The organism is Celeribacter persicus, from assembly GCF_003050785.1.
In the GTDB taxonomy this organism is placed as follows: Bacteria; Pseudomonadota; Alphaproteobacteria; order Rhodobacterales; family Rhodobacteraceae; genus Celeribacter; species Celeribacter persicus.
The window spans coordinates 1-57,671 of the sequence record NZ_QAOH01000002.1; the positions used below are offsets into that span (position 1 = coordinate 1).

Annotated in this window: 47 protein-coding genes and 1 CRISPR repeat array (1 of these 48 running past the window's edge); of the genes, 23 read left to right on the plus strand and 24 right to left on the minus strand. The window is 60.0% G+C overall.

The annotated features are described in order from the left end of the window. The first annotated feature begins 99 nt into the window (after nt 1-99). A CRISPR array of direct repeats spans nt 100-1,388; the repeat unit is 36 nt; unit sequence GTTGCGGCTGGACCTCGAATTCTGAACTGCTAATCT. 73 nt (nt 1,389-1,461) lie between these two features. The 3 genes from cas2 to cas9 are packed head-to-tail and all read right to left on the minus strand — an operon-like array spanning nt 1,462 to nt 5,997. Continuing rightward, nucleotides 1,462-1,806, minus strand: coding sequence for a CRISPR-associated endonuclease Cas2 (cas2, locus tag C8N42_RS03040; RefSeq protein ID WP_107815078.1), 345 nt, complete (start codon nt 1,804-1,806; stop codon nt 1,462-1,464). After that, nucleotides 1,803-2,714 carry a type II CRISPR-associated endonuclease Cas1 gene (cas1, locus tag C8N42_RS03045; RefSeq protein ID WP_107815079.1) on the minus strand — a complete coding sequence of 304 codons (912 nt, stop codon included), beginning with the start codon at nt 2,712-2,714 and terminating at the stop codon, nt 1,803-1,805. The genes cas2 and cas1 overlap by 4 nt, the downstream gene beginning before the upstream one ends. A 58-nt stretch (nt 2,715-2,772) precedes the next feature. Then, the gene (gene cas9, locus C8N42_RS03050) at nt 2,773-5,997 is read right to left on the minus strand and encodes a type II CRISPR RNA-guided endonuclease Cas9 (RefSeq protein ID WP_107815080.1); all 3,225 of its coding nucleotides are present in this window, start codon (nt 5,995-5,997) and stop codon (nt 2,773-2,775) included. A gap of 993 nt (nt 5,998-6,990) precedes the next feature. Between cas9 and C8N42_RS21830 the strand changes: the two genes are divergently transcribed. Next, complete coding sequence (locus tag C8N42_RS21830; protein WP_107815081.1) at nt 6,991-10,314, plus strand: Hint domain-containing protein; 3,324 nt, start codon at nt 6,991-6,993, stop codon at nt 10,312-10,314. Between the two features lie 154 nt (nt 10,315-10,468). Here the strand turns inward: C8N42_RS21830 and C8N42_RS03060 are convergent, their stop codons facing one another. From C8N42_RS03060 to C8N42_RS03090, 7 genes are all read right to left on the minus strand, one after another. Continuing rightward, nucleotides 10,469-11,056 carry a nucleotidyltransferase family protein gene (locus tag C8N42_RS03060; RefSeq protein WP_170109178.1) on the minus strand — a complete coding sequence of 196 codons (588 nt, stop codon included), beginning with the start codon at nt 11,054-11,056 and terminating at the stop codon, nt 10,469-10,471. A gap of 195 nt (nt 11,057-11,251) precedes the next feature. Continuing rightward, nucleotides 11,252-12,580, minus strand: coding sequence for a branched-chain amino acid ABC transporter permease (locus tag C8N42_RS03065; RefSeq protein WP_107815083.1), 1,329 nt, complete (start codon nt 12,578-12,580; stop codon nt 11,252-11,254). Continuing rightward, the gene (locus C8N42_RS03070; RefSeq protein WP_107815084.1) at nt 12,577-13,587 is read right to left on the minus strand and encodes a branched-chain amino acid ABC transporter permease; all 1,011 of its coding nucleotides are present in this window, start codon (nt 13,585-13,587) and stop codon (nt 12,577-12,579) included. Before C8N42_RS03070 ends, C8N42_RS03065 begins: the two co-directional genes overlap by 4 nt. Further along, nucleotides 13,587-13,961, minus strand: coding sequence for a hypothetical protein (locus tag C8N42_RS03075; protein ID WP_107815085.1), 375 nt, complete (start codon nt 13,959-13,961; stop codon nt 13,587-13,589). Before C8N42_RS03075 ends, C8N42_RS03070 begins: the two co-directional genes overlap by 1 nt. A gap of 2 nt (nt 13,962-13,963) precedes the next feature. Continuing rightward, nucleotides 13,964-14,671, minus strand: a complete 708-nt coding sequence (locus tag C8N42_RS03080) for an ABC transporter ATP-binding protein (RefSeq protein ID WP_107815086.1) — start codon at nt 14,669-14,671, stop codon at nt 13,964-13,966. Then, nucleotides 14,668-15,459 carry an ABC transporter ATP-binding protein gene (locus C8N42_RS03085; protein WP_107815087.1) on the minus strand — a complete coding sequence of 264 codons (792 nt, stop codon included), beginning with the start codon at nt 15,457-15,459 and terminating at the stop codon, nt 14,668-14,670. Before C8N42_RS03085 ends, C8N42_RS03080 begins: the two co-directional genes overlap by 4 nt. Before the next feature lie 111 nt (nt 15,460-15,570). Then, on the minus strand, nt 15,571-16,746 hold the full coding sequence (locus C8N42_RS03090; protein WP_107815088.1) for an ABC transporter substrate-binding protein: 1,176 nt from the start codon (nt 16,744-16,746) through the stop codon (nt 15,571-15,573). Nucleotides 16,747-17,038: 292 nt separating this feature from the next. Between C8N42_RS03090 and C8N42_RS03095 the strand changes: the two genes are divergently transcribed. Together C8N42_RS03095 and C8N42_RS03100 are read left to right on the plus strand one after the other, a co-directional pair. After that, nucleotides 17,039-18,124, plus strand: coding sequence for a PQQ-dependent sugar dehydrogenase (locus C8N42_RS03095; RefSeq protein WP_107815089.1), 1,086 nt, complete (start codon nt 17,039-17,041; stop codon nt 18,122-18,124). A 178-nt stretch (nt 18,125-18,302) separates the two neighbouring features. Then, nucleotides 18,303-19,673, plus strand: a complete 1,371-nt coding sequence (locus tag C8N42_RS03100) for a class II 3-deoxy-7-phosphoheptulonate synthase (protein WP_107815090.1) — start codon at nt 18,303-18,305, stop codon at nt 19,671-19,673. Between the two features lie 51 nt (nt 19,674-19,724). Here the strand turns inward: C8N42_RS03100 and C8N42_RS03105 are convergent, their stop codons facing one another. Together C8N42_RS03105 and C8N42_RS03110 are read right to left on the minus strand one after the other, a co-directional pair. Next, entirely contained in the window at nt 19,725-20,129 is a 405-nt protein-coding gene (locus C8N42_RS03105) for a GNAT family N-acetyltransferase (RefSeq protein WP_107815091.1), read from the minus strand. Between the two features lie 61 nt (nt 20,130-20,190). Then, nucleotides 20,191-20,922 (minus strand): PAS domain-containing protein, encoded by a 732-nt coding sequence (locus C8N42_RS03110; RefSeq protein ID WP_107815092.1) that lies wholly within the window; start codon nt 20,920-20,922, stop codon nt 20,191-20,193. Nucleotides 20,923-21,549: 627 nt separating this feature from the next. Here C8N42_RS03110 and gmk point away from each other — a divergent pair. Continuing rightward, complete coding sequence (gmk, locus tag C8N42_RS03115; RefSeq protein WP_245889951.1) at nt 21,550-22,209, plus strand: guanylate kinase; 660 nt, start codon at nt 21,550-21,552, stop codon at nt 22,207-22,209. Beyond that, entirely contained in the window at nt 22,206-22,736 is a 531-nt protein-coding gene (locus C8N42_RS03120; RefSeq protein ID WP_107815093.1) for a gamma carbonic anhydrase family protein, read from the plus strand. Before gmk ends, C8N42_RS03120 begins: the two co-directional genes overlap by 4 nt. Before the next feature lie 55 nt (nt 22,737-22,791). Here C8N42_RS03120 and C8N42_RS03125 read toward each other — a convergent pair whose 3' ends face one another. Next, nucleotides 22,792-23,208, minus strand: a complete 417-nt coding sequence (locus C8N42_RS03125) for a hypothetical protein (RefSeq protein ID WP_146168235.1) — start codon at nt 23,206-23,208, stop codon at nt 22,792-22,794. A 218-nt stretch (nt 23,209-23,426) separates the two neighbouring features. On the opposite strand from C8N42_RS03125, the gene C8N42_RS03130 reads away from it, so the two are divergent. The 8 genes from C8N42_RS03130 (at nt 23,427) to C8N42_RS03165 (ending at nt 31,864) form a co-directional block, all read left to right on the plus strand. After that, a complete protein-coding gene (locus C8N42_RS03130; protein WP_107815095.1) occupies nt 23,427-24,494 on the plus strand; it encodes an ATP-binding protein in 1,068 nt (355 codons plus the stop codon). A 279-nt stretch (nt 24,495-24,773) separates the two neighbouring features. Beyond that, complete coding sequence (locus C8N42_RS03135; RefSeq protein ID WP_107815096.1) at nt 24,774-25,805, plus strand: substrate-binding domain-containing protein; 1,032 nt, start codon at nt 24,774-24,776, stop codon at nt 25,803-25,805. A gap of 155 nt (nt 25,806-25,960) precedes the next feature. After that, complete coding sequence (gene pstC / locus C8N42_RS03140) at nt 25,961-27,427, plus strand: phosphate ABC transporter permease subunit PstC (protein WP_107815097.1); 1,467 nt, start codon at nt 25,961-25,963, stop codon at nt 27,425-27,427. Further along, nucleotides 27,427-28,785: a phosphate ABC transporter permease PstA gene (gene pstA, locus C8N42_RS03145; protein WP_107815098.1), complete on the plus strand. Its 1,359-nt coding sequence runs from the start codon at nt 27,427-27,429 to the stop codon at nt 28,783-28,785. The genes pstC and pstA overlap by 1 nt, the downstream gene beginning before the upstream one ends. A gap of 21 nt (nt 28,786-28,806) precedes the next feature. Further along, nucleotides 28,807-29,604, plus strand: a complete 798-nt coding sequence (gene pstB, locus C8N42_RS03150) for a phosphate ABC transporter ATP-binding protein PstB (protein WP_107815099.1) — start codon at nt 28,807-28,809, stop codon at nt 29,602-29,604. Between the two features lie 14 nt (nt 29,605-29,618). Then, nucleotides 29,619-30,341: a phosphate signaling complex protein PhoU gene (phoU, locus tag C8N42_RS03155; RefSeq protein ID WP_107815100.1), complete on the plus strand. Its 723-nt coding sequence runs from the start codon at nt 29,619-29,621 to the stop codon at nt 30,339-30,341. Continuing rightward, nucleotides 30,341-31,030: a phosphate regulon transcriptional regulator PhoB gene (gene phoB, locus C8N42_RS03160; RefSeq protein WP_107815101.1), complete on the plus strand. Its 690-nt coding sequence runs from the start codon at nt 30,341-30,343 to the stop codon at nt 31,028-31,030. The genes phoU and phoB overlap by 1 nt, the downstream gene beginning before the upstream one ends. A gap of 168 nt (nt 31,031-31,198) precedes the next feature. Continuing rightward, nucleotides 31,199-31,864: a GntR family transcriptional regulator gene (locus tag C8N42_RS03165; protein WP_107815102.1), complete on the plus strand. Its 666-nt coding sequence runs from the start codon at nt 31,199-31,201 to the stop codon at nt 31,862-31,864. Between the two features lie 9 nt (nt 31,865-31,873). Here C8N42_RS03165 and C8N42_RS03170 read toward each other — a convergent pair whose 3' ends face one another. From C8N42_RS03170 to C8N42_RS03180, 3 genes are read right to left on the minus strand one after another with little or no spacing between them, the layout of a single operon-like run. Continuing rightward, on the minus strand, nt 31,874-33,313 hold the full coding sequence (locus C8N42_RS03170) for an aldehyde dehydrogenase family protein (RefSeq protein WP_107815103.1): 1,440 nt from the start codon (nt 33,311-33,313) through the stop codon (nt 31,874-31,876). A gap of 24 nt (nt 33,314-33,337) precedes the next feature. Then, nucleotides 33,338-34,639 (minus strand): NAD(P)/FAD-dependent oxidoreductase, encoded by a 1,302-nt coding sequence (locus C8N42_RS03175; RefSeq protein WP_107815104.1) that lies wholly within the window; start codon nt 34,637-34,639, stop codon nt 33,338-33,340. Nucleotides 34,640-34,646: 7 nt separating this feature from the next. Further along, nucleotides 34,647-36,032 (minus strand): aspartate aminotransferase family protein, encoded by a 1,386-nt coding sequence (locus C8N42_RS03180; RefSeq protein WP_107815105.1) that lies wholly within the window; start codon nt 36,030-36,032, stop codon nt 34,647-34,649. A 308-nt stretch (nt 36,033-36,340) separates the two neighbouring features. On the opposite strand from C8N42_RS03180, the gene C8N42_RS03185 reads away from it, so the two are divergent. Then, nucleotides 36,341-38,083 (plus strand): ABC transporter ATP-binding protein, encoded by a 1,743-nt coding sequence (locus tag C8N42_RS03185; protein WP_211309141.1) that lies wholly within the window; start codon nt 36,341-36,343, stop codon nt 38,081-38,083. Next, complete coding sequence (locus tag C8N42_RS03190; protein ID WP_107815107.1) at nt 38,080-39,900, plus strand: ABC transporter ATP-binding protein; 1,821 nt, start codon at nt 38,080-38,082, stop codon at nt 39,898-39,900. Before C8N42_RS03185 ends, C8N42_RS03190 begins: the two co-directional genes overlap by 4 nt. Before the next feature lie 61 nt (nt 39,901-39,961). On the opposite strand, the gene C8N42_RS03195 is transcribed toward C8N42_RS03190, so the two are convergent. Continuing rightward, complete coding sequence (locus C8N42_RS03195) at nt 39,962-41,401, minus strand: helix-turn-helix domain-containing protein (RefSeq protein WP_107815108.1); 1,440 nt, start codon at nt 41,399-41,401, stop codon at nt 39,962-39,964. Between the two features lie 191 nt (nt 41,402-41,592). On the opposite strand from C8N42_RS03195, the gene aceB reads away from it, so the two are divergent. Further along, the gene (aceB, locus tag C8N42_RS03200; RefSeq protein ID WP_107815109.1) at nt 41,593-43,209 is read left to right on the plus strand and encodes a malate synthase A; all 1,617 of its coding nucleotides are present in this window, start codon (nt 41,593-41,595) and stop codon (nt 43,207-43,209) included. A gap of 92 nt (nt 43,210-43,301) precedes the next feature. After that, nucleotides 43,302-44,912, plus strand: coding sequence for an isocitrate lyase (locus C8N42_RS03205; protein ID WP_107815110.1), 1,611 nt, complete (start codon nt 43,302-43,304; stop codon nt 44,910-44,912). 110 nt (nt 44,913-45,022) lie between these two features. Here C8N42_RS03205 and C8N42_RS03210 read toward each other — a convergent pair whose 3' ends face one another. The 4 genes from C8N42_RS03210 to C8N42_RS03225 form a co-directional block, all read right to left on the minus strand. Continuing rightward, nucleotides 45,023-45,856, minus strand: a complete 834-nt coding sequence (locus tag C8N42_RS03210; protein ID WP_107815111.1) for a metal ABC transporter permease — start codon at nt 45,854-45,856, stop codon at nt 45,023-45,025. Then, the gene (locus tag C8N42_RS03215) at nt 45,853-46,722 is read right to left on the minus strand and encodes a metal ABC transporter permease (RefSeq protein ID WP_107815112.1); all 870 of its coding nucleotides are present in this window, start codon (nt 46,720-46,722) and stop codon (nt 45,853-45,855) included. Before C8N42_RS03215 ends, C8N42_RS03210 begins: the two co-directional genes overlap by 4 nt. Further along, entirely contained in the window at nt 46,719-47,666 is a 948-nt protein-coding gene (locus C8N42_RS03220; protein WP_107815113.1) for a manganese/iron ABC transporter ATP-binding protein, read from the minus strand. Before C8N42_RS03220 ends, C8N42_RS03215 begins: the two co-directional genes overlap by 4 nt. A 124-nt stretch (nt 47,667-47,790) precedes the next feature. Then, nucleotides 47,791-48,696: a metal ABC transporter substrate-binding protein gene (locus C8N42_RS03225; RefSeq protein WP_107815114.1), complete on the minus strand. Its 906-nt coding sequence runs from the start codon at nt 48,694-48,696 to the stop codon at nt 47,791-47,793. Nucleotides 48,697-48,868: 172 nt separating this feature from the next. Between C8N42_RS03225 and C8N42_RS03230 the strand changes: the two genes are divergently transcribed. After that, nucleotides 48,869-49,285: a Fur family transcriptional regulator gene (locus tag C8N42_RS03230; protein ID WP_107815115.1), complete on the plus strand. Its 417-nt coding sequence runs from the start codon at nt 48,869-48,871 to the stop codon at nt 49,283-49,285. A gap of 213 nt (nt 49,286-49,498) precedes the next feature. Here C8N42_RS03230 and C8N42_RS03235 read toward each other — a convergent pair whose 3' ends face one another. Continuing rightward, the gene (locus C8N42_RS03235; RefSeq protein ID WP_107815116.1) at nt 49,499-50,068 is read right to left on the minus strand and encodes a cupin domain-containing protein; all 570 of its coding nucleotides are present in this window, start codon (nt 50,066-50,068) and stop codon (nt 49,499-49,501) included. Between the two features lie 144 nt (nt 50,069-50,212). Here C8N42_RS03235 and C8N42_RS03240 point away from each other — a divergent pair, with 144 nt between their 5' ends. From C8N42_RS03240 to C8N42_RS03250, 3 genes are all read left to right on the plus strand, one after another. Continuing rightward, nucleotides 50,213-51,499 carry a 4-aminobutyrate--2-oxoglutarate transaminase gene (locus C8N42_RS03240; protein WP_107815117.1) on the plus strand — a complete coding sequence of 429 codons (1,287 nt, stop codon included), beginning with the start codon at nt 50,213-50,215 and terminating at the stop codon, nt 51,497-51,499. Between the two features lies 1 nt (nt 51,500). Beyond that, nucleotides 51,501-52,955, plus strand: a complete 1,455-nt coding sequence (locus tag C8N42_RS03245) for an NAD-dependent succinate-semialdehyde dehydrogenase (protein ID WP_107815118.1) — start codon at nt 51,501-51,503, stop codon at nt 52,953-52,955. A gap of 78 nt (nt 52,956-53,033) precedes the next feature. Continuing rightward, the gene (locus C8N42_RS03250; RefSeq protein ID WP_107815371.1) at nt 53,034-54,443 is read left to right on the plus strand and encodes a Glu/Leu/Phe/Val family dehydrogenase; all 1,410 of its coding nucleotides are present in this window, start codon (nt 53,034-53,036) and stop codon (nt 54,441-54,443) included. A gap of 13 nt (nt 54,444-54,456) precedes the next feature. On the opposite strand, the gene C8N42_RS03255 is transcribed toward C8N42_RS03250, so the two are convergent. Beyond that, nucleotides 54,457-55,524, minus strand: a complete 1,068-nt coding sequence (locus C8N42_RS03255) for an ornithine cyclodeaminase (protein ID WP_107815119.1) — start codon at nt 55,522-55,524, stop codon at nt 54,457-54,459. Then, the gene (gene rocF, locus C8N42_RS03260) at nt 55,524-56,450 is read right to left on the minus strand and encodes an arginase (protein WP_170109207.1); all 927 of its coding nucleotides are present in this window, start codon (nt 56,448-56,450) and stop codon (nt 55,524-55,526) included. The genes C8N42_RS03255 and rocF overlap by 1 nt, the downstream gene beginning before the upstream one ends. A gap of 129 nt (nt 56,451-56,579) precedes the next feature. On the opposite strand from rocF, the gene C8N42_RS03265 reads away from it, so the two are divergent. Both C8N42_RS03265 and C8N42_RS03270 read left to right on the plus strand, forming a co-directional pair. Then, nucleotides 56,580-57,014 carry an Lrp/AsnC family transcriptional regulator gene (locus tag C8N42_RS03265; RefSeq protein ID WP_107815121.1) on the plus strand — a complete coding sequence of 145 codons (435 nt, stop codon included), beginning with the start codon at nt 56,580-56,582 and terminating at the stop codon, nt 57,012-57,014. Nucleotides 57,015-57,110: 96 nt separating this feature from the next. Continuing rightward, a protein-coding gene (locus C8N42_RS03270) for a helix-turn-helix transcriptional regulator (protein ID WP_107815122.1) crosses the window boundary here: on the plus strand, nt 57,111-57,671 show its 5' portion. 189 nt of this gene lie beyond the right edge of the window; the window shows 561 of its 750 coding nt (coding positions 1-561); it begins with the start codon at nt 57,111-57,113; the stop codon falls past the right edge of the window.

Genomic DNA, 57,671 nt, shown 5'->3' on the forward strand with positions numbered 1-57,671 from the left:
TATCATCGGCGCAATCTTTTGCCTGACCGGCATGGCGATCATCTTGGTCGCCCCTATGCTTCAGAAGTAACCTGCGGTCTCAATCGGGCGGTTACTCTTGTTGCGGCTGGACCTCGAATTCTGAACTGCTAATCTGCTCTTTCCGCCTTGTGTTGCTCCGCATAGTTGCGGCTGGACCTCGAATTCTGAACTGCTAATCTTCGCACACCGCTAAGCCGCCCAAAGGATTAGTTGCGGCTGGACCTCGAATTCTGAACTGCTAATCTATTTTTCGTCAGGTGTCGCGCACCCTCGGTGTTGCGGCTGGACCTCGAATTCTGAACTGCTAATCTGCGAATTATGAAAAGCTGTCGCCTGTCGTCGTTGCGGCTGGACCTCGAATTCTGAACTGCTAATCTATAACCGAGGTCGATCATCGCGCCATGCGCGTTGCGGCTGGACCTCGAATTCTGAACTGCTAATCTGTGAGGACACCGAAGTCGTTCCGACGTTCAGTTGCGGCTGGACCTCGAATTCTGAACTGCTAATCTTGTGACCTTCACCGAGGGTATGAGCGAGGAGTTGCGGCTGGACCTCGAATTCTGAACTGCTAATCTACTTTCAATACGGCTAAGTGCTTCTCCATAGTTGCGGCTGGACCTCGAATTCTGAACTGCTAATCTTGCGCTCAAGTGCCTCTGTATCATCTGACAGTTGCGGCTGGACCTCGAATTCTGAACTGCTAATCTAAAGTGGGAGATCATTCAGGCCGCAGAGGTGTTGCGGCTGGACCTCGAATTCTGAACTGCTAATCTGTTTGGCGGCCTTGATCGGCTTCGAGGACTGTTGCGGCTGGACCTCGAATTCTGAACTGCTAATCTTTACTACGGCAAAGAAGCGACGGATCATGAGTTGCGGCTGGACCTCGAATTCTGAACTGCTAATCTTCATGCCATAACAAGCGGCAATCACTTTCTGTTGCGGCTGGACCTCGAATTCTGAACTGCTAATCTACTGCCCATCACGGCCCGCTACGATCACGGGTTGCGGCTGGACCTCGAATTCTGAACTGCTAATCTTATCGCCAAAACCGTCCATCGTGACAGGGTGTTGCGGCTGGACCTCGAATTCTGAACTGCTAATCTCTCCAGTGGCCACTGAACGAAACTACGCTAGTTGCGGCTGGACCTCGAATTCTGAACTGCTAATCTGCCAAACGCGCGCGCATGTTCTGAACCCATGTTGCGGCTGGACCTCGAATTCTGAACTGCTAATCTGACGGTCACAATGATGATACCGCCGATGTTGTTGCGGCTGGACCTCGAATTCTGAACTGCTAATCTTCTCAAACCACTGTCGCAGCGCTTCCTCAGGTTGCGGCTGGACCTCGAATTCTGAACTGCTAATCTCGATCTCCGCTCAAGGCCTTGTAAATGCAAGGTTTTGAGTGGGGGCGAGACGCGCATTTCCAAGCATATTCCATCAAAACAGCACCAATTGTTCCGGGTTTTTTCTGGCAGCCCTGCGGCCCTGATCCGAGAAATGAACGATATCACGGTATTGGCGGTCGGTAAAATTCAGAATCTGGATGTCGCCTTTTTCGGGCAAATTGCGCTCGATTCGGTTGATCCGGGTCTGAAATGCGTCCTTGCCGTTGACGAAACGCGCGTACACGGAAAACTGACTGCGCTCGAATCCTTCATCGAGCAGAAAGTTGCGAAACTCCGTGGCGGCTTTGCGCTGAGGTTTGGTGTCAGTGGGCAGGTCGAACATTACGAGTATCCACATGATCCGGTATCCTGAAAGATGGGCAGGGCGATCCGTCATGATCCAAGCCCCGCGAGTGTGAGAGGATCGGGCGGCGTGGGCAGGGCGAGTGACAGTTTCCCGGTCTCGAAACTCTGACCCAGAGAGGTGGCGAGTTTGCCCAGCGCCACGGAAACCGGTGATTGCCCGTCCCCCAAAGGCAGATCGAGTGCGATCAGGCGGGCAAGAGCCTGTTTTGCCTCGCTGTTTACTTCCGTGCCGTTGCGCTCAGCGAGGCCACGCACGGCACAATCGACCAGAGGGCGAAAGGGCTCCATGAGATCGTCGGCGAGGGCGAAGGCATTGCCGCGATTGGAATGATGCAGACCGATTGTCGGATGAAGACCGGCGGCGACAATGGCACGGGCCGTCGCGGCGCGCAGGACGGTGTAGCCATAATTCAGAAGTGCATTTATATCCGGCGCGTCACGGTCCCGGCGGAAATCCTCTCCCAACATCCGGGGCCAGTAATAGCGGGCGGCCTGAGCTTCGAGATTGGTGCTGTCGCCGCTGGTGACCTGTCTGGCCATCATGTCGAGCGGGGCAGGCGCCGCCGCATGGGCGTCCAAGGCTGCGGCCTGCATCCTGATCTTGGCGACGATCACCTGTTTCCAGGCTTGTTTCATGAACGGCGCTTTCGCCTGCCATTGTGCCCGCAGGCGTGCGCCTTGGGCATGGTGCCCTTCGAGTGGCATGAGGACCGAACGCGGAGCGTGGTTGGGGCTGCAAAAGACCACGGGCGCGCCACGATCCGCCAGTTCCGCAAGGAGTGAGGCCGAACAGGTCGTGCCATGTGCATGGACAATGACCGCGGTGATTTCGTCAAGCGGGATACGACCGACTTCCGTCCCCTGTTCGGACACTTTCAGAAAGCCACGTTCCCGTGACAAATGCCGCCCGTCGCTGGAAATATCAATAATACGATCCAATACTCATACTCCACACCCTTGGAAGTATGTCATAAATTCGTGATTCGCGCGAGATCGCTTAAACTTTCGGTGGACCGGGGTCACGAACGCGGCCGATTTCATCAACGAGGATGCGGCGTAGATTGGCTTTGACCATTGGGCTGGCTCCAATTTGAATGAAGCGAAACTGATCATTCTTGTCTCGATTGCGCGCATCGGCGTTGGCTTCCTGATGAGGTGCAATATACAGACCGTTGCTCACATGCATGGATTGCACATAGCCAATGATTGTTTGCCCATCTCGCTCCAGCACCACCATATCCTTTTTAAAAATGCGCAGAAGCCGTTTGGCGGCAGGGTGAGGGCGTTTCTCGATCCCGGCATGGGCCTCAAAAGTTGTCACCACTTGAGGTTTGACCTTTCCATCAGGTAGCTTCCACAGCTCATAGCAATGATTGCTGTCGCCCTTATAGGCCTTGAGCGGTGTGCCTTTCTCCGTTTGTCCGACCTCCACCCGGGCCGAGCGTTGCAAGGTTTCGACAAGACGCACACGGCGGATGCCCTGATAGGGGCCTTCCTTGGCTGCGAATTGGCGCAAGGCCTCCTCGAACGCCTTTCCTTCCTTATCTTTGGTCGCGACGGAGAGAGCTTTTTGCAATTGCGGATCGCGGATGTTCTTTCCCTTGGTCGTGACTTCGATGTCGGAGGGTTTCAACGACATGAGAGGTGTGCGACTGACAACGGTCATATCGTCGACGATCCCGTAAGCGGTATCGTTGTGGAGCTGTCCCGCCGTGCTGTCACGCCCGGATTTTCGCCCTTCGATGTCGATCCGACCGTGGTCGGCGCGGTGGCTGACGACGATTTTCTCCAGTTGGATGGCAATGTCCGAGCGAAAATGCTCCCAGGGCTCGGGCGTGTCGCGCGCGATTAGTTCGGCGGATTGCGCGGCTTTCTCGCCAAGGCCTGCGGCTTTGCTGATCCGGTTGATCAGGCTGCGGTCGGTGGCGGCGACCACGGCGGCGTCAATCGCGTGGTGGCGATGGTCGGTGCGGTTCTTCGCCTTCACCGCGCCTCGGTCCTTGTCGCTCAGAAGTGAATTCAGCCCCCAGTGCCGCCGCAGCATTTCGGTCATGCGACCGGGCACGACCCAGACATGGCCGCCTTCGGTATAGAGCGTGTCGAGATAGGCGCGCGAAATGCGCGAGAGGTATTGCGTGTCGACCAGAGCGCGGTCGAGGAAATCACTCTCGCCCTCGAACCGTTCCATCGCATCGGGGCCGAAGCGCCATTTCTTATTGTCTGAGAGGTTCTTGAGGTTGGCCTCGATCTTTGCCCAACGTCCGGCGTTGTCGCCCCAGGCCTCGTAAGGCGTCTGGTCGCGTTTCTCGCGATTGGCTTCTTTCAGGCAGAGTGTGCGGTTAGCGAAACTGTCATCCAAAGTGCGCGAATAGGGCAGGATATGGTCGATGTCACACTCTCCGTTGAGCACCATCGTCGCCGTAATCACCTCGCCCGTATAGGGGCAACAGCGCGGACCTATCGCAGGACCGAGTTCTTCAAACAGGCGCAGCAGCATCCGGTTGTGGCCGGTGTCTTTCACGCCATGTTCGCGCAGGGTCTCACTCCGGCGGATCGCATCCGCCGTGGTGTTGCGGATGCGCGTCATCGCCTCGCGTTTCTGAGCATCCGATTGCTTCAATTCCCGCGCCAGTTCCACCACGATCTGATCGGGTTTGCCGTAGACCTCGATGATCTTGTTCACCAGCCGACGCAACTGGTTCAACCCGATATGCACGGTCGGATTGGTGATCCGGCCATAGCGGGTGATCTCGTCGTCCTTCTCGTCGTAAGTGCCGGGAATGACATGACGGTCGAGCACTTCGCCGTAATAGGGCAGGGTGTCGAGACATTCCCCCGTGCGCTGATCCGAATGGTGCCAGCCACAGGCCGCAACCGCCTCCGCATAGGTCACGACACCGGCTTTGAGCCGATCCAGAATGCGTTGCGTCGCGGTCAGCCCGAGGCGGCCATAGCCTTCCGGCAGGTGCGCGTTCGCGGTCTTTTGGGCGTGCTCCGCATCAAGACCATATCGCTCCATGAGCCAGCTCACGAGATCGGCAAACTCATCTTCGCTCTGCACCTTGCGAATGCGCGAAATCACCTCCCACTGCGCCTGCCAGTCGAGTTTCGACCAGTTGGGGCCAAAAGCCTCGGGATGGATCATCACGGAGCGCACGGGGTCGCAGGCGATGGCATCGCGCACACCGGTCTCAAGGGTAAACCGCTCCCCATCACGCAGCTTCAACACTTTGCCCAAGGCTGTGAGCGAGAGTTTCATGGAGCTCAGCGATTTGGCGGGTTTCTTGTTGTCGATCGCATGGATGATCCGATCGCGTTCTTCCAGCGTCAAAGGCCGCGTTTCCCGGCCGTCCGCTGTGACCCGCAATTGATTGACAGTTTCGTACAGCACACGACGCTGGGTGAGGGGATGGGCTTTCGGCAAACGCTCTTCGGCGGTGAAGAGGCACAGTCCCACTTTCGGCTCCTTCAAAGGCCGCTGGTAGAAAATCTTCTCGAACACCAGATCGCGCAGATCGTCGGTCAGAACATCCGGGTGATAAGCGGACTGCGTTTCCCAAAGCTCGTGAAATTCTTCCTCAAGATGCCGACGATCCGGGTAGAAATCGTACCCCGATTCCTCTTTCGCATCCGGCCCGCCACGTGCGGCGACCGAAAGCCGGGTGCGCACCGTCGGCACATGGCGCGGGTCACTGGCACGCTGCCGCCGCATATGCAGGAATTCGCCGTAGGTCCGCGCTCTGGCGTCATGAAGCGCATCGTCCAGCCGACGTGTCGCATCCTTGATCTTGCCGCTTTCATTGTCGCCCCGGTCCGTCTTGCGGTTCGATTTGAACCCGCGCCGTTGATTGAGATGAAAGAGCGCTCGACCGAAGTGTGTGAGCGGCAGCGCCTCGTCCAGCCCCTTGGCGCGCAACGTGTAGGGATCGAGCAATTCGAGTGCTTTGGCCTCTGTGGGGTCGGCTGGCATCAGGCCGGATTTGGCCAGCACTTTCATCAAGGTGGCGCGGCGGCGCAGATAACGATCCCGGCGCCGCCGCATCGCCCGTGCGGCGCGACGATCTACCGCAAGAGAGGCTTTGGATTTTGGGTCGCGCCCGTCGGAGAAAATCCGAACGCCACCGTCAATGACGCCAATGATGCGCGCGGACGCGCCCTGGCCGTCGGTTTCATAAAGCCACCAGCCAATCGAATTCGTGCCAATATCCAGACCAAGACGCATCTTACCCCCTAAAAGTGTAAAAGTTAATGACGGATAGTTTTCAGCGGAACTCAATCAATTGCAACTTGAATTCAAAAGGCGGCTGTGGAATAATTTTTCCAGTTCAGAATTCGCGGTCGAGCCGTTAACAAGCTCGAAGTAGCACCACATTAAAACGCGTCCTACGGGGCGCGTTTTGTTTTTGAATTATGGCCTGTTTCTACCCCCGTATGTCTTCTCCATGTGACTCCATGTGACCGGGTTCTTTGACAAAGCCTTGCGTTCACCATTTTCCGGCAGGGTCACTGTCTGACTTCTGCGTGATGTGATTCGCCGCGCTGTTTTGCATTGTTCCCGCTTTTGCGCAAATTGGGATTTCTGTCCGTGATTGGTTCTCCCGGTTGATGAGTGCCTTGTTTTTGACATATTTGGGCGCAGTCCGTTCAGGTCATCGTCCGTAATGCCTTCCTTTAGGTCAATTGCACTGGAAAATACCCTGTGAGGTTTCGGTGAATTCTTCTTAACTTATTCATAAAAATGGTAATTATTTTCATTGCGTAGGAGGGCTGTCCTCCGGGGATGTGCTTAAATTCTGATCGCTCTGAGGTATTTGCGCCATCCCAACGCCATATTTGAGCACATTTTCGCCATTTTCCCTGTTGCTTGACCATGGTTTTGACATATCCAGAAAGAGCCCAACTGGGGGGCACAAAGGCCACGGGGGCGGCCGCGTAAAGATGTCCGATGGTGAAGGATGTCGATCAGCGTGACCGATGTGGAAAATAGGTCGGGTCTCCGATCTGCTGCTGCTTGAGGTGATGAAACGCCGATGACCATGGTGCTGCGCCGTGGAGTCGGGGATTTCTGGTCGTGTCTTTCCCATCATGGATGGCCCGTCAGGGCCTGTTCGCGTGTGCGGACTTTTGATTTTGGATGGTTACGGTGCGCCCGATCCCATCCTGTGTGTGACGAGGATGCCCGTTCCCGGTGAGCGGTTGCGCAAGGAGAGAGACGATGACGAAACGGGTATACGATGATCGCTGCGATCCGGCTGATCCGAACCCTGAGACTCCCACGACCGATGGGATTGTCGAAGGTACATCGGGAAACGACTATATCGACACCGCTTACACTGGCGATCCAGAAGGCGACATGATCGACGCGGGCGACAACGCAGACGGTAATGATGACGATATCGTTATTGCCGGCGGGGGTGACGATACGGTTCTGGCCGGTGAAGGCGACGATGTCGTTTATGGCGACAGCGGGGAAGACTCTCCCTATGCGGCACAGGACGCGGACCCGCTGGTGCTGTCCTACAGCAATTATATCACAGGAAGTGAAACTGCATCTGGCAGCAATAATGCGCACGCCGGTGACAGTGCCGAGTACAGCAACGTTACCACTCTGGAAGACGGTACTGTCGTCAATGCCCGGCTGGTTCTTGTTTCGACTTCCGATCCAGCGCTCGATGTCGATCTGGCATACAAATCCGGCGCTGAAATCCTGCTGAACGGCAACAATTCTGTTAGCCAGGGTGGCATGACTGCAACCTTCCGTCTTGAATTCTACAATGCGGAAACCGGTGAACCGATTTCGATCAACTCCACCGCGACTTTCAACGACATCGACAGCACGCGCAACGACGGCCTTGATCCCGAAGTTGTCACGGTGGATGCTTCGTCCTTCACCGCCTTCGGTGTCAGCGGCGACAGTTCCCTGCTTATCGAGAATGCCGATGGTACGGTGACGGCATCGGGGACGGAACCCAACAGCCCGAGCGATCAGGACGCCTGGTTCTCTGCAGCTTTCGAAGGCCAGAGTTCCATCACCTTCACCCTGACGGCCCGCGATGTGAACTCCGGCTATTCGATGAACGGTGATCTGATTGACGATGCCGTTGTGACCCCCATTGCGCCGGGCAACGATTATCTCGACGGCGGCGCCGGTAACGACACTCTCTACGGCGAGGGGGGAGACGACACGCTGCTGGGCGGTGCCGATAACGACACCCTCTATGGCGGGGAAGGTGATGATACGTTGCAGGGCGGCATAGGCGCCGACGTGCTTTATGGCGATCAGGGGGAAAGTACGGAAGAGAGCGGGCGTCAAGCCACGATCACCATCGACAGTCAGGCCGGGGCTTACGACGGCATGCTGGTTCTGAAAACTGTTGCCGAAGATGGTTCTGAGCGGTTTTTTGTTCTTGCGAAAAGCTATGACGATTCAATCGGCAACACATACACTGTCAATCTTGAGGAAGGTGAAACCGTCTATGTCGGAATCACCAGCCCGGAAGGCACATTTTACTCCGATAGCGAGAATGCTCAGAGCACAAACAATGATGACGGTTCGGTAACTTATAATTTCGAAGACATCGCAGGTCTTGGCGACCAGGATTTCAAAGATGTTGTCGTCACAGTCTCAGTTCAGGAGCCTGAGGACGCAAGTACTGCTGGCGGTGACGATCATCTCGACGGCGGCGCCGGTAACGACACCCTCTACGGCGAGGGGGGAGACGATACACTGGTGGGTGGCACTGGCACCAACTATCTCCACGGCGGTGCTGGTGACGACACCTTTATCGGTGGCGACGGTGCGGATACGTTCCAAGGGGGCGCGGGTCAGGACAATATCGACTATTCGGGTTCTGATGAAGCCGTATATGTCAATCTCTCTACGAGCACACTGTCCGGCGGCGATGCCGACAATGACACGATTCAAGGCGGTATCGACGGGGTGATCGGCTCCGAATATGACGACACGCTGATCGGTTTCGATCATCAGGGCACCACGGAAGAAGACACCTATACCAACGAATTCTGGGGCATGGGCGGCGATGACACCATCTCCGGTCGTGGTGGCGACGACTATCTCGATGGTGGCGACGGAAACGACGTTATCAAGGGCGGTGCCGGTGACGATGTGATCATCGGCGGCGCGGATGGTACGCCGGATCGCGGCTACGGTCCCTATCTCGCCGACGATGCCGAGCCGGACAATGACAAGGACACGCTCTACGGCGGTGCGGGCAACGACACCATCTATGGTGGTGACGATGCCGACTATATCGACGGCGGCGCGGATGACGATTACATCGACGGCGGTTTCGACGACGATACGATCCTCGGCGGCACTGGTGACGACACGATTATCGGTGGCGAAGGTTCCGATACGATTGACGGTGGTGACGGCGACGACACCATTTATGGCGGTCTCGATCCCGCCTACCCGGACAGCCTGAACGTCCCGGACGACGAAAACGATTACGAAGTCGAAAACGGCAAGGACGTAATCGACGGCGGCGCCGGCAACGACACGATCTACGGTCAGGACGATGACGACCTGATCTATGGCGGAGATGGCGACGATTACATCGACGGCGGCATCGACGACGATACGATTTACGCGGGCGCGGGCACTGACACGGTCCATGGCGGCGAAGACGAGGATACGATCTACGGCGGCGGCGACAATGACGTACTCGACGGTGGCGACGATCAGGATACGATCTACGTCACTTTCACCGACGTGACCTCTGGCGTCTACAACACCACCGTGCATGGTGGCGACGGCGGCGTCGATTGGGATACGCTCGACCTGACCGCGCTTCTGGACGATGGTTGGGTGATCACCGATCATGTGCAGAACACCGACAGCGACGGCAACGGGTTCGATGGCGAGATTCAACTCTTCAACGCCGCAACCAATGAGCATGCCAACATCAACTACACCAATATCGAGGAAATCATCCCCTGCTTTACCCCCGGCACGCTGATCGCGACGCCGAAGGGAGAGGTGAAGGTGGAAGAGCTGAAGATCGGCGACCGGGTCATCACCCGCGACAACGGTATTCAGCAAATCCGCTGGATCGGGACGAAGACCCTCTCCGGTGCCGACCTCTCGGCGCGTTCCGAACTGAATCCGGTGCTGATCCGTCAGGGCGCGCTTGGGGCCGGTCTGCCGGAACGTGATATGATGGTGTCGCCGAACCACCGGATGCTGGTGTCGAACGAAAAGGCCGCGCTGCTCTTTGACGAGCACGAGGTTCTGGTTGCGGCCAAACACCTGACCCGGATGGAAGGTGTGGATGTGATCGAGGCCTCCGGCCTGACCTATATCCACGTGATGTTCGACCGTCATGAGGTGGTTCTGTCGGACGGCACCTGGTCGGAAAGCTTCCAGCCCGGCGATTACACGCTCTCCGGCATTGGTGACGAGGCCCGCGAAGAACTCTTCGCGCTCTTCCCGGAGCTGGCCGAGGTGTCGACCCGAGGTGGTTTCTCCGCCGCGCGCCGCATCCTGCGCAAACACGAGGCGGAGCTTCTGGTTTCCTGATCTCACTCGGGTGATCTCACGCTGGCCGAGGCCGCCGGAATTCCGGCGCGGGGTCCGTAACCGCCCCCCTCGGGTGCATCCCGGGGGAGGCGGTTTTCTTCGTTTCGGGCACTTTGATGCCGATGCGTTGTCCCCGTGGGTCGCGTGAGGTGTGTTACATTTGCCGCCAGTCTTCGGGAGTGTTCACATGCAAACAAGGTGCCTCGGAGGGCATCTCCATCCGTTTCACCCCATGCCGTTGCAGCAGGCTTTGCATCCCTTCGTCTCCTGACAGGTCCTCAAACTCCGGCAGGATGATGGCGGGAAAGATCACCGGATAGCCTTCGCCCCCGCTCTGACATTGCGCCCGCACGATGCGGCTTTCGCCGAAGGTTTCGAACAGGTTCACCAGCGTCTCCAGATGGCTCGCGGTGATGAAGGGCATATCGGCCATCAGGATCGCCAGTCCGTCGACTTCTCGTTCCAACGCATAACGGGCGAGCGCCTTGAACGTGTCGGAGAGGTCCGCCTCAGTATCCCCGGCCACAAGAAACGGATCATGCGACCGTAGCAGGTCGCGGCGGGCACGGTGATATGGATGGTTTTCCGAGGGCAGGGCCACGATGAAGGGGTGGCCATGGGCGGCGGAAACAGCGCGGCGCAGAAGCGTGTCCGGGGAGTGCAGCGAAGGTGGGGTCGAAAGCTTGTCGAACCCCATGCGGCGCGATTGGCCGGCGGCACAGATTCCAACGAGAAGTTTCAAAGTCCTGCTCTCATGTTGAGACCTCATGTTGGGGCAAACACGCCCGTGAAACCGGAGATACTGTCACATGATAGGTGGGGATGGGGCGATGCGGAAAAGAAATTTCAGCAAAGCCCCATCGCAGGTTTTCGCGTTCGGACGCTTATTTTTCGGGCAAGCGCCCGCATTTTACTTTTCGGGCAGAAGCCCGCTTTACTATTTTTCGGGCAGAAGCCCTCGGGGCGAAAAGCGGAGCACGACCAGAAGAATGATCCCCATGGTCAGGTAGCGCATGTAAGCCACCCGCTCGATCAGACCGGATTTCAGCGCCCCGTCCTCCATGCCGGAGGTTAGGAGCCCGACGATCCACGCGCCGATCGGCTCGACTTCGACCCACAAAAACCAGATCAGCATCCCGCCCAGAACCGCGCCCCAGTTGTTGCCCGATCCGCCAACGATCACCATGACCCAGACAAGGAAAGTGTAACGCAGCGGTTGGTAGGTGGTGGGCGTCAATTGCCCGTCCAGCGTGGTCATCATCGCGCCGGCAAAGCCGATGATCGCGGCGCCCAGCACGAAGATTTGCAGGTGGCGCCCGGTGACATCCTTGCCCATGGCTTCGGCGGCCACCTCGTTGTCGCGGATCGCGCGCATCATCCGGCCCCAAGGGCTTTTGAGCGCCAGTTCCATCGCTGTGACGATGATGACGATCACGGCCAGGAAGAACCCCGCATAGAGCAGCTTGACGAAAACCGACGAGCCGGTGACCGGGTCCATGCCGATCCTGTGCATCAGGCTCAGGAACCATTCCGCCTGTTGCAGGTTGATCTCATAGGGCACCGGACGCGGCAGGCCGTTGACGTTCTTCACGCCGCGCGACAGCCAGTCCTCATTCTTCATCATGGCAACGATGATCTCGGCAATTCCGAGTGTCGCAATGGCGAGATAATCTGAGCGCAGCCCAAGGGCGGTTTTTGCCACGAGCCATGCAGCCCCTGCGGCCAGAAGCGCACCCACAGGCCAGGCCAGAATGACCGGAAGGCCAAGCCCGCCGAGATAGCCGCTGACCGCTGGGTTCACGGCTTCGATGGCCGCCACCGCCGGATCGAACAGGGTGCGGAAGGCCCAGAGCCCGACGATCAGGATTGCTGCAATCACCAGCCCCCGGATGCGGCCTTTCGGCAGGCGGGGATAGGCGAGGGCGGCGGCAACAATGGCAATGACCCCGACCGCGAGCGCGAGGATCACACGGCCCCCTCCGGCGGCCCAGGCGGCAGGCACGGGCGGCATGGAAGTCAGCACCACGGCCAGCCCGCCAAGCGCGACAAAGCCCATGACGCCGGTGTTAAAGAGCCCGGCATAGCCCCATTGCAGGTTCACCCCCAAAGCCATGATAGCCGAGATCAGCCCCATGTTGAGGATGGAGAGCGCCGAGTTCCACGACTGAAGAAAGCCGACGGCCAGAATGAGGGCAGCCATGGCGGCGAAATAAAGCGGTGTGCGGGGCAGGGGCTTGCCCCCTGTCTGTGTGGCGGCATGGGTCATATGTTTTGCCCCTTGAACAGGCCGGTCGGCTTGAAGATCAGCACGATGATCAGGATCGCGAAGGACACGGCGTATTTGTAATCGGTGGACAGAAGCTGCACCAACCCGTCGGGCGACCAGCTGTCGGGCCCGAGATAGGTCACGACCTTTTTGAAGGCATAGGTGAGCGTGACTTCGGAGAAGGCAATGACGAATCCGCCCGCGATAGCGCCCAGCGGATTGCCGATGCCACCGACGATGGCGGCGGCGAAAACCGGCAGGAGAAGCTGTTGGAAGATGAAGGGTTTGAAGGATTTATCAAGCCCGTAGAGTGCCCCCGCGATGGTTGCCAAAGCCCCGACCAGAATCCATGTGATCGTCACCACACGTTCCGGGTTGATCCCCGACAGGAGCGCCAGATCCTCGTTGTCCGAATAGGCACGCATGGATTTGCCGGTGCGGGTCTTGTTCAGAAACCAGAACAGCGCCGCCACGGTGATCAAAGCCACGACCACGGTGATCACCTGCGTTGTCTTGATCGCGAGGCCTTCTTCGAGACCGGACCAGGCCTTGAACTCGCGGGCATTGATCACGAAGCGTGCCCCGTCGGCGAACCGGCGGTCATCGGTGCCGACGACCATGCGCACCAGCCCGTTCATCACGAACATGACGCCGGTGGAGACGATCACCAGCATTACCGGCGCGGCCTTAACTTTGCGATAGAACTTGTAGACCACCTTATCGGTCGCCAGAAGCAGAAGCGCCGTGGCGAGGATGCCGAAGGGCAGGGCGAGAAGCGCCGTGGGCAGGACGCCGAGCGAGATGCCCCAACTCTTGAACAGCCCGGTGACCAGCACCACGACCATCGCCCCGAAGGACATGGTCTCGCCATGGGCAAAGTTGGAAAAGCGCAAAACGCCGTAGATCAGGGTGACGCCCAAAGCGCCAAGCGCCAATTGCGCGCCATAGGCCGTGGCCGGGACCACGACGAAATTGGTGAACGCGACCAGCGCGTTGAGAATATCCATCAGACAACCTCCTGACAGATGCCGCCGAAGGGGAGCATGTCGACCCCCGGCGTCGGGTCTTCGGTGATCACATCGACATAGCCGGTCATCAGACCGTCATCGCGCAGGTCCCAAAAGCCCTTGCTGTCGCTGTGTTGATAGCGGTGTGTGTTCGGCGCCTCGGCGGTGGTCTCGAAAAGACAGGTGGCATCGTGAGCCCCTTCCTCACGCAGATAGCGCGTGCAGCTCACCCCGTCGCCCTCTTCAAGGGAAAACCGCCAGGGCGCACCGCCGCCTTGCACGATGACCGAACAAGTCTCCAACGCGAGGGCGGGCAGGGGCAGGGCGGCGATAAGAAGCGCGGCAAGGGCCTTCTTCTTGGGGGAAATACTCATAATCAGCCCCCCAGAAAGGTGCGTCGCACCTCGGGGTCGGCCAGAAGGTTCGCGCCCGTATCGGTGTAGGCATTCGCACCCTGCACGAGCACATAGCCCTTGTCCGCGATCTCAAGCGCCTGACGGGCGTTCTGTTCCACCATCAGGATGGAAATCCCGGTCTTGGCGACCTCGATGATCCGGTCGAACAACTCATCCATCACGATAGGCGACACGCCCGCGGTCGGCTCATCCAGCATCAGAAGCTTTGGCTTGGTCATCAGGGCGCGCCCCACGGCCACCTGTTGCCGTTGCCCGCCGGACAATTCGCCCGCGTTCTGGTGACGTTTTTCATAGACTGCCGGAAACAGTTCGTAGACCTGTTCGATGGTCTCCTCGTAATCGTCTTCACGAATGAAGGCGCCCATCTCAAGGTTCTCGCGCACGCTCATCGTCGGGAAGATGTTATGGGTCTGGGGCACGAAGCCCATGCCCTTGCGGACCCGCTCCTGTGGACTGAGACCTGTGATGTCCTCGCCGTCGAGATTCACATGCCCCTCGCGCAGGTTGAGCATGCCGAACACCGCCTTCATCGCGGTCGATTTGCCGGCACCGTTCGGCCCGACGATCACCGCGATCTCGCCCTTTTGCACCGTGAGCGTGCATCCGTGGAGAATATCCGCGCCGTTGCCATAGCCGCCGCGCATTTCATTGGCATGGAGGAAGGTCATTCGGCGTCCTCCGTCTCGGTCTTCTTGTTCTTCACGCCTGTGCCGAGATAGGCCTCGATCACCGCTTCGTTCTGCATGATCTCTTCGGCGGTGCCGGTGGCCATGACCTGACCCTGCGCCATGACGATCACGGGGTCGCAGAGCTGTTTGATGAACTCCATGTCGTGCTCGATCATGCAGAATGTATAGCCGCGCTCGGTGTTCAACCGCTTGATCGCATCGCCGATGGTGTACAAGAGCGTGCGGTTCACCCCCGCGCCCACCTCGTCGAGGAACACAATCTTGGCGTCCACCATCATGGTGCGGCCAAGCTCAAGGAGTTTCTTCTGCCCGCCGGAAATTTCGCCCGCTTTCAGGTCCGCAATATGGGAGATCGTCAGGAATTCGAGCACCTCATCGGCCTTGGCTCTGAGCGCGCGCTCCTCGTCGGCGATGCGTTTGCGCCCGAACCATGTGTTCCAGAGCGTCTCCCCCGATTGCCCCGCAGGTACCATCATCAGGTTCTCGCGACAGGTCATCGAGCCGAATTCATGTGCGATCTGGAAGGTGCGCAGGATGCCCTTGTGAAACAGCTCATGCGGTTTCAGTCCGGTGATGTCCTCACCGTTGAAAAGCACCTGCCCGGAGGTCGGTGTGAGCACCCCGGCAATACAGTTGAAAAGCGACGTTTTCCCCGCGCCATTGGGGCCGATCAGCCCCGTGATGGACCCTTGCTCAAGTCTGAGCGAAGCTCCGTCCACCGCGCGAAAACCGCCGAAATGCATGTGCAGATCACGCACTTCGATCATGTGTTTCGTGTCCCGTATCAGTTCCGACCTCATTTGCCGCGGGCCGGATAAGAAAGTCAGCCCGGGACGTCAAGTGCGCCCCGGGCCGGATATCGTGGCTTACGCCGTGTTTTAGCGGATGTCCACCGTCTCGAACGCACCGTCAGTCACGGTGTAGTAGCGATAGGTGCCCGCCGCTTCGCCCGGTCCGATCAGTTCCACATTGGTCGCGCCGACATAGTCAATGTCCCCACCGGCGGCGAGAATTTCGAGCGCTTTGTCCAGCTCGCCCGGCAGGATCGGCTCACCCGGCGCGTTCGCAACGTCGAGCACGTTGGCCGCCACGGCTTCTTTCGTTGCTTCGCCACCTTTGGCCATGGCAAGCGCGATCAAAGCCGCCGCGTCATAGCTTTCGCGGGTGTAGGCAGAGGCGACATTGATGCCGGCGGCTTCGCCAAGCGCGTTGAACGCGTCGGTGCCTTCGCCCTCGGCCCATGGCACGATGCCCATGGAGCCCTCGACCACGTCGCCCAGATCGGCAATCAGGCTGTCACCATACATGCCGTCCCCCATCAGGTAGGTGTCGAACGCGCCGGTGTCGGCGGAAGCCTGAATGATGCCCTTGCCACCCTGATCGACGTAGCCCAGAACGACGAGTACGTCGCCACCGGCGGAAGCCAGCGCCGCGATCTCGGCGGAATAGTCGGCCTTGCCGTCTTCATGCGAGGCGTTGATGGTGATTTCACCGTCATAGGCGGCAGCGAACGCATCCGACAGGCCCTTGCCGTAGTCGGAGTTGGTGTAGGTCACGGCCACCGATGTGATGCCTTTTTCCTCAAGCACATCGGCGAGGATTTCGCCCTGACGCGCGTCCGACGGCGAGGTGCGGAAGAACAACCCGTTGTCTTCGACGGTCGAGAGACCCGGCGAGGTGGCCGAGGGCGAGATCATCACGACACCGTTCGGCACGGCGACGTTCGACAGGATCGCACCGGTCACCCCGGAGCAGTCCGCGCCCATGATCGCGACGACGCCATCGGCGGTGATCAGACGCTCGGCGGCGGCAGAGGCCGCGGCGGCGTCGATACAGGTGCTGTCCGCACGCATCGGCGTGATGGTGGAGCCACCGAGGAAAGCACCGGTGTCGGACACTTCCTTGAACGCCAGCTCCGAACTGGCCGCCATGTCCGGGGTCAGCGATTCAATCGGGCCGGTGAAGCCGAGGATGATGCCGACCTTGACCTCTTCGGCGAAGGCCGCACCGGTCAAAAGCGTGGCGGCGGTGGTCGCCAGAAGCAGCTTTTTCATATGAGAGTTCTCCCTGTTTGGATCTTGTCCTGCGGCCAGGGACTAGACGGGCTTTGACCGGATGGAAAGATATGCCGTTCCGTTCCTTGACCGGATCGTGCCCGGATTTGGGGCATTTGCTCAAAATCTGTGAGCCTTGCGGGATTTGGCGGCGGGACTTTCGTGTTTTGCGTGTGTTTCCCTGGCATGAATATGCCCCGACTCACGGTGTCAGAGGACGTGCAGGTGGGGCGGGATTGAACGCCTGCGTCTGCGCGCTAGCTCAGTTACTACAGATATGTAGAGGTGCCGCATGATCCGTTTTCTGGTCAGTCTGATGATTTTTATCCTGCCGGTTCCGGCCATGACCGCCGAGCGCATGGCGGGAGGACGCGCGGTCGAGGTGACCCCGATCGTTACGGGGTTGGATGCGCCATGGGCGATCGGATTTCTGCCGGATGGCGGCGTGCTGATCACAGAGGTGGACGGGCGGTTGCTTTTGCTTGAGGATGAGAAGGTGCGCGAGGTGCCGGGTGTGCCGAAGGTCTGGGACAGCGGGCAGGGCGGATTGCTCGACGTCATGGTCCCGCGAGATTTCGCCACGAGTCGGGAGATTTTCCTGAGCTATTCCAAACCGATGACGGGCGGCGCGGGCACGGCGCTTGGGGTCGGGCGGCTGGTCGACGGGCGGCTTGAGGGCTTTCGCGACCTTTTTGTGATGGGAAACGGCAGCCGCAAGGGCCAGCATTTCGGTTCCCGCATCGTCGAAGCCCCGGACGGCACAATTTTCCTCACCGTCGGCGAACGCGGCGAGGGCGCGCTGGCGCAGGACCTCTCGCGCGCCAACGGATCGGTGATCCGCATCAACCGCGACGGCAGCATTCCCGCCGACAATCCCTTCCTTGACCAACCGGGCGCTTTGCATGCGATCTGGTCCTATGGCCATCGCAACCCGCAAGGCGCGGCGCTGGACGGGCAGGGGCGGCTTTGGATCAATGAACATGGGCCGCAGGGCGGCGACGAGATCAACCTTGTGAAAAAGGGCGCGAATTACGGCTGGCCGCTCACAACCTATGGCGAGAATTACGGCGGGGGTCGCTTTGCGCCCACGACGCTGGACGGCACCGAGCCGCCCGCGCATCAATGGACACCGTCGATTGCGCCCTCGGGCTATACGATCCACTCGGGAAAGTTGTTCCCGGAGTTGAAAGATGCGCACCTGATCGGCTCTCTGAAGTTCGATTACATCGCCGTCATGGCCCCCGATTTGAGCCGGGAAACCCGCTGGCAATGGCCCGAAACGGGGCGGGTGCGCGATGTGGTCGAGGCCCCGGATGGGGCGATCTGGTTCCTGTCGGTGATCGACGGGGCGGCTTATCGGGTGACGCCAGGCCCCTGATCGCACAGGCAAACGCACAGGAAATGGGCTTTTGCGACGGATTTGCGCGCCGTTTTACGTCTGTTTTGGGTTTTCTCAGGCCCCCGCACTCTCTATAACGCCTCAGACCACCTGTGCGCGCTAACGCTAACAGCCGACAGGACGGGAGGAGAATATTAACCGTTTTGGAGTGAAGACGATGACGGATTGGGTGAAAACCGCATGGCGCAACAAACCGCGTGTGCAGATGCCCGACTATACGGACGAGGCCGCGCTGAATGCCGTTGAGGCACAGCTTGCCAAATATCCGCCGCTCGTCTTTGCGGGCGAGGCGCGCAAGCTCAAACGCGATCTGGCGAAAGCCTCGCGTGGCGAAGCCTTCCTGTTGCAAGGCGGCGATTGCGCCGAGAGCTTTGCCGAATTCGGCGCGGACCAGATCCGCGACACGTTCAAGGTCATGCTGCAAATGGCCATGGTGCTGACCTTCGGGGCGAAAGTGCCGGTGATCAAGGTCGGGCGCATGGCCGGTCAGTTCGCAAAACCGCGCTCGGCCCCGACCGAGACCATGGGTGGCGTGGAACTGCCCAGCTACCGCGGTGACATCATCAACGGCTTCGATTTCACCGCCGATGCGCGCATCCCCGATCCGAACCGCATGTTGCAGGCTTACACCCAGGCCGCCGCGTCGCTGAACCTGCTGCGCGCTTTCTCGAAAGGTGGCTTTGCCGACATCCACCGGGTTCATGCCTGGACGCTCGGTTTCACCGAATCCGACGAGGCGGAGAAATACCGCGACATGGCGAACCGCATTCAGGATGCGCTCGATTTCATGAAGGCGGCGGGGATGACCTCCGAGAACAATCACGAACTGGCGACGGTGGATTTCTACACTTCGCACGAGGCACTTTTGCTGGAATACGAAGAGGCGCTCTGTCGCGTCGACAGCACCACCGGCGCAACGATTGCGGGGTCTGGGCACATGATCTGGATCGGCGACCGCACCCGTCAGCCGGACGGCGCGCATGTGGAATTCTGCCGCGGCGTGCAGAACCCGATCGGTCTGAAATGCGGTCCCTCGACCACCGCCGAGGACCTCAAGGTGCTGATGGAGAAACTGAACCCGGAGAACGAGGCCGGTCGTCTGACGCTGATCGCGCGGTTCGGGGCGGGCAAGGTGGCCGATCATCTGCCGCGCCTCATTGAGACGGTGACATCCGAGGGCGCGAATGTGGTCTGGTCCTGCGACCCTATGCATGGCAACACGATCAAATCGGACAGCGGTTACAAAACCCGGCCGTTTGAGCAGGTACTTTCCGAGGTGCAGGAATTCTTCGCCGTGCACCGCGATCAGGGCACCATTCCGGGCGGCGTGCATTTCGAAATGACCGGTCAGGATGTGACCGAATGCACCGGGGGCCTGCGCGCCGTGTCGGACGAGAACCTCGCCGACCGCTACCACACCGCCTGCGATCCGCGTCTCAATGCTTCGCAATCGCTGGAACTGGCTTTCCTCGTGGCTGAGGAACTGCAAAAAGGCCAGACGCCGGAGCATATTGCCGCGTCTGCGTAAACGCTTTGCGATCTCAAGATGTTGAAAGCCGGGCCTCGTGCCCGGCTTTTGTCATTCTCCCCGGTGGAAGATGAAGCAATTCCCGGCTTTCTCATAGCCCGCCGCCTCGTAAAAGCTCATCGCGCCGGGTGCGGAGAGCAGCAAGTGAGTCCTGACCTCCGGCACAGCCTTGACGGTTTCTCGCAGCAGAGCCTTGCCGATGCCACGACCCTGATAGCGCCGATCCACCGCCAGATCGGAGCAGTAAAGACAATAGGCGAAATCGGTGACGGACCGCGCCACCCCCACCAGATGCCCCACCGCATCGCGGGCCGTGACGATCAGATCGGAGCCCGCCAGCATCTTGGCGATCCGCTGCGGCTGGTCGACGGGGCGGCGTTCGGCCAGCGTCGAAGCGGCGAGCAGGGCGAGGAATTCATTGGCGGAAAGGTCCGGCTCGATGGCGTAGGTGATCATGTGAGACTCCCGTTTCCATACATAAGGAGCACGGGCGTGCGGAATTGCAAAGTGAAAAGGATCAGTCGTCGCTTTTCACCAGACGCAGCAGCGGTTTGCCATGCGGGCGCAGCAGTTCCTGTTTCGGAATGGATGTGGTCCGTGGTGTCTCGGTGTTGGCATCCTCATAGGCGCGCTTGGCCTCGGCAAAACCGGCGGGGACCGGGGTGCCTTTCCCGGTGGTGTCAAAGCTCTGCTCGGTCGGGTTGCCCAGAAGCGGGCGGGACTGGACCTCGGCCATCTCGAAACGGCGTGGCTGACGCCCGATTTCACCTTTCGACTGGAGACAGCCGAGGATGCGGTTCACATCGCCCAGATCGGATTTCAGCGGGCAGAGCAGCAATTGCGCCTCCATCTCGCCACGCCCGATGCCGCGTTCGGCCTTGAGCGTGATCGTGGTGATCTGCGGGGTTTCGAAAACGGCCTCCAACACTTCCGACAGTTTCGCGCGGCTTTCCGGTACGAACATCGCGGTCAGTGGCATACCACGCACCTCCATGCCCATGAGATCGCTCAGATGCATGCCTGCAAGACGGAACCTTGCCACGCCGGGAGCGATACGTTCGAGGATGAAGGCGTATTCCAGCGCCGATTGCATGCCGCGCGGGTCGACCTCGGAGCGCGCCGGGACCGGGCGACCATTGCGCAGGCCCTCCCAATAGGCCTCCACGGTTTTCAGCGCAGGAAAATGCGTCCCCCCACGACGGGGCATGAGGGATACGACATTTGAACCGCTGACATATTCAATCTTCATCTCGTCACCTGTACTTTTACTTTTGCCACTACTTTTACTTTTGCTGCCGGGCCAAGAGGCTGTCCCCTCTGGCTGTGCGTTTTGAGGCGGGCGGCCCTTCTCTATGCTGGCCCGGTGCTTCCCGGTCGATCCCGCTGGTTCGTTTCTTCGGTCCGAGACCGGTTTTGGCCTGACCGCTGTGTTGACCTGAATATGCCACGAACTTGCCCGATTTGGTGGAAAAACCTAACCAGTGGTTAACATGCGGAGAATTATTCGTTGAAATGGTAATGAATTTCTTAAGGTTTCGTTCGGCATTATGCCCGCGTTAATGATGTAGATTGATTGAAAACAATAGGTTGGATAAATCCTCTTATCTTGCGTTAACAGATTTTGTGATCTGGAAATCTCTCCGCACAAAAGGATAAAATTTTAAATGTCGGGCCGCCTTGTCCTGAACTCTGATGGAGCGGATCTAAACCCGCGCCGCAAGTGAGTCCTTTTCCGAAAATTCCACCACATTCCGGTCACATTTTGCCCCGGCATGTTCCTCCCTCTCAGTCAGCCCCGCGCGGCGCTGTGCGCTTTTCAAGCCAGAAACAGACTGCTAAGGACAAGGCCAAGACCGCCTCAGGGGAGATTTTGCACATGACCATGGACCGGACAGCGGATCGGCGCGGCCTTCTCATCATCCTTTCCTCGCCTTCGGGGGCGGGCAAGTCGACGCTGGCGCGCAAGCTGATGCAATGGGACGAGAGCCTGAGCTTTTCCGTCTCCGCCACCACCCGCGCGCCGCGCGCAGGCGAGGAGGATGGCGTACATTACCATTTTGTCGATGTGCCGACATTCAAACATATGGTGGACGAAGGCGAGATGCTCGAACACGCCAATGTCTTCGGCAATTTCTACGGCTCACCCGCCGGTCCGGTGCGCAAGGCGATCGAGGCGGGGCGCGATGTGCTTTTCGATGTGGACTGGCAGGGGGCGCAGCAAATCTCGAACTCGGTGCTGCGCGATCACGTCCTGTCGATTTTCATTCTGCCGCCCTCGATCACCGAGCTGCGCCGCCGACTTGAAAGCCGGGGTGTCGATGCGCCGGAGGTGATTGCCAAACGGATGGAGCAGAGCTGGGACGAGATCAGCCATTGGGACGGCTATCACTATGTGCTGGTGAACGACGATCTGGACGTGACTTTCGAGCGGTTGAAGACCATCGTATCGGCGGAGCGCCTGAAACGCGCGCAGCAACCGGGGCTGATGGACTTCGTGCGCGGGCTGAGGGCGGAATTCGAGGAGGTCGAGGGATGACACTTTACACGCTGGACAATCACGCACCGGTTCTGCCGGAGAATGGCGATTACTGGGTGGCCCCCGACGCCAATGTCATCGGCAAGGTGGTTCTGGAAGAGGGCGTGAGCATCTGGTTCGGCGCGACTTTGCGCGGAGACAATGAGGTGATCCTCGTCGGCGAGGGCACGAATATTCAGGAAAACACCGTCTGTCATACCGATATGGGATTCCCTCTGACCATCGGCGCGGACTGCACCATCGGGCATAAGGCGATTCTGCACGGCTGCACCATCGGCGAGAATTCCCTGATCGGCATGGGGGCGACGGTGCTTAATGGCGCGAAGATCGGCAAGAACTGTCTGATCGGGGCCTGCGCCCTGATCACTGAGGGCAAGGAAATCCCCGACGGCTCACTGGTGATGGGCAGTCCGGGCAAGGTGGTGCGGCCACTGACGGAGGCGGAGATCGCCCGGCTGAAAGGCTCGGCCCTGCATTACCAGCAGAACGCGCAGCGCTATCGCGACGGATTGCAGAAGATCACATGAGAAGAGGGGCCACAGGGCCCCTTTTTCGTCATGGTATCTTTCGTCGCGGCGTTGTTCAGTGCAGCGAAGCCAGAACCCGCACGGGTTCAGGCTGCAACATGTCGAAATCCAGTTCCGGATAAAAGCTGCGCAATTCGTTGCGGATGATCTCCGGGCGGGGCAGGCCGCGCGCGACGACGCGATAGGCGCCCTTGTAACGCGCGGCACTCAGGAATTCCGCAAGATCGAGACAGTCGAACTGACTTGAGATGGCCGGAGAAATCACACTGTCGGGACAAATGCTGTGCAGAATTTCCGGGGTGAGATCGCCGAATTCGATGAAAAACACGCCAGTGCGTTCGGGAAAGTGCTTTTTCAGTGTCTGCATGCGCTGAGGTTCCCCGACCATCAGGATCATGCCGCCCGCATCCGGCTGTGTGCCGTGCCGGCTCGCAACGAACTCTCCGAAAGCGGTTTGTCTTACGGTTCCCATCGGCTGGGTCCCCATCTATTTCTGCCTCTTTGCATCTGAGGAAACGGGCAAAGTATCGAAAATGCAACAATATTTTTGCTTAATACGCAAAAATTCGCAAATTGAAAAAATGATGACACTGTTTCGGGCAGAGGCAGGTGGAACTGGGCCAGGATGACAAAAGCTGTCATGAAAGGGTTACATTTGCCTTATACGCAGGCCTGCAATCAGGATCTCCCATGCAATACAGCTTCAAATCCTCTTCCCGTGACAGCGAAATGGTCAGCGCCATGGCCGATGCCATGCCCTTGCCTGTGGTGGTGATCGGGCGGGATGAGCGGGTGATGGCGGCCAATGCCCCGGCGCGCGCGCTGTTCAACGAACAGATGGTCGGGCGGCATTACATCACCGTGCTGCGTCAGCCGATGCTGCTCGATGCAATCGAGAACGTGCTGCGCCTGTCGCAACCGGCCGAGGCGGTCTACCGGATCACCGAAAGCCAGCGTGAACTGGTGTATGACGTGGTATTACGCCCGGTGATCGTGGGAGATTTTGCCTGTGTCACGGTTGCCTTCGAGGACAAGACAGAGGTCTATGAGGCAGGGCAGATGCGACGTGATTTCGTCGCCAATGTCAGTCACGAACTGCGTACGCCGCTGACCGCTGTTTTGGGCTTCATCGAAACGCTGCTGGGGCCTGCCGCCGAAGACTCGGCGGCACGGGAGCGCTTTCTCGGCATCATGGATCGCGAGGCCAAACGGATGAACCGCATCGTCGGCGATCTTCTCTCTCTCAGCCGCGTGGAGGCGGAGCGGCGGGTGCGCCCGACCGATCAGGTCGATGTCTCGGCGATCCTGCGCTCCGTGGCGCTCAATCTGCAACCGCTTGCCGAAGCGCAGGATGTGACGCTGATCATTGAGGGTGTCGAGGGCCGCGAAGAGGTGCCCGGAGATCACGACCAGCTCATTCAGGTTTTCACCAACCTGATCGAGAATGCGATCAAATATGGCGGGCGTGGCAAGGAGGTGCGGGTCTGTCTGACTTCGCATACCGAAGAGCCGACGATACGCTCACAGGCCGTCCGGGTGGACGTGTCCGACCAGGGCGAGGGAATCCCAGCTCAGCATATTCCGCGCCTCACCGAGCGCTTCTACCGCGTCGATTCACATCGCTCGCGCGAGATGGGCGGCACCGGCCTTGGACTTGCCATCGTGAAGCATATCCTGAATCGCCACCGCGGACGTCTGCGGATCGAAAGTCACGCGGGGCAGGGCAGCTGTTTTTCCGTCATCCTGCCTTATGAATGATGTGTCATAAATGCTGCCCGAGAACGAGTTCTGACGGTTTTTTCGCCGGACACGTTGGTTAATTTTCTGTCACAGAGCTTAACCGAATGTCATGAAAGGTGGCGAAAACCCCCTGATTTTCTCCATTTTTCTCGACTAATTCAGAAGATGTCGAGGAAATTCACACGATCTGTCATTAAACTGTTACATTAGTTTCACAAAAGCATTGCACGCCGACCCTAAACCGCCCCACGAGAGAGCAATACCGCTCTCGGACATAGAGCAAATCAGGAGCATACGATGTCCTTTGTGAAACTGACCGCCTCCGCGATCGCGATCGCAGCCGTCTCCGCCACCGCCGCGAGCGCCCGTGATCAGGTGCAGGTCGCCGGCTCTTCCACCGTTCTGCCCTACGCCTCCATCGTGGCGGAAGCCTTCGGTGAAAACTTCGACTTCCCGACCCCGGTCGTGGAATCCGGCGGCTCCTCCGCTGGTCTCAAGCGCTTCTGCGAAGGCGTGGGCGAAAACACCATCGACGTGGCCAACGCCTCCCGCAAAATCAAAGACAAAGAGATCGCCGCCTGCGCCGAAGCCGGCGTGACCGACATCATCGAAGTGCGCATCGGCTACGATGGCATCGTGTTCGCCTCCCAGTTGAACGGCCCGGCCTTCACCGCGTTCGAGCCCGCTGACATCTTCAATGCTCTGGCCGAGAAAGTCCTGAAAGACGGCGAGATCGTTGCCAACCCCTACACCCAGTGGGCCGATTTCAACGCCGACCTGCCGGCCGCCGACATCATGGCCTTCATCCCGGGCACCAAGCACGGCACCCGTGAAGTCTTCGAGGAAAAAGTGCTTCTGGCCGGTTGTGAAGCCACCGGCGCGATGGAAGCCATGGTCGCTTCGGGCATGTCCGAAGACGACGCCGAAGGCGCCTGCATGGCTGTCCGTACCGATGGCAAATCCGTGGACATCGACGGCGACTACACCGAGACGCTCGCTTCCATCGACGCCAACCCGAACGGCATCGGCGTGTTCGGTCTCGCCTTCTACGAAAACAACACCGACAAGCTGAAAACCGCGACCATGTCCGGTGTTGAGGCGACCACCGAGTCCATCGCCTCCGGCGACTACCCGGTTTCCCGCCCGCTCTACTTCTACATCAAGAAAGCCCACATCGGCGTGATCCCGGGCCTGAAAGAATACGCTGAGTTCTTCATCTCCGACGATATGGCTGGCCCGGACGGCCCGCTTGCCGAGTACGGCCTCGTGTCCGACCCGGAACTGGCTGCCACCCAGGCTGCCGTTGCCGCTGAAGAAACCATGCAGTAAGCCACTGACGGCTTGCAAGAATACCGAGGCGGCGCGGGGGATCTCGCGCCGTTTCCCGCCGGAAAGCCCCGCCGAAACCTCCGACAGGTCGCTTTCCGAAACCCCTGCACCGGACCGGTCCATTTCTCCCCAAGGTCCCGCATAGGAGCAGCTCAATGCCCGTTTTGTGGCTTTTCATCCTCGTTCTGGCCCTTGGCCTCATCGGATTTGTTCTCGGGCGCGCACGTGCGCTCAAAGATGCGCAGGGCGACATTCGCCTGCTTCATTCTTTGCCAAGTTATTACGGGTCGAACGTGCTTCTGGCCACGCTGATCCCCGGTTTTGCGGTTCTCGTGCTCTGGCTGATCGTTCAGCCGATGGTGATCCACGGCCAGGTGGCCGGAATGATCCCGGAGCGCGGTCTGAGCGATTACGGTTCCCTCAACCTTGCCATGTCCGATGTGCGGCGTGTGGCCGAAGGTCTCGACATTGCGGTGGAGCAGGGCGCCCTGAGCGCGGAACAGGCGCGCGACATCCGTACCGAGTTCACCGACATTCGCGGCCGCCTCGGAGAGGTCGGTGTCGCCCTCGGCTCCAACGTACAGCCCTACGTGCTGCAAGCGGCGCAGAAATACCGCGCGATGAACGCGACCGGCCATTGGCTGATGAGCGCCGCCGTGATCGCCGCCGCCATCGCGGGCTTTGCCATCGCCTATATGCGGACCGGCAAGGATATGCGCGCGCGCAATTCCGTCGAGCGCGTGATCCTGATCCTGCTGCTGTCGGCGGCCTCCATCGCGATCCTGACCACGATCGGCATCGTGTTATCGCTGATCTTCAACACCATCGAATTCTTCAAGCTCTACCCGGCCACGGATTTCTTTTTCGGCACCACATGGTCGCCCTCCTTCGGTGGCGGGTCCGAGCTTGGCATCCTGCCGTTGTTCTGGGGCACCTTCTATGTGTCGATCATCGCACTGATCGTCGCGGTGCCGATCGGGTTGTTCGCCGCGGTCTATCTCTCGGAATATGCCGGGCCGAAAGTGCGCGCAATTGCCAAGCCGCTTCTCGAAGTGCTCGCGGGGATCCCGACCATCGTCTACGGTCTCTTCGCGCTTCTGACCGTCGGGCCGCTCCTGATGTCCATCTTCGGACAGGACGGCGGCCTCGGCTGGATGCAGGGCGGGCGTTCGGTGATGACCGCCGGTCTGGTGATGGGGGTGATGCTCATCCCCTTCGTCTCCTCGCTCTCCGACGACATCATCAACGCGGTGCCGCAGGCGATGCGCGACGGCTCTCTGGGCCTCGGGGCGACGAAATCCGAGACCGTGAAACAGGTGGTTCTGCCCGCAGCCCTTCCGGGCATCGTCGGGGCTATCCTTCTGGCCGCCTCGCGCGCCATCGGCGAGACCATGATCGTGGTCTTGGGGGCCGGTGCCGCCGCCAAGCTCGATCTCAACCCGTTCGAGGCGATGACCACCGTGACGACGCGGATCGTCTCCCAGCTCACCGGCGATGCGGATTTCTCCTCGCCCGAAGCGCTGGTCGCCTTTGCCCTTGGGATGACGCTTTTCGTCATCACCCTCGCGCTCAACATCTTCGCGCTCTATATCGTGCGCAAATACCGGGAGCAGTATGACTGATGTCCGACTTTACCGCTGATAACGGCCCCACCAACGGGACGGCCAAAACCTCGCTCTTCACGCAAACCGCGCGGACCAAACGCCGGAACGCAGCTGAGACCCGGTTCAAGGTCTATGGCATCGGCGCCATCGCGCTCGGGCTGTTCTTCCTCGTGGCCCTTCTGTTCTCGATCGTCGCGAACGGAATTCCGGCCTTCAAGCAGACCTTCGTCACCATCCCGGTGGAACTGACCGAGGCCAAGCTCGACAAGAACGGCAACCGCGACCCGGCCGATCTCGCCAAGGTCACGACCTTCGGCTACAAGCCGCTGGTGACCAGTGCGCTGATTGTGGCGCTGAAAGAGCAGGGGATCGAGATCCCCTTCGCCAAGGAAAAGGATGTCGAGGACATCCTGTCCTCCTCGGTCGCCGCGCAGGTGCGGGATACGGTTCTGGCCAATCCCGATCTGATCGGACAGACGGTCGACTTCCGGTTGCTGGCCTCCTCCCGTGTCGACGGTTATTTCAAGGGCCGCGTGACCCGGGAAAGCCTCGTACGCGACAAGAACCTCGATGCCGAGCACCTCGATGTCGCCGACGCGATGGTTGACGCCGGTCTGATGAAGACCTCGTTCAACCCGGCCTTCATCTTTGGCTCCGACGCCTCCGAGAGCCGCCCGGAACAGGCCGGGATCGGGGTGTCCATGATCGGCTCCTTCTTCATGATGATCGTGGTGCTGTTCCTCGCGCTTCCGATCGGCGTGGCCGCCTCAATCTATCTTGAGGAATTCGCGCCACAGAACAAATGGACCGACCTGATCGAGGTGAACATTTCGAACCTTGCCGCCGTACCGTCGATTGTCTTCGGTATCCTGGGCCTCGCGGTGTTCATCCAGTTCGCCCACCTGCCGCAATCCGCGCCGCTCGTCGGTGGTCTGGTGCTGACGCTGATGACGCTGCCGACCATCATCATCTCGACGCGGGCGTCTCTGAAGGCCGTGCCGCCTTCGATCCGGGACGCGGCTCTGGGGGTGGGGGCGTCCAAGATGCAGTCGGTGTTCCACCACGTCCTGCCGCTCGCGATGCCGGGCATCCTGACCGGGACCATCATCGGTCTGGCACAGGCTTTGGGTGAGACCGCGCCGCTTTTGCTGATCGGGATGGTGGGTTTCATCGCGTCCAACATGCCCGACGGGATCACGGCAGGTTTCCTGTCGCCGAACTCCGCCATGCCGGCCCAGATTTACGAATGGGCCAAACGTGCCGACCCGGCCTATTATGAACGGGCCTGGGGCGGGATCATCATCCTGCTTGTATTCCTGATGACGATGAACATCATCGCCGTCATCCTGCGCCGCCGCTTCGAGCGCCGCTGGTAAAGAGATCAAAGGTTTAGACCCATGAACGATATGCGAATTGTGAGAAAAGACGTGGATATGAACGACACCAAAATCTCGGCCAAAGGCGTACAGGTTTACTACGGCGATACCCACGCGATTAAGGACGTGGATGTGGAGATCAAGGACAAGACCGTGACCGCCTTCATCGGCCCGTCCGGATGCGGCAAGTCCACCTTTCTGCGCTGCCTGAACCGGATGAACGACACGATCGACATCTGCCGTGTCGAGGGAAAGATCGAACTTGATGGCGAGGACATCTACGACAAGCGCGTTGATCCGGTGCAGTTGCGTGCCAAGGTCGGTATGGTGTTCCAGAAACCGAACCCTTTCCCGAAGTCGATTTATGACAACATCGCTTATGGGCCGCGCATTCACGGTCTGGCGAAAAACAAGGCCGATCTCGATGAAATCGTCGAGAAATCCTTGCGCCGCGGTGCGATTTGGGACGAGGTGAAAGACCGCCTGCATGCGCCGGGTACAGGGCTTTCGGGCGGTCAGCAACAGCGTCTGTGCATTGCGCGCGCTGTGGCGACCGAACCGGAAGTGCTCCTGATGGACGAGCCGTGCTCCGCGCTCGACCCGATCGCGACACTTCAGGTCGAAGAACTGATCGACGAGCTGCGCGAAAACTTCTCCGTTGTCATCGTGACCCACTCGATGCAACAGGCCGCCCGCGTGAGCCAGAAAACCGCTTTTTTCCACCTCGGTAACCTCGTGGAATATGGCGACACCGAACAGATTTTCACCAACCCGAAAGATGAGCGCACCGAGAGCTACATCACCGGCCGGATCGGCTAAGGGAGAGAGACGTCATGCATAACGACAGCAAACATATCGCCTCGGCGTTCGACCGCGACCTCGAAGCCATTCAGGCGATGATCATGAAGATGGGCGGGCTCGTCGAAGCCGCCATCAAGGACGCCGCTCAGGCGCTCGAAGAGCGCGACGTGGAACTGGCCGAAAAGGTGCGCGAGGCGGACAAGGCCATCGACCAGCTCGAAGAGGATGTCAACGAGGAGGCCGCACGCCTCATTGCGCTACGTTCTCCGACCGCTTCCGATCTGCGCACGGTTTTGACCGTGATGAAGATCTCGACCAACCTCGAACGCTGCGGCGATTACGCCAAGAATCTCGCGAAACGCACCGGCGTGCTCGTGAACATGCGCCCCATCGAAGGCGCCGCCCCCTCGATCCGTCGCATGGCGCGCGAGGTGGAGGAGATGCTGAAACTGGCGCTCGACGCCTATATCCAGCGCGATGTTTCCATGGCCAACGAGGTGCGTCACCGCGATCTCGACGTCGACCAGATGTATAATGCCCTGTTCCGCGAATTTCTCACCTACATGATGGAAGACCCGCGCAACATCACCGCCTGTATGCACCTGCATTTCATCGCCAAGAACATCGAGCGCATGGGGGATCATGCCACTTCGATTGCCGAGCAGGTGATCTATCTCACCACCGGAGAATTGCCGGAAGACGCCCGTCCGAAAGGTGATCTCACCTCGCAGGCCGCGGGTGCGGAGGATCTCTGATGTCCGCAGACCAGCCCCGTGTTCTTGTCGTCGAGGATGAACCCGCCCAGCGGGAGGTGCTCGCCTACAACCTCGAGGCCGAAGGCTTCGCCGTCTCCAAGGCGGAGAACGGCGACGACGCGCTTCTCTATGTGGACGAGGACAATCCCGACATCATTGTGCTCGACTGGATGCTTCCGGGGGTCTCTGGGATCGAGATATGTCGTCGCCTGAAGACCCGCCCCGACACCCGTGAGATTCCGATCATCATGCTTTCGGCCCGCTCCGAGGAGGTGGATCGGGTGCGCGGGCTTGAGACCGGCGCCGACGATTATGTGGTAAAGCCCTATTCGGTGATCGAACTGATGGCCCGCGTGCGCACCCAATTGCGCCGCGTCCGTCCGGCGGCCACCGGGCAGGTTCTGGAATACGAGGATATCCGCCTCGATTCCGAGACCCACCGCGTCACCCGTGGCGCCGATCAACTCAAACTCGGCCCGACCGAGTTCCGGCTTTTGTCCACCTTCATGGAAAAACCGGGCCGTGTCTGGTCGCGTGAACAGCTTCTGGATCGGGTCTGGGGCCGGGACATCTATGTCGACACCCGCACCGTGGACGTCCATATCGGTCGCCTGCGCAAGGCGCTGTGTCAGCATGGGGGAGAGGACCCGGTGCGCACGGTTCGTGGCGCGGGCTACGCGCTCGGCTGAGCTCCCAATCGGATATAGCGTGTAAAAAATGATCAAATCCGCACTGGCCTTTCGCAGGCCGGTGCTTTTTCGCACTGAAAACGCGATCAAAAATGCGGATCGCTTGCCGAGGCCCGTCCATCTGTGTTCAGATGATTTGAGCAAATTTCGATACGATCAGGGCCGGGCATGACAGATCTCTATTTCAAGGAACCCGCACATTTGCGGACCTATCGCGGCATTCGCGAGTTGATTCTGTCCGGCGATCTTGTACCCGGCGAACCTGTCACGATTCAGGGGCTGACCGACCGTCTCGGGGCGGGGATGACACCCGTGCGCGAGGCAATCCGGCGGCTTACCTCGGAAGGCGCGCTGATTTTTCATGGCAACCGCCGTGTTACCGTGCCCGAACTGACGCTCTCCGAGGTGGACGATCTGATTTTCGCCCGTTTGGCGCTGGAACCCGAGCTTGCGCGACGGGGCGCGGAGCGGATGACAGAACAGGGCATCGAAGATCTTATTGCCGTGGATGGCGAGATTGACATGGCGATGAGTCAGGGCGACATGCGCGGTTACATGATTTCCAACCATCGCTTTCACATGCAGCTCTACGCGCCGGGATGGAGTGAGGTGATCAGCCCGATCATCGACACGCTCTGGCTGCGCTGTGGTCCGGCGCTTCGGGTGATGTGTACGCGGTTCGGCAATCAGAACCTGCCGGACATGCATCAGGTGGCAATTGAGGCTCTGAGACGCCATGACCCGCAAGGTGTCGCGGAGGCGGTGCGGCGCGATATTCTTCAGGGGATGGAGAACATACGCGCCATTGTTGCGGAGACTTCCGAATTCACGTGATGCGTGATATTAGGTGGATATTACCTTGATTTCGCAGAAATCTTCGATGCCGTAGATGCCGCCTTCGCGACCGTTCCCCGAAAGCTTGTAACCGCCGAAGGGCGAGCCGTAGGAAATATCCGAGCCGTTGAGATGCACCATGCCGGCGCGAATGTCGTGTGCCATGGCAAGGCCACGCGCCTGGCTTTCCTCCGAGGCGCCGGTCTGGATATAGGCGGCCAGACCGTAAGGCGTATCGTTGGCGATCCGAACCGCGTCCTCGTCATCCTCGTAGGCGATCATCACAAGAACCGGACCGAACACCTCTTCCTGCGCGATCCGCATGTCGTTGGTCACATCACCGAACACCGTCGGGCGGCAGAAATAGCCGCGGTTGAAGCCCTCGGGGCGTCCGAGCCCCCCCGCGACCAGCCGCGCGCCGTCTTCGATGCCGGCCTGAATGAGGCTCTGCACCCGGTCGTATTGCATTTGCGACACCAGCGGCCCGATGTGATTGCCGGGCTGAGACGGTAGGCCGATTTGCGTCGCTTCCGCCACTTCTTTGGCAATGTCCATGGCTGTCTCGTAATGGCTCTGCGGGATCAGCATCCGCGTCGGCGCGTTGCAGGACTGGCCGGTGTTCTGGAAACAATGGCGCACGCCGCGCTTTACCGCCTCTTCGAAATCGCAATCGTCCAGCAGGATGTTCGGGCTTTTGCCGCCCAGTTCCAGCGTTACGCGTTTCACGGTCGAGGCGGCGGCTTTGGAAATCTCCACGCCCGCGCGGGTCGAGCCGGTGAAGGACACCATGGCAATATCGGGATGCGAAGAGATCGCGGCGCCGACCGTCGGCCCGTCACCGTTCACAAGGTTGAACACCCCTTTCGGCACACCGGCTTCTTCGAGAATTTCGGCATAGAGAAACGCGCTCATCGGGGTAAGTTCCGAGGGTTTCAAAATCATGGTGCAACCGGCGGCCAGCGCGGGGATGACTTTCAACGCGATCTGGTTGATCGGCCAGTTCCACGGCGTGATGAAGCCGCAGATGCCGATCGGTTCATGCACGATCAGATCGCCGGACCCGTTGCGATGTTCGAACTCGAACGCTTCCAGAGCTTTCACAACACCGTCCAGATGACCGATGCCAACGGCGGCCTGCGCCCGGTCGGAGAGCGAGATGGGCGCGCCCATTTCTTCGGTGATCGCGGCGGACATTTCGTCATAGCGGCTTTGATAGACCTCACGGATGGAGGCCAAAAGGTCAAGGCGCTCGGCTTTGGTCGTTTTAGAGAAGGACGGGAAGGCGGCTTTCGCAGCCGCCACGGCGGCATCCACATCGGCGGCCGTGCCCATGGCAACCTCGGCGAAAACCTCTTCGGTCGCCGGGTTGATCACATCCATCATCAAGCCGCCCAGAGGTTTGACCCAAGCCCCGTTGATATAGAACCGGTCGGTTTTCAACTCTGTCATTTTCGCCTCTTATCCTGTTGTATTTTATATTTTGTCGCGCAAAGCATACCACGTCATCGCCAGAGCCAGAAGCGGCGTCCGAAGGCTCGGCCCGCCGGGAAAACGCGGGCTCGGCAGCGATTGCATCAGATCGAACCGCGCCGCCTGACCCTCGACCGCCTCCGCAGCGATCTGGCCCGCGAGCGTTGCAAGCGCGACGCCCTGACCGGAGAACCCGGCGATGGACATGGAGGACGGCCCGAGACGCGCGAAATGCGGCAGGCGGGACATGGTAATGCCCAAAGTGCCGCCCCAGGCGTAGTCGAGTTTCGTGTTTTTCAGTTCCGGGAAGACGCCAAGCATCGGGGCGCGCACCTTGGCGCGAATGTCGGCGGAGAATTTATAGCCATAACTTTCACCGCCGCCGAAAATCATCCGATTGTCGGGGGACATGCGGTAGTAATTGATCACGAACCGGCTGTCAGCGACGGCGTGCCGGTTCGGGATCAGCTTTGCGGCAAGATCGGCGGGCAGGGGTTCGGTGACCGCGATGAAATTGTTGATCGGCATGACGTGATGCGCGACGTCATGATCGAGATTGTTGTGATAGCCGTTGAGCGCGAGGATCAGGTGATCGGCCTCAACTACAGCCTTGTCCGTATGGATGCGCGGCTTGCCTTTGGTCTCAATGCGCGTGACCCGTGACAGCTCATGAATGCGCGCGCCTGCCGCCTCGGCCAGACGGGCGATGGCGAAGGCATAGCGCAGCGGGTGGAGATGGCCGGAGCCCATATCCAAAGTGCCGGAATGGTAATCCTCTGAGCCGACCTCATGCCGCACCTCGTCGCGGTCGAGGTAACGGATTTTGTCATAGCCGTAGACCTTCTGCATGTGCTCGACATGCTGTTGCGAATGGTGCGAGAACCGCGCCCGGTGATTGGCGTGGATGACACCATCGCGCCAGTCGCAGTCATCGCCGCTTTCCCGGAGGATCGTCTTGACCCGGTCGACCGCCTCGGCGCCCAGATCCCAGAGCATCCGCGCGTCATCCATGCTGACGTGGGTTTCAAGCTCGTCCTGTTCGAGCCTCTGCCCCATGGAAACCTGACCACCATTGCGTCCGGAGGCCCCCGAGCCGACGCGGGAGGCTTCCAGAAGCACCACGTCCAGCCCGCGGCTTGCCATATGGAGCGCTGCCGACAGCCCCGCATAGCCGCCGCCGACGACGCAGACATCGGCTTTCACCCTGCCTTCCGCAGCCGGGTAGGGGCCGGGGGCGTCAGCCGTTGCGGCATACCATGACTGCGGATGTTCTCCGGGCCGGTCGTTGATGGTCAGAATGTCCATAAGGAAATCAGGCGTTCAGCCCCTCCGCATTGATCCGCTCCAGCGTCTCGTCGAGAGATTTGCGCGCGCGCTCAATGAGAATGTCGACCTCGGCTTTCGTGATCGTCAGCGGCGGCGAGATGATCATGCGATCACCGACATGGCGCATCACCAGATTGTTGGCGAAACAGCGCTCGCGGCAGATGTAGCCGACCGTGCCGCCGGGAGCCTTGAACTTCGCCCGCGTCGCCTTGTTCGGCGTGAGCGCGATGGAGCCCATCAGACCGACGATCCTGGCCTCGCCGACCAGCGGGTGATCTACCAGCGCTTCCCATTTTTCCTTGAGATAGGGTGCGATTTCCTTGCCCGCGCGCTCGACAATGCCTTCCTCTTCGAGAAGACGAATGTTTTCGAGTGCCACGGCACAGGCGACCGGATGGCCCGAATAGGTGTAACCATGGGCGAATTCGTCGCCCTCGTCGATCACCTTGGCGATCTTGTCGGAGACGATGGAAGCCCCCAAGGGGATATAACCCGAGGTGATGCCCTTGGCGCAGGTCATGATGTCCGGCGTGATGCCCATGGTCTCGGAGCCGAACCAGTTGCCGGTGCGGCCAAAGCCGGTGATGACCTCGTCGACGATCAGAAGGATGTCGTATTTTTTCACGATGCGCTGAATTTCCGGCCAATAGGTTGCGGGCGGCACGATCACGCCCCCGGCGCCTTGCACCGGCTCGGCGATGAAGGCCGCGACGGTCTCCGGACCCAGTTCGAGGATTTTTTCCTCAAGCTGTTGCGCACGGGCAAGTCCGAAGTCCTCGGGGCTCATGTCGCCGCCTTCGGACCACCAGTCGGGCTGGTCGATGTGGTGAATGCCGGGGATCGGCAGGCCGCCTTGGGCGTGAATGCCCTTCATCCCGCCAAGCGAGCCGCCGCCCATGGTGGAGCCGTGATAGCCGTTCCAGCGCGAAATCACGTTGAAGCGCTCCGGCTGGCCCTTGAGATCCCAGTAATGCCGCACCATGCGCAGGTTGGTGTCATTGGAATCCGATCCGGAGCCGTTGAAGAACACGTGGTTCAGATCGCCCGGCGCGATTTCGGCAAGTTTCTTCGCCAGCATAATCGCGGGAACATGCGAGGTCTGAAAGAAGGTGTTGTAGAACGGCAGTTGCTTCATCTGCCGCGCCGCCACCTCGGCCAGTTCCTCACGCCCGTAACCGACGTTGACGCACCACAGCCCGGCCATCGCATCGAGAATCTCCTCGCCCTCGCTGTCGGTCAGCCAGACGCCCTTGGCCCTTGTGATGATCCGTGCGCCTTTCTCGGCCAGTTCAGCCCCGAAGGTGAACGGGTGCATGTGGTGGGCGGCATCGAGCGCTTGCAACTCGGCGGTGGGCAGGTGGTTGTCTTGCATGGTCTTTATCCTTTGTCGCCAGACCGTCAGGGTATCGCCGCAGCGCGGGGCCGGGGCGAGGAAGCGGGTCTGAAGCAGGCCGGGGATCTTTTTGATCCGTCTCAGGAAAAATATGATCAAATTTTTGAGCGGTCAAGCAGGAGCCGCTGTGCACCCGCTCTCAGGGGGCTGTGTAAGGCCGCTGTGCCGAAGGATTGGGCAGCCTATCACGGAGCCAGCCGGATACAGGTCTTTGACATTTAGGAAAACCCAGATTACCTGAATTTATCAAACAAACCAACGGGGCAGAGGCCATGCAGCAGACGCAGATGAACATAGCCCCCCGTTTGCGGAGCCGGGTCTGGGCGCATCGCCGGATGATCGCGGTTTTGCTGTTGTGCCAACTCGGGCAGGTCTCCGCCTCGCTCCTACTGCCGGGTTTCAGCGCCGATGTGATCGACCGCGGAATCCTCGCTAGGGCGCCCGAAGTGATCTGGCAATTCGGGGGGCTGATGGGGCTTGCCTCCCTCGTGCAACTGCTTTTGAGCGTCGTCGCCGTGATGCTCGGGGCAAGAATTGCTTTTCAGATCGGGCGCGACCTGCGCGCCGACGTATTCGACAAGGTCCATGGGCTTGCTCTGTCGCAAGTGCAGGGTTTCAGCGTCGGCTCGCTCATCACGCGCTGCACCAATGATGTGTTGCAGGTTCAGACCATGGTGATCATGGCGCTCACGATGATCGTCATCGCGCCGATCATGGGGGTGGGCGGTGCGATCATGGCGATCCGTCAGGACGTGAAACTTTCGGGATTGTTGCTTGTGGCGGTGCCGGTTCTGGCACTGATCATCGGCAATCTGACGCTGCGCGCGACGCCGCTGTTTCAGATCATGCAGGGCCAGCTCGACCGGGTGAACGCCGTGCTGCGCGAACAGATCGAGGGCATCCGGGTGATCCGTGCCTTTCTGCAAAAGGACCGCGAGGCGGTGCGGTTCGCCCGTGCCAACACCGATCTGACCCGCACCGCCATCCATGCCGGACGGCTGATGTCGATGACCATGCCCTCGGTCTCGGCGGTGATGCAGATGGCTTCCGTGGCGCTGATCCGGCTGGGGGCGGATCGGGTGAGATCCGGCGAACTCGAAGTGGGCGCGCTGATCGCCTTTCTCTCCTATGTCTCGCTCATCCTGATTGCGGTGATGATGATGGGGATGCTCGTCGTGATGTTGCCGCGCGCGCTCGTCAGTGCCCGGCGGATCGACGATCTGCTAACCAGCCCCTTGCAGGTCGGTCCGCCCGCGCACCCCGTCGCATTACCCGCGAAAGGGCCGGGACTGCATCTCCGCTTCGAAGATGTCGGTTTCGGCTATCCCGGTGCACAGAACCGGGTTTTGGAAGAGATTACCTTCGATCTCGGTCCCGGCGAGGTTCTGGGCATCATCGGACCGACGGGTTCCGGAAAATCCACCATCGTCAATCTGATCGCCCGGCTGAACGACCCGAGCGAGGGACGCGTGACATTGGGCGGCGTCGATCTGCGCGACATTGCGCCAGAGGCTCTGGCCAGCCACCTCGGCTATGTGCCACAGAAGGCCTATCTGTTTTCCGGCACGGTGCGCGAGACCCTGAAGCTTGGTGCGCCCGAGGCTGACGATGCGATGCTCTGGCACGCGCTGGAGGTGGCGCAGGCGGCGGATTTCATTCGCGCCTTGCCCGATGGTCTGGACGCGCCGGTCGCACAGGGCGGCACGAATTTCTCAGGCGGTCAGCGCCAGCGTCTCGCCATCGCACGGGCGCTGGTGTGCGATGCCGACCTCTATCTCTTCGACGACAGTTTCTCCGCCCTCGATCAGGCCACCGATGCACGATTGCGCGCGGCCTTGCGTGCGGAGGTCGCCCATGCCGCCACCGTCATTGTCAGCCAGCGGGTGCTGTCGATCCGCGAGGCCGACCGCATTCTGGTGATCGAGCACGGACGGGTGGCGGGCTTTGCCCCGCATGAGGAGTTGCTGCGCGATTGCCCGGTCTATGCCGAGATCGTGCGCTCGCAGACGGGTGCGGAGGCGGCGGCATGAGCACGCGTGATCGAAATCTCGAACAGGTCGAACGCCCGGAAAATCAGAGCCCGCGACGCGGTCCCGGTGCCGGTCTCGGCGGTGCGAAACCGAAGGACGCGCGCCATGCGCTTGTGCGGGTGTGGCAGGCCTTCGGCCGGCGGCGTCCGGCGCTGGTCGCCACCATGTTCCTGAGCCTCGGCAGCGTTCTGGGCAGCACGATCGGTCCGTGGCAACTGGGCCTTGCGACGGATATTCTGGTGGGTGCGGACTATACCCACGCGGCCTTGCTGCGTCAGCTTGCGCTGGTTGCGGTGATCTATCTGGCAGCGGCAGGGCTGAACCTGTTGCAGGCTTGGCTGATCAACGACCTGGTGCAGAGCATGGGGCAGGGGCTCCGGGCCGAGGCGCAGGCGAAACTCGCGCGTGTGCCGCTCAAATGGTACGACGCCCAGCCGCGTGGCGAGGTGCTGTCGCGCTTCACCAATGACATCGACAACATGATCCAGAATCTCCAGCATGTCTCCAGTCAGGTCGTGCTGATGAGCATGACCATCGTGGGTGTTCTGGCGATGATGGCCTTTCTCTCGCCACCGCTGGCAGGCGTCGCCGTGATCGCAATCCTGATTTCGCTCGGGCTGACCCGGTTGATCGCGCGGGCGGCCAAGCCGCAATTCGCCGCGCAATGGCGCGAGACCGGGCATCTCAATGCCACGGTGGAGGAGAGCTTCACCGGCCAGACCTTGATCCGCGTTTTCGGTGCGCGTGAACGGGTCGATGCGCAATTCGCGGAACAGAACGACGCGCTGACACGGGCGGCGATGCGGGCGCAAATCCTCGCAGGCCTGATCCAGCCATTGAGCATGTTCGTCACCAACCTCGCTTATATCGCCGTGGTTCTGGTGGGGGCCTTCCGGGTGCTTGTGGGGAACCTGAGCCTTGGGGAGTTGCAAGCCTTCATCCAGTACATCCGCCAGATCGGCCAGCCGGTATCGCAGCTTGGCAGTATGGCGGCACAGATCCAGTCGGCGCTGGCCTCCGCCGAGCGGGTCTTCGAATTGCTGGACGCGCCGGAGATGTCGGCGGATGCGACAGGGGCGCACGCCGGGAAGGTTCGGGGGCATGTGGAATTCGATCGTGTGGGCTTTCGCTACCTGCCGGATCAGCCGCTGTTCGAAGACGTCAGCCTTGAGGCGCAACCCGGCCAGATGCTCGCCATCGTCGGGCCGACGGGGGCGGGCAAGACGACGCTGGTCAACCTGCTGATGCGGTTCTACGAAATCGACAGCGGCGCGATCCGGCTCGATGGGCGGGATATTCGCGATCTGTCGCGCGCGGAATTGCGCCGAGCGATGGCGATGGTCTTGCAGGACACATGGCTCTTCACCGGCACGATCCATGACAACATCGCCTATGGCCGTCCGGACGCCAGCCGCGAAGAGGTGATCGCGGCCGCACGTCGCTGTCACGTCGACGATTTCGTCCGCACCCTGCCCGAAGGTTATGACACGGTGCTCGACAATGGTGGCGCGGCGCTGTCGCAGGGACAACGGCAGTTGATCACCATCGCCCGGGCTTTTCTGCTCGATGCGCCGATCCTGATCCTTGATGAGGCGACGAGTTCTGTGGACACCCGCACGGAAATGCTCATTCAACGGGCCATGGCGGAACTGCGCGAGGGCCGCACGAGCTTTGTCATCGCGCACCGGCTCTCCACCATCCGGGACGCCGGTCTGATCGTCTATATGGAGGCGGGCAGCGTGCGGGAAACCGGCACACATGAGGCGCTCATGGCACTCAAAGGCGGGTATTGTCGGTTGCAGGGGCAGCCGGACTGAGGTTGCCCAAAGCGTTCTGTCGTGAGGGCGTAAACTTGCCCGCTTCCCCTGAATTGCTCATTTACACTTCCCCCTCGAACCGGAACAGGGCGAGGCTGCGTTCGCGTTCGTTGATCGCGAGTTTGCGGTTGATCGGGGCCTGAGCGCGTGAGGCGCAGTTCCGGCGTTCACAAAGGTAGCAGTTCAGTCCGATGTCCGTCGGTTCAGTTGTCCCGAGATCAAGCCCGTCGGCATACACCAGACGGGCCGCATAGGAGAGATCGCAGCCAAGCCCGATCGCATGTTTCTGTGCCGGCGCATTATACGTGCCGCCGACACGGGTTACGGTGCGGGCAATCGACAGATAGCTTGCGCCCTCCGGCATCCGAATGACCTGTGTCTGAACCTGCTCCGGGGTCTCGAAGGCGCCATGGATGTTCCAGAGCGGGCAGGTGCCGCCAAAGCGCGAAAACGGAAAGCGCCCGGCGCTGAAGCGTTTCGACACGTTTCCCGCCCGGTCGATCCGGACGAAGAAGAACGGTACGCCGCGCGCTTCCGGGCGTTGCAACGTGGACATGCGGTGTGCCACTTGTTCATAGCTCGCGCCGAAGCGGTGGCCGATGAGTTCGACATCGTAGCGCTCCTGTTCGCAGGCGGTCAGAAAGCGTTTGTAAGGCATGAGCAGGGCGGCGGCGAAATAATTGGCGAGGCTGACACGGGCGAGACTCTGGCTTTCGTCACCGTCAAACCCCGCGTCGGTCATTACCTCTTCGATCAGCGTCTCGTGTTCGAGCCGGGCAATGAGTACGCCCATCTGAAAGCGGCGGCTGTGTTGAGCCAGAAGCTCGGAAAGCATCAACTCCTTGCGGTGAGGGTCATAGCGGCGCAAGGCACCGCTCATCACGCTGGCGGGGAGGATGCGTACCCGGATGCCATGGTGTCTCAGCCGTTCTGTGAGGGCGACGTGCGGCTCCTCGCGATGCAAGCCCATGTCATTGGCTTGCGCTTCGGCGGCTTCGTCGATTGGCGCGATATAATTGCGATTGGTATAGAACCAGTCACGCACACGCTCCACCGGGCGGGCGATCTGGCCCAGCACTTCGACCTTGTTACGATCCGTGAGCGGGTTCTCGTCGGTCTGGCTGCGCATCATCGCATCGGTGTGCTTGCCTTGCAGGCGCACCAGAGCCGCGGCGATCCGGGGCGAGGCTTGCAGCACAGCGTCGATCTCGCTTTGCGGCAGGCGCGGCAGTTCGAGCGCCGGATCTTTCAGCACCGCTTCGAAATCCGCCGTGAGCTGCGTGTCGATTTCGGGCGCAAGCTCGGAGATGTTCATGTCGTAGACTTGCGCGAGCTTCATCAGAAGTTTCGCGGAGGCCGGACGCTGATCGGTCTCGATCAGGGTGATGTAGCTGGCGGAGACGTCGAGCTGTGCCGCCATTTGTGCCTGTGTCAGTCCCAGAGACTTTCGCAGCACCCTGAGCCGGTTGCCGATGTTCAGTTTTGCGCCGCGCTGGCTCATGCCTCATTCCTCCCATGCGCCACAGCCATGTGACAACCTTACAAACCGCTTCGGATAAAAGTTACAATAATTACAATATAACCATTTAATTACAAATAGATAATGAAATTTAAAATGACATTACTAATCTGACTACAGGAATCGCATGCCGATGCATACAGAAATTTGAAACTCATATGAAGGAGGGGGCAATGGCTCTGGATCTGACACACTCGAAGGCGCTGGTGCTGCGCGATGTTGCGGGGGCGGAGCGTGTACTGACGCCGGAGGCGCTGGACTTTCTCGTTGTGCTGAATGCCGAATTCGCCACGCCACTGCGCGCGTTGCTGGCGGCCCGCGTCTCGCGTCAGCATGGCTATGACACGGGCCATCTGCCGGAATATCTCCCCGAGACGCAGGACATCCGGCGCGGTGACTGGCAGGCGGCGGGGGTGCCCGAGGCGTTGCAGGACCGCCGGGTGGAGATCACCGGCCCGGTGGATCGCAAGATGATGATCAACGCGCTGAACTCAGGAGCGAAGGTTTTCATGGCGGATTTCGAAGATGCCTCCGCGCCGCGCTTCGATGTGATGATCGCCGGGCAGGTGAACCTGATGGATTACCGCGACGGAGGCCTCAGTTTCGATGATCCGGCCACCGGCAAGGCGTATCGGACGGGGGAGCAGACGGCTACGCTCATCGTGCGTCCGCGTGGACTGCATCTCGAAGAGGCCAATGTGCTGATCGACGGTCAGCCGATGCCTGCGGCGCTTTTCGACTTCGGTCTGCATGTCTTTCACAATGCCCATGAGCTGCATCGCAGCGGGCGGGGGCCGTTCTACTACCTGCCGAAACTGGAAAACCACCGTGAAGCACGGCTCTGGAATGCGATTTTTGTCTGGGCGCAGGAGCGGATCGGTCTGCCACAGGGCACGATCAAGGCGACGGTTCTGATCGAAACCCTGCGTGCGGCTTTCGAGATGGATGAGATCATCTGGGAACTGCGCGATCATATCGCCGGGCTGAACTGTGGTCGCTGGGACTACATCTTCAGCTATATCAAGACCCTGCGCGCCCATCCCGAGTACACGCTGCCGGACCGGGCGCAGGTGACGATGGACAAGGCCTTTCTGGCCACCTATGCGGCGCGGCTTGTGAAAGTTTGTCACCGTCGCGGCATTCACGCCATGGGCGGCATGGCGGCGCAAATCCCGGTGAAAGGCGACGCGGCGGCCAATGAGGCGGCTTTCGAGAAGGTCCGGGCCGACAAGCTGCGCGAGGTGCAACTGGGCCATGATGGCACATGGGTGGCGCATCCCGACCTTGTGCCCGTCGCGATGGAGGTCTTCGACTGCCACATGCCGGAAGCCAATCAGATCAAGCGCCCTCGGCAATATTACCGGATTGAGGAGCACAAACTTCTGGAGCCGCACAAAGGCACGATCACCGAGGCGGGAGTGCGGATGAATATCTCCGTGGCTCTGGAGTACCTGTCGCAATGGCTGTCGGGCCGGGGCGCCGTGCCGATCCACAACCTGATGGAAGACGCCGCCACCGCTGAGATCAGCCGCGCCCAGCTCTGGCAATGGATGCGGCATGGGGCCGAGGTGACGCTTGAGGATGGCGGTACGCGGGTGATGAGTGCGGATTGGTTCGGCAAGCTGTTGCAGGCCGAGGTTTCCGATATTCTCGACCGCATCGGCCCGGCGGAATTCCACCGGGGCCATTACGCCTCGGCGCTCCGGCTTCTGCATGAGGCGGTGACGGCGCGCGAGATGCCCGATTTCATCACGGTCCCGGCCTATGACGTATTGAACGCTTTCGACTGATGGACCCGATCACGCAATTTTCTCCCTTCGGCGGGCCGCTGACCAAGCCCTTGCCCGCCTGTCTGCTCAAACTGCCACAGAGAGGATATATCATGGCACAGCACAAAACCTATGCCGAACTGCGCAAGGAACTTGAAGCCCGTTACCCGAGCGGCCAGACCCCGGGCGGCGTCACCGTGGACGACATCATCCAGCTCAGGATCCAGAACACCTATGACACCCATCTGGACATTGCCCGCGACATGGCGACGGTGATGCGCGTCGATATGGCCGCCTATGATGCCGATGCAACGAAATTCACCCAATCCCTTGGGTGCTGGTCCGGTTTTCACGCCCAGCAGATGATCAAATCCGTGAAGCGCCTGAACGGCACGTCCAAGCGCACCTATGTCTATCTCTCCGGCTGGATGGTCGCCGGTCTGCGCAACACCTGGGGGCATCTGCCGGATCAGTCCATGCATGAGAAAACTGCGGTGGCCGACCTTATTCGCGAGATTTACACCTCGCTGCGTCAGGCTGACGAAGTGGCTCTGAACGATCTGTTCAAGGAGTTGAAGCTGGCCACTACGGAGGAGGCACGTAAGGCGGTGATCGAAAAGATCGACACGTTCGAGAGCCATGTCGTGCCGATCATCGCCGACATCGACGCAGGTTTTGGCAATGAGCATGCCACCTACCTTCTGGCGAAGGAACTGATCAAGGCCGGTGCCTGCTGTCTCCAGATCGAGAACCAGGTTTCGGATGCCAAGCAATGCGGTCATCAGGACGGCAAGGTCACGGTCCCGCGCGAGGATTTCATCGAGAAACTCCGTGCCTGTCGTCTGGCCTTCGAGGAGCTTGGCGTCGATGATGGTGTCATCGTGGCGCGTACCGACAGTCTCGGGGCCGGTCTGACGCAGAAAGTGCCCGTGTCGTTGGCTCCGGGCGATCTGGCCTCCGACTATATCAAGTGGCTCGACACCGAACAGATCACGGAAGAAAACCCGATCTCAGAAGGCGATCTGGCGCTCTATCAGGGCGGCGCGTTCGTGCGTCCGCGTCGCCTGCCCAACGGTCTTTTCCCATTCAAACCGAACACCGGGCGCGCCCGTGTGGTCGAGGATTGCATTGCCTCCCTGACACAGGGCGGGGCCGATCTTCTGTGGATCGAAACCGACACGCCGAATGTTGATGAGATCGCCGGTATGGTGAATGAAATCCGCAAGAAGGTGCCGAATGCGAAGCTCACCTACAACAATTCGCCGTCGTTCAACTGGACACTCAACCTGCGCAAACAGGTGCGTGCGCAATGGCTGGCCGAAGGCAAGATCACCGAGGCCGATTATCCGACAGGTAATGAGCTTATGAAAGCCGATTTCGATGAAACCGAACTGGGGCAGGAGGCGGATGCCCGTCTGCGCAATTTCCAGACCGATATTTCGACGAAAGCGGGTGTGTTCCACAACCTGATCACGCTGCCGACCTTCCACCTCACGGCGAAGGCGATGGATGAACTGAGCCATGGTTATTTCGGGGAGGACAAGATGCTGGCCTATGTCGCGACCGTGCAGCGTCAGGAAATCCGTCGCGGCATTTCGGCGGTCAAACATCAGCACGAGGTCGGTTCCGATCTCGGCGATGCCTTCAAGGAAATGGTCGGGGGCGAACGCGCGCTGAAAGCGGGCGGGGCGGCCAACACTATGAATCAGTTCGCGGCGGAATAAACCTGCATAGCCCGCCTTTGGGGGCAACAGCCAAGGCCGCCGGGGCGATTGAGGGGTCTTTCCCCCGGCATCCTCCGCGCCGCTCCGGTCCTCGGGGCGGCGCATTTCGTTCAGTCCGTCACGGCAGCCCGTTTGACTCGGTAGGTTTTGTAGGGGAGGGCGATGAGGAAGATTGCGGTCAGGAGCAGGATGATCGTCGGTGCAGGGGCGCTGTCGAGCCAGAAGCTGAGATAGGTGCCGCCCAGCATGGAGGTGAGGCAGATCACCACCGCCAGCCCGAGCATCCGGCCGAAACGGCGGGTGAGCAGAAAGGCAATGGCACCCGGTGCGATCAGAAGTCCGACCGCGAGGATCAGCCCGGTGGCGGTCAGTGTCGCCACAATGGTCAGTGAGATTGCGGTCAGCAGCCCGTAATGCAACAGCCCGACAGGAAGCCCCGAAGCGCGTGCCTGCGCCGGATCGAAAGCGTGCAACATCAGGTCCTTCCACTTGAGCAGCAGGGCGGCGGAGACGACAAGCGCGATGGAACCGGCGGTCCAGAGATCCTGCGATCCGACGCCCAGCATATTGCCGTAAAGGATGTGATCGAGATGCACCTCCGAGGGGGTTGCCACGAACAAGACGATGCCAAGCCCGAACATGCCGGAGAAGACGACGCCCATGACTGTGTCCTGTTTGACGCGGCTGTTCTGCGCCAGATAGCCGGTAGAGAGTGCTGTGACCATGCCGGCTGCGAAGGCGCCTAAGATCAGCGGCAGGCCGAGGATATAGGCCAGCACCACACCCGGCAGGATCGCATGGCTGATCGCATCGCCCATGAGTGCCCAGCCCTTGAGCACCAGAAAACAGGACAGAAGTGCGGTCGGGATCGCCACGATCGCCGAGATCAGGAAGGCGTTCTGCATGAAACCGAACTGGAAAGGCATGAGCAGCGTGTCGATCATTGGCTGTCCTCCACCGCATTCGGGGCAAGCGCTGCGCGGGCCTTGGCTCTGGCGGCCAGAATCCCGTGTTTTGGGGCAAGGACAAAGGCCGTAAGGAAGATCAGCGTTTGCAGACAGACGATGATCCCGCCGGTTGCTCCGTCGAGGAAATAGCTGAGATAAGCCCCGAGGAAGCTTGTCATCGTGCCGATCAGAACGGAGGTCACAATCAGGCGGGGGAAGCGGTCGCACAGAAGATAGGCCGTAGCCCCCGGCGTCACCACCATGGCAACGACGAGAAAGGCTCCGACGGTCTGCATCGCCGCCACCACGGAGGCGGACAAGAGCACGAAGAACACGGCTTTCAACAGGCCCGGACGCAGGCCGATGGAGCGGGCGTGGTTTTCGTCGAAAAACACCACCATCAGATCCTTCCATTTCATCAGAAGGACGGCGAGGGACACGACCCCGATCAACGCCAGTTGCAATGTGTCCTCGGGGGTGATGGCTAGAATATTGCCCATGGTGATGCTCTGCACTGAAATGGCCATGGGGTTGAGAGAGACCATGAACAGGCCGAGACCGAAGAAGGAAGTGAAGATCAGCCCGATCACCACGTCGATCTTGAGGCCGGAGCGTTCCGACAGGAATAGCATGGCGGCGGCGGCCAGCCCGCCGGAAAGAAACGCGCCCAAGGCGAAGGGCAGGCCGAGCATATAGGCTCCGGCCACGCCGGGGACGACGGAATGCGACAGCGCATCGCCGATCAGAGACCAGCCCTTGAGCATCAGGTAGGCGGAGAGAAAGGCGCAGACCCCGCCAACGAGGGCGGACACCCACATGGCGTTGGTCATGTAGCCATAGCTGAAAGGCTCCAGCAGGCTCATTCTTGTGCCTCCTGAGTTTTCTCGCCTTGTGTTTTTTCTTCCTGCGCCGGATCGCTCAGAACATGGGTCTTGTTGCCGTAACGGACCAGAGGCCGCTCGTCATCGGTCAGGATGGTGACATGGCGCGGGTCATCGTCATCATGCAGATCGGCACCGCCGAGGGTGAACTGCCGCAGCACGCCCCCGAAAGCCTGTTCGAGGTTTTCGCGGGTGAATGTCGTCTCGGTCGGGCCATAGCCCAGCACCGTGCCCTTGACCAACACCGTGCGGTCGCAGAACTCCGGCACGGAGCCGAGGTTGTGCGTGGAAACCAGCATCACCCGACCTTCGTCCCTGAGTTCCCGCAAAAGGGCAACGATCTGTTCCTCGGTCTTGACATCGACCCCGGTGAAGGGTTCGTCCAGCAGGATCACCTGACCTTCCTGCGCCAGCGCCCGGGCGAGGAACACGCGCTTTTTCTGCCCGCCCGACAGCTCACCGATCTGACGATGCCGGAACTCCAGCATGTTGACCCGTGACAGCGCCGCCTCGACGGCTGCGTGATCGGCTCTGGACGGGCGGCGCAGGAAGCCCATATGTCCATAGCGCCCCATCATCACCACATCCTCGACCAGCACCGGAAAGGACCAGTCGACTTCCTCGGATTGCGGCACATAGGCGACGAGGTTGCGGCGCAGAGCCTCGCGCACGGACAGGCCGAGAAGGCGAATGTCGCCCTGTGCCACCGGCACAAAGCCCATGATCGCCTTGAACAGGGTCGATTTTCCGGCCCCGTTCACGCCGACAAGTGCCGTGACCGTGCCGCGCGGAATCTCGAAGGACGCATGGCGCAGGGCGGTATGGCCGTTGCGATAGGTCACCGTCACGTCGCGGGCTGTGATGCCGCCGCCCGGGCCCGCCTGAACAGGGGGGGAGAGGGGGGCTGTCACGTTGCTTTCGGTCATCACAGGTCTTTCTGCCGGAAGGGTCGGCGGCCCAAAACGTGTAAGACCTGCCCCGCGGAAACAGCCAGAAACGCACAGCCGGAGGCGTGGTCGCGGGGCAGGTAGTATCGTCAACAGGTTGCGCTTAGTCTGAACCGGCTGCAAGCCCATTGGCCACCGTTTCCGAGGTGACGCGCAACAGATCGAGATAGCTCGGCACCGGCCCGTCCGGCTCGGACAGGCTGTCGACGTACAGCACGCCGCCGTAGCGCACGCCGGTCTCGCGGGCGACCTGTTCGGCGGGGGCAGTGTTGACCGTGCTCTCGCAGAACACCACCGGGATGTTGTGTTCCCTGACCCCGTCGATCACTGCGCGCACCTGTTGCGGCGTGCCCGTCTGGTCCGCGTTCATCGGCCAGAGATAGAGCTCCTTCATGCCGAAATCGCGCGCGAGATAGGAAAACGCGCCTTCGCATGTCACCAGCCAGCGCTGATCCTCCGGCAGTTTGGCAATCTTTTCACGCAGGGGCTCAAGCGTGGCGCGCAACTCGTCCTTGTAGGCGCTCGCATTTGCCGCATAGATCGCGGCATTGTCGGGGTCGCGTTCGGCAAAGGCCTTCTCGATATTGTCGATGTAGATCAATGCATTGTCGAGCCCCATCCAGGCGTGCGGGTTGGGTTTGTCCTCATAGGCGCCCGAAGTGATGGAGATCGGGTCGATGCCTTCGGACAGCGTCGCTGAGGGCACGTCCTTGAGGTTCGACAGAAATTGCTCGAACCACAGTTCGAGGTTCATGCCGTTCCACAGGATGAGATCGGCATCCTGAGCGCGCACGATGTCGCGCGGCGTTGGCTCATAGCCGTGAATCTCTGCGCCCGGTTTGGTGATCGACACCACATCGGCGGTGTCCCCGGCCACATGACGGGCCATGTCGGCCAGAACGGTGAAAGTCGTCACGACCTTCATGCGGTCTTCATCGGCCATGGCCGGGGTGCCCAGAAGAGCGGCCAAGCTGACGGCCCCAAAAAGGCGGGAAAGGGAGGAAGTCATCGGCGGTCCTTTTGTCTTTCCAGTTCAGGTTAATGATAGTCATTCGCAAAAATATGTAAATGATAATTATTCGCAATAGTCAACAGTAATGAGAATGATTATCATCTTATTGTCAAAACAGGGCATCCCGGTTTAGAAGAAGAAAGACTGGAATGATCGGAAGGGCGGATCAATGTGTGCTGAAGTAACGGAGTTTGCGCGCGCTCTGAAGGATGCGGGATTGCGGGTCACGCAGCAACGCATGACCGTGATGTCCATCCTGATGGACGCGCAGGATCATCCGAATGCAGACGAACTTCTGTCCCGCACCAGGGCGGTCGATGATTCAATTTCACTGGCGACGGTCTACCGCACACTTTCGGTTCTCGAAGAAGCGGGGCTGATCCAGAAGCTCGCTCTGGAAAACGAACCCGCGCGCTACGAGATCACCCCGACAGCAGAGCATGACCATATCGTCGATGTCGAGACAGGTGAGGTCATTGAAATCTCGAATGAAGAGATCAATCGTCTGCGTCGTGCGATGGTCGAAGAACTGGGCTACGAGATCGTCAGCCAGCACACGCTGATCCGGGCGCGAAAGGTCAAATAGCTTTTCAATCGCCGGAGCAGAGGCGCGAAACGCAGGCAAAATGTCAAACCAGCGTTAAGGGGATGATCAAAATATCCAAAACTGGTGCGACGCAGGTTTGAGAGGGCCAGTCCGTCAATAATGTTCTTTTATCTGATAATCGGTATTATGTATATAATATATTAAATATAGATATACATATTGAATCATAACCTATTATAATTAAATGAATATTTAGAAACTTGGCGGTGTCGCCGCGCTTACCACTTCGCAGGGTTCCGGCCCCACCTGGCGAAACCGGTGCGGTGTGCGGCTTTCGAAATAATACGCGTCTCCCGGCCCAAGGATTTTGCGCTGATCGCCCACGGTGACCTCGACGCGTCCCGAAATCACGATGCCGGCTTCTTCGCCTTCATGGCCGTACATCACACGTCCCGTGTCCGCGCCGATCTCATAGCGTTCACGCAGCATCATCATCGCGCGTCCGAACAGCGATTGCCCGACCTGTTTGAGCGAGACCTTGCCCTTGCCGATCTCGGTCAGCTCTTCGGCGGCGTAAAAAATCTGTTGTTCGGCCACGGGTTCGATGGCGAAGAATTCCGACAGGCCGATTGGCACGCCCGCGAGGATCTTGTGCAGCGCGCCGACAGATGGGTTCATCTTGCCACTTTCAATGAGTGAGATCGTCGAGTTCGGCACGCCGACTTTTTTGGCCAGAGTGCGTTGCGACAGACCGGCGCGTTCGCGCACAACACGCAGCCTGTGACCGAGGGCCAGATCGTCGGAAGTGTTCAGGGTGTTCATTATAGAGCAAACAGATGTTAGTTTTCTCTATAATACAATGGTTTGCGAAAATAAAGAAACAGACTTTTTGAAAATAATAAAACCCCTAATCTCGGGAGTAAGAAAAAGAACATCGCGCCGTATCGGCGCCTGAAAGGACAGATCATGTTGAAATCGACTGCAAACAGCGAAATCGAAGCGCGCCGCAAGGCCGCGCTGGCCCGTGGCGTGGGGGTGCTCACCGACCATTACGCGGTAAAAGCGGAAAACGCGGAAATCTGGGACGAAGACGGCAATCGTCTGATCGACTTCGCCTCCGGGATCGCCGTGCTGAACACCGGCCACCGCCACCCGAAAGTCATCGCGGCAGTCGAGAAACAACTGGCTTCCTTCACCCACACCTGTCACCAGGTCGTGCCTTATGAAAACTACGTCCGTCTCGCCGAGCGTCTGAACGCCCTGGCTCCGGGCGATTTCGCCAAGAAATCCCTCTTTGTCACGACTGGCGCAGAAGCCCTTGAAAACGCCGTGAAAATCGCGCGAGCGGCCACCGGTCGCTCGGCGGTAATCACCTTCAACGGCGGCTTCCATGGCCGGACCTTCATGACCATGTCGATGACCGGCAAGGTGGTGCCCTACAAGGTCGGCTTCGGCCCGATGGCCGCCGACGTGTTCCACGCGCCCTACCCCAACGCGCTTCATGGTATTTCCGTTGACGACAGCCTGAACGCCATCGAACACCTGTTCAAGGCCGATGTCGACCCGGCGCGCGTCGCCGCCATCGTGTTCGAACCGGTTCAAGGCGAAGGCGGGTTCAACCCGGCTCCGAAAGAGTTCGTCGAACGCATTCGCAAACTCTGTGACGACAAGGGCATCGTGATGGTCGCCGACGAGGTGCAGACCGGTTTTGCCCGCACCGGCACGGTCTTCGCAATGGAGGCCTACGGTGTCGCACCCGACCTCACCACCATGGCGAAAAGCCTCGGCGGCGGCTTCCCGATCTCTGCTGTCGTCGGCAAGGCGGAAATCATGGATGCGGCCGCGCCGGGCGGTTTGGGCGGCACCTATGGCGGCAACCCGCTGGCGATTGCGGCGGCGAACGCCGTTCTCGACGTGATCGAGGAAGAAAAACTCTGCGACCGCGCCAATATGCTCGGGGGCAAACTCAAAGCCCGTGTCGAAGCGTTGAAAGCCGATGTGCCGGAAATCGTCGAGGTGCGTGGACCGGGTTTCATGGTCGCAGCCGAATTCTGCCACGCGGATGGCACCCCTGCCCCGGAACTGGCAAATGCGATCCGTGTCGAGGCCTTGAACCGTGGGCTGCTTCTGCTGACCTGTGGCGTCTACGGGAACGTGATCCGCTTCCTTGCACCGATCACCATTCAGGATGAAGTGTTTGCAGAAGCGCTCGATATCCTTGAAAAAGCAGCCAAAGCGGCAAAAGGACTCTGAGATGCGTGAGTTGAAAGACAAATCTTTGCTGGAAACCCGCGCCTATGTGAACGGCGTTTGGGTCGAAGGCAAAAAGACCTTCCCGGTGGACAATCCCGCCACCGGCGAGGTGATCGCCCATGTCGCCGATCTCACGGCGGAAGACGTGGCCATGGCGATCGACGCGGCCTATGAGGCGAAAAAGGGCTGGGCTGCAACCAGCGTCAAGGAACGCTCCGCAATCCTGCGCAAGCTCTTCGATCTCATGGTTGAGAATGCCGACGATCTGGCGACGATTCTCACCGCCGAGATGGGCAAACCCTGGGCCGAGGCCCGTGGTGAAATCCTCTACGGTGCGTCCTATGTCGAATGGTTCGCGGAAGAGGCCAAGCGGATTTATGGCGACATGATCCCCGGCCCCTCGACCGACAAGCGCATGGTGATCGTCAAGCAACCCGTGGGTGTTGTTGGGTCCATCACGCCGTGGAACTTCCCGAACGCCATGCTGGCGCGCAAAATGGCCCCGGCCTTGGCTGCCGGTTGCACCATGGTGGCGCGTCCCTCCGAGTTCACGCCGCTCTCCGCCATCGCTCTTGCGGTTCTCGCGGAACGCGCTGGCGTGCCTGCGGGCGTGTTCAACGTGCTCACCGGGCTGGATGCCTCCGGCATGGGTCAGGAGCTGTGCGCCAACGAGAAAGTGGCGAAGATCACCTTTACCGGCTCGACACGCGTGGGGAAAATCCTGCTCGCACAAGGGGCTGGCACGGTCAAGAAAATGTCCATGGAACTGGGCGGCAACGCGCCCTTCGTGGTGTTCGACGACGCCGATGTCGATGCGGCGGTCGAGGGCTGCATGATCGCGAAATTCCGCAACAACGGTCAGACCTGTGTCTGTGCCAACCGCATCTATGTGCAGTCGGGCATTTACGATGCGTTTGCGGCCAAACTCGCCACGGCTCTGGGCGCGCTCAAACTGGGCGACGGCTTTGCCGAAGGCGTCAACACCGGTCCGCTGATCAACGCCGCCGCCGTGGCGAAGGTCGAAGATCACATTGCGGATGCGGTTGGAAAAGGCGCGGAAGTGGTCACGGGCGGCAATCGCTCGAATCTTGGCCAGACCTTCTTTGAGCCGACCCTTCTGAAGGGCGTGACACAGCAGATGAAAGTCGCCCGTGAGGAAACCTTCGGCCCGCTCGCACCCTTGGTCAAATTCGAGACCGAGGAAGAGGCGCTGTCTTACGCCAACGCCACGGAATTCGGGCTGGCCTCCTATTTCTACACCTCCGATCTCAATCGCGCCTGGCGCGTGGGCGAGGCTCTGGAGAGCGGCATGGTCGGCATCAACACCGGAGCGATTTCCACGGAAATGGCGCCGTTCGGCGGCGTCAAACAGTCTGGCATGGGCCGCGAAGGCTCGAAATACGGGCTGGACGATTATCTTGAGATCAAGAACCTCTGCTTCGGCGGACTGTCCTGATCCGACACACACGGGGGTGGCCATGGAGGACCTGAGGCCGCCCTTTTCACATCCATGACGGATTTTACGGAGCGTTTCATGACCGCCAGCCACGGGTTTCTCGCCGATGTCACCAATATGTTCAACGATGCAGCCGAAATCCTGTCGCTCGAAGAGGGTCTGGCCGAGAAAATCTCGGTTTGCAACACCACGCTGACGACCCGTTTCGGTGTGCGCCTGCGCGGCAAGATGTACACGTTCGAGGGCTGGCGTTCCGTTCATTCCAACCATCCGAGCCCGGCCAAGGGCGGCATTCGTTTTGCCCCCTATGCCAATCTTCAGGAGGTCGAGGCGCTCGCCGCGCTGATGTCCTATAAATGTGCGCTGATGGATTTGCCGTTCGGCGGTTCCAAGGGTGCCTTGAAAATCGACCCGAGCGAATGGGCGCCCCATGAGCTTGAGCGCATCACACGCCGTTTCGCCCAGGAACTGGCCCGCCACGATTTCCTCAGCCCCTCGCAAAACGTCCCTGCCCCCGATGTCGGCACCAATGAGAAGACAATGATCTGGATCGCCGACGAATACCGGCGGATGAAATCCAATGACATCAACGCCAATGCCTGTGTCACCGGCAAACCTCTGGCCATGGGAGGTATCGAGGGCCGGATCGAGGCCACCGGGCGCGGTGTGCAATATGCCATCGAATCCTTTTTTCAGACGCCTGAGGATGTTGCGAAAACCGGCCTGCCGGAACATCTTGAGGGCCGCACCGTCGTCGTTCAGGGCCTCGGCAATGTCGGCTATCACGCAGCGAAATTCCTCAGCGAAGAAAACGGCTGCAAAATCGTCGCGGTCGTGGAGCGCGACGGTTCCGTGCGCAATCCCGCCGGGCTGAACATCGAGGCGCTGCGGGCACATATGAGCGAGACCGGCGGCGTGAACGGCTTTGCGGGCGGCGAGTATGACAGCGGATCGGCACTAAGTGATGCTTGCGACATCCTGATCCCGGCTGCGCTTGAGAGCGCGATCCATGACGGCAATGTCCATGAGATCAAGGCAAAGCTGATCGTAGAAGCCGCCAATGGACCGATCACCTATGCCGCCAACGAGATTCTGCGCGAGCGCGGGGTGATCATCATCCCCGATCTCTATGCCAACGCCGGCGGCGTCACCGTGAGCTATTTCGAATGGGTCAAGAACCTGACCCATATCCCTTTCGGCCTGATGGAACGCCGCCGCGATGAACAGGGCAGCCGGATGCTTGCCCGCCAGATCGAAAGCATGACCGGCTGCAATTTCCCGCAGGACGGCGCCGATGCATTCCTCTCCGGCGCGCGCGAGATCGACCTTGTGCGTTCGGGGCTCGATGAGAAAATGCGCTCGGCCTATGGCGAGATGTCCCGACTCTGGAACACCTCGGAGGACATCCCCGACCTGCGCACCGCTGCCTATATCATCGCCGTGCGGCGCCTTGCCGATATTTACAAGGCGCTCGGCATCGGCGGCTGACGGCACAAGCCGTTCAGCCCGCCGACCGTTGAAGCATGCCGAACAGATCGCGCGGATCGTCCGGGTCTGCGAGCATGTCGAGATTCTCCGCGAAATCCGTATTTTGAACGAGATTTCTCACGTAACGTAGCGCGGAAAAATCCTCGGTCGCGAAGCCCACGCTGTCGAACAGCGTGAGCTGCGCCTCATTGCGACGCCCCTCAGCCTCGCCACGCATCACCTGCCAAAGCTCGGTGACCGGATGATCGTCGGCGAGTTGCTGAATCTCGCCCTCGATCCGCGTCTGTTCCGGGTATTCCACGAAAATATCGGCGCGCAAAAGGATGTCGCGGTGCAACTCCGTCTTGCCGGGACAGTCGCCGCCGATGGCGTTGATATGCTGGCCGCGCCCCACCATGTTGTCGGTCAGGATCGTCGCATATTGCTTGTCGGCTGTGCAGGTGGTGATCACCTGCGCCCCTTCGACGGCATCCTGAGCGCTGGAACAAGTCGTGATTTCAAATCCTTGCACTTCGAGGTTGCGTTTTGCCTTGAGCGTGGCCGAAGGGTCGATGTCATAAAGGCGCAGCCGGTTGATGCCACAGAGCGCGCGGAAGGCCATGGCCTGAAACTCGCATTGCGCACCATTGCCGATCATCGCCATGACCTCCGCCCCTTTCGGCGCGAGATATTTGCCCACCAGCGCCGAGGTCGCCGCGGTGCGCAGCGCCGTCAGCACCGTCATCTCCGTGAGCAAGACCGGATAACCCGTGGAAACCTCTGATAAAACACCAAAGGCCGTGACCGTCTGATGACCGGTTCTCGTATTCTTCGGATGGCCGTTCACATATTTGAACCCGTAAAGCCGATCATCCGCCGTCGGCATCAGCTCGATCACCCCGCCAGGCACATGCGAGGCCACGCGCGGGGTCTTGTCGAACTCCGGCCAGCGCTTGAAGTCCTCTTCGATATGGGCGGCCAGATCGGTTAGAAATCTTTCAATACCAATGTGATGCACGAGGCGCATCATGTTGGCCACTGACACGAAAGGCACATAGGCCAGATGCGAGGGAGCGAGTTGGGAGAGTGTTTCTGCGTTCATTATCCAAAACTCCGGGTCATACGGTCGAGAACGCGGCGCCCGAACAGGCTTGCGGTCAGGTCGCACAGCAGTTTCGCTGTGCGCCCGCGTTCATCGAGAAAAGGATTGAGTTCCACCAGATCGAGCGAGCCGACGAGCCCGCTGTCACATAGTGTTTCCATGATCAGGTGTGCCTCGCGGAAGGTCGCACCACCCGGCACTGTGGTGCCCACGGCGGGAGCAATACCGGGATCGAGAAAATCGACATCGAAACTCACGTGCAGACGTCCGTTGGCCGCCCGCACCCGCTCAAGAAAGGCGCGCAGAGGCACCAGAACGCCGGTTTCGTCAATCGCCCGCATGTCCTGTACGTCCATCTCGAACCGTTGAATCCGGTCTTGTTCCGCCGGGTCGACGGAACGGATGCCGATGAAACACATATGCTCGGGGGCAACGGCGTTGGTCAGCGCAGGATAGGCCTCAAACCCCGCCTGCCCTGTGAAATAGGCAACCGGCGTACCATGCAGGTTGCCGCTTTCCGTCGTGTCCAGCGTGTGGAGGTCCGGGTGCGCGTCAAGCCACAGGACGAAGAGCGGACGGCCTTCCTCGGCGGCGCGACGGGCGACACCGGGCACCGTGCCCGCCGACATGGAATGATCGCCCCCCATGAACACCGGCAAATCGCTGTCCCTTGCCGCGGCATAGGCGGCGGGTTCCAGCGCTTCGATCCAGGCGCGGGTCTCTGACAGGTTATGCACCGCTGGATTGGCATGGGCTGTGATCTCCTGCGGTGCGATTTGCACATCGCCGCGATCCTCGACCGACCAGCCGAGCGCGCTCAGCGTTTGCGGCAGTCCGGCGGTGCGCAGGCTTGCGGGTCCCATGAGACAACCGCGTTGCGACGCGCCGGTCTCGACCGGGACGCCAAAGAGGACGGTGGATTTCATCATCTGCTGAATGCCTTTGTGACGGGATGTGCGTTTTCCGCAGTATGTGCCAATCGGTTGAAAATTGTGACTTATAATCTGCACATTTTGGCATTAGTTTTGCGCAAAGTGATCAATTGAGAGATCAAAATGAATACCCCAACCTTGACCGAAAGCGACCGCGCCATTCTTAATGCGCTCAGGCGCAATGCAAGAATGTCGATCACCGAACTGGCGCAGGACACTGGCCTGTCACGTAGCACGGCGCGCAGCCGCCTCGACGCTTTGGTGGCCAACGGGCACATCCGTCGTTTCACGATCGAGACCGATGTGGATGTCGAGGGCGAGGTCCGGGCGATCACTCTGGTGGCGCTTCAGGGCAAGATGTCGCGTCAGGTGATCCGCACCCTGACCCGCATTCCGGGCGTTTCCACGGTCTTCGCCACCAATGGCGCCTGGGATCTGGTCGTGGACATCCGCACCGACAGTTTGGTGAGTTTCGACCGCATCCTGCGTGAAATCCGGGAAATTCCCGGTGTCGTAAACTCCGAAAGCTGTTTGCTCTTGGCTCATGTCGTGGGCTGAGGCAGCCTGCGCATGCTTCGCTGTGCAAAAACAAAGCCTATGGTTGACCTCGCGGGACGTCTTGCACGGTTTGAAATTTCTACCTAATTTCACCGCATGGGGGACATAAGCATTCACAAACAGGTTCAGAGAATCCTCTACGCGACGACGGTGCAGGAGGTTTGGGAGCCTTTGCTGAACCGGCTTAAATCGGTCGGGTTTCATCATGTACTCTACGGATTTACCCGCTTTCACACCGACTCCGGTTTCGGCGATGACAATGACCACCTTTTTCTGACCAATTTCTGCCCGGAGTATATGAAGGGCTATTTCCTTGAGGGCCGTTATCGCCATGGCCCGATGGTGCGTTGGGCGGTGGAGAATTCGGGAGCCTGTTCCTGGAGCTGGATCGCGGAGAACCATGCGCATCTCAACGACAAGGAACGTGAGGTGGTTGCTTTCAACCAGACCTCCGGCGTTACTGCGGGCTATACGGTTGCCTTCCCGCACTCCCTGAAACGGGCCAAGGGGGCGATTGGCATGTCGCTTGAGCCGTTCAAGGGAACACAAGAGGAAGCCGATGCGATCTGGTCTGAGCATGGCGACGAGATCGAGGTCCTGTGCGGTGTGGCACATCTGAAACTGATCAGCATGCCGCTGCCGAAGCGGATGCTGACC

What these genes read in the sequence shown, in the direction of transcription:
- C8N42_RS03185 (WP_211309141.1), top strand. Translation starts at nt 36,341, where the DNA reads ATGAACATAGCCCCCCGTTTGCGGAGCCGGGTCTGGGCGCATCGCCGG.
- C8N42_RS03265 (WP_107815121.1), top strand. Translation starts at nt 56,580, where the DNA reads ATGAATACCCCAACCTTGACCGAAAGCGACCGCGCCATTCTTAATGCG.
- gmk (WP_245889951.1), top strand. Translation starts at nt 21,550, where the DNA reads ATGACCATGGACCGGACAGCGGATCGGCGCGGCCTTCTCATCATCCTT.
- C8N42_RS03195 (WP_107815108.1), bottom strand. Translation starts at nt 41,401, where the DNA reads ATGAGCCAGCGCGGCGCAAAACTGAACATCGGCAACCGGCTCAGGGTG.
- C8N42_RS03250 (WP_107815371.1), top strand. Translation starts at nt 53,034, where the DNA reads ATGACCGCCAGCCACGGGTTTCTCGCCGATGTCACCAATATGTTCAAC.
- pstA (WP_107815098.1), top strand. Translation starts at nt 27,427, where the DNA reads ATGTCCGACTTTACCGCTGATAACGGCCCCACCAACGGGACGGCCAAA.
- rocF (WP_170109207.1), bottom strand. Translation starts at nt 56,450, where the DNA reads ATGAAATCCACCGTCCTCTTTGGCGTCCCGGTCGAGACCGGCGCGTCG.
- C8N42_RS03210 (WP_107815111.1), bottom strand. Translation starts at nt 45,856, where the DNA reads ATGATCGACACGCTGCTCATGCCTTTCCAGTTCGGTTTCATGCAGAAC.
- pstC (WP_107815097.1), top strand. Translation starts at nt 25,961, where the DNA reads ATGCCCGTTTTGTGGCTTTTCATCCTCGTTCTGGCCCTTGGCCTCATC.
- C8N42_RS03180 (WP_107815105.1), bottom strand. Translation starts at nt 36,032, where the DNA reads ATGCAAGACAACCACCTGCCCACCGCCGAGTTGCAAGCGCTCGATGCC.
- C8N42_RS03215 (WP_107815112.1), bottom strand. Translation starts at nt 46,722, where the DNA reads ATGAGCCTGCTGGAGCCTTTCAGCTATGGCTACATGACCAACGCCATG.
- C8N42_RS03105 (WP_107815091.1), bottom strand. Translation starts at nt 20,129, where the DNA reads ATGATCACCTACGCCATCGAGCCGGACCTTTCCGCCAATGAATTCCTC.
- C8N42_RS03170 (WP_107815103.1), bottom strand. Translation starts at nt 33,313, where the DNA reads ATGACAGAGTTGAAAACCGACCGGTTCTATATCAACGGGGCTTGGGTC.
- C8N42_RS03080 (WP_107815086.1), bottom strand. Translation starts at nt 14,671, where the DNA reads ATGACCTTCCTCCATGCCAATGAAATGCGCGGCGGCTATGGCAACGGC.
- pstB (WP_107815099.1), top strand. Translation starts at nt 28,807, where the DNA reads ATGAACGATATGCGAATTGTGAGAAAAGACGTGGATATGAACGACACC.
- phoU (WP_107815100.1), top strand. Translation starts at nt 29,619, where the DNA reads ATGCATAACGACAGCAAACATATCGCCTCGGCGTTCGACCGCGACCTC.
- C8N42_RS03190 (WP_107815107.1), top strand. Translation starts at nt 38,080, where the DNA reads ATGAGCACGCGTGATCGAAATCTCGAACAGGTCGAACGCCCGGAAAAT.
- C8N42_RS03110 (WP_107815092.1), bottom strand. Translation starts at nt 20,922, where the DNA reads ATGAAGATTGAATATGTCAGCGGTTCAAATGTCGTATCCCTCATGCCC.
- C8N42_RS03235 (WP_107815116.1), bottom strand. Translation starts at nt 50,068, where the DNA reads ATGAACACCCTGAACACTTCCGACGATCTGGCCCTCGGTCACAGGCTG.
- C8N42_RS03165 (WP_107815102.1), top strand. Translation starts at nt 31,199, where the DNA reads ATGACAGATCTCTATTTCAAGGAACCCGCACATTTGCGGACCTATCGC.
- C8N42_RS03090 (WP_107815088.1), bottom strand. Translation starts at nt 16,746, where the DNA reads ATGAAAAAGCTGCTTCTGGCGACCACCGCCGCCACGCTTTTGACCGGT.
- C8N42_RS03065 (WP_107815083.1), bottom strand. Translation starts at nt 12,580, where the DNA reads ATGACCCATGCCGCCACACAGACAGGGGGCAAGCCCCTGCCCCGCACA.
- C8N42_RS03085 (WP_107815087.1), bottom strand. Translation starts at nt 15,459, where the DNA reads ATGATCGAAGTGCGTGATCTGCACATGCATTTCGGCGGTTTTCGCGCG.
- C8N42_RS03130 (WP_107815095.1), top strand. Translation starts at nt 23,427, where the DNA reads ATGCAATACAGCTTCAAATCCTCTTCCCGTGACAGCGAAATGGTCAGC.
- C8N42_RS03175 (WP_107815104.1), bottom strand. Translation starts at nt 34,639, where the DNA reads ATGGACATTCTGACCATCAACGACCGGCCCGGAGAACATCCGCAGTCA.
- aceB (WP_107815109.1), top strand. Translation starts at nt 41,593, where the DNA reads ATGGCTCTGGATCTGACACACTCGAAGGCGCTGGTGCTGCGCGATGTT.
- C8N42_RS03245 (WP_107815118.1), top strand. Translation starts at nt 51,501, where the DNA reads ATGCGTGAGTTGAAAGACAAATCTTTGCTGGAAACCCGCGCCTATGTG.
- C8N42_RS03095 (WP_107815089.1), top strand. Translation starts at nt 17,039, where the DNA reads ATGATCCGTTTTCTGGTCAGTCTGATGATTTTTATCCTGCCGGTTCCG.
- C8N42_RS21830 (WP_107815081.1), top strand. Translation starts at nt 6,991, where the DNA reads ATGACGAAACGGGTATACGATGATCGCTGCGATCCGGCTGATCCGAAC.
- C8N42_RS03100 (WP_107815090.1), top strand. Translation starts at nt 18,303, where the DNA reads ATGACGGATTGGGTGAAAACCGCATGGCGCAACAAACCGCGTGTGCAG.
- C8N42_RS03125 (WP_146168235.1), bottom strand. Translation starts at nt 23,208, where the DNA reads ATGGGAACCGTAAGACAAACCGCTTTCGGAGAGTTCGTTGCGAGCCGG.
- C8N42_RS03220 (WP_107815113.1), bottom strand. Translation starts at nt 47,666, where the DNA reads ATGACCGAAAGCAACGTGACAGCCCCCCTCTCCCCCCCTGTTCAGGCG.
- C8N42_RS03070 (WP_107815084.1), bottom strand. Translation starts at nt 13,587, where the DNA reads ATGGATATTCTCAACGCGCTGGTCGCGTTCACCAATTTCGTCGTGGTC.
- phoB (WP_107815101.1), top strand. Translation starts at nt 30,341, where the DNA reads ATGTCCGCAGACCAGCCCCGTGTTCTTGTCGTCGAGGATGAACCCGCC.
- C8N42_RS03075 (WP_107815085.1), bottom strand. Translation starts at nt 13,961, where the DNA reads ATGAGTATTTCCCCCAAGAAGAAGGCCCTTGCCGCGCTTCTTATCGCC.
- C8N42_RS03205 (WP_107815110.1), top strand. Translation starts at nt 43,302, where the DNA reads ATGGCACAGCACAAAACCTATGCCGAACTGCGCAAGGAACTTGAAGCC.
- C8N42_RS03120 (WP_107815093.1), top strand. Translation starts at nt 22,206, where the DNA reads ATGACACTTTACACGCTGGACAATCACGCACCGGTTCTGCCGGAGAAT.
- C8N42_RS03230 (WP_107815115.1), top strand. Translation starts at nt 48,869, where the DNA reads ATGTGTGCTGAAGTAACGGAGTTTGCGCGCGCTCTGAAGGATGCGGGA.
- cas2 (WP_107815078.1), bottom strand. Translation starts at nt 1,806, where the DNA reads ATGACGGATCGCCCTGCCCATCTTTCAGGATACCGGATCATGTGGATA.
- C8N42_RS03135 (WP_107815096.1), top strand. Translation starts at nt 24,774, where the DNA reads ATGTCCTTTGTGAAACTGACCGCCTCCGCGATCGCGATCGCAGCCGTC.
- C8N42_RS03240 (WP_107815117.1), top strand. Translation starts at nt 50,213, where the DNA reads ATGTTGAAATCGACTGCAAACAGCGAAATCGAAGCGCGCCGCAAGGCC.
- C8N42_RS03255 (WP_107815119.1), bottom strand. Translation starts at nt 55,524, where the DNA reads ATGAACGCAGAAACACTCTCCCAACTCGCTCCCTCGCATCTGGCCTAT.
- C8N42_RS03225 (WP_107815114.1), bottom strand. Translation starts at nt 48,696, where the DNA reads ATGACTTCCTCCCTTTCCCGCCTTTTTGGGGCCGTCAGCTTGGCCGCT.
- cas9 (WP_107815080.1), bottom strand. Translation starts at nt 5,997, where the DNA reads ATGCGTCTTGGTCTGGATATTGGCACGAATTCGATTGGCTGGTGGCTT.